Here is a 55,675-nt window from a genome sequence, read left to right as displayed (position 1 = left end):
GCACGCCATCGCGCCGCGTGATCGGCGTCGCCGGCGGACGCATCTGCTACTCGACGGGCCGCGAGCGCTCGCGCTGGTGCGGCGCGATCGCGTTCCGCGCCTGGGTGAGTCGCTACAACGCGAAGCCGACCAGGACGCGCCGAGCGCGCTCGCTGCAGCTGCGCGATGGAGGTGCTCGATGAGGACTTATCGCCCGCTGCCCTGCCTGGGCATCGCGCTCGGCAACGTCGCGCCGTGCACCGGCTGCCTGCGCCTGGTGCCGTCAATCGACGCCGACCAGGCGCGGATTAAACCCGCGGCGAGCGATGGGAAGTGCAGCGACTTCATCGCCGGCCGGCGCGCGATCGAGCCGGTGCGCGTGACGACGGCGGCGCCTGAAGGCGGTGCGCTGTGATGCGCCGCCCTGGTCGGATCCTCGCCGCGGCCTCGATGTCCCTGGACTACGCGCGAGCGCTCGAGACGACGCCGGCCGATGAGCGCCGCAGCTGGCCCGAGCTGCGCGCGTGGCGGCTGCCGATGTGCTGGCTGCGCGGACATCGCTGGCCCGGCACTTCATTCTCGATCACGGCCTACACGCTGGAATGGTGCGAATGCTGCGGTGAGGAAGTCGCCGGCCGCACGTCCTGGGCTCAGCTCGAGGCGCGTCCGATCGATCTCGATGAGCTGCCCTGGTTTGGCTTTGAGGATCTTGATCGGTGAGCAGTGCGAGCGAAACCCCGGGCGAAGCGCCGCGCCTGCAGTGCGAGGCGCGGCGAGCATGGCTGGGGGCTGTCCTGTGAAAGGGAGGAAAATCGTTAAACTTCGTGCAATTAATGCCCCGGATCCGCACCTAGTTGCCGCTGTGATTGCCCCCCTGATCGCGGCGCGGTTAAAGGAAGAACATGAAAAGCAACGCAGCTCTCTATCTGAGATCCAGCAAGGATCGAAAGGATGTGTCCCCGGACGCGCAGCGCCGGGCACTGCATGAGCTGGCTGCATCGCGAGGCCTCACCGTAGTCGAGGAATTCGTTGACGCAGTAGAGAGCGGCAAAGACGCCGATCGCCCAGGATTTCAACAGCTGATCAAGGCGGTGCGCAATCCCGCCCGCGGATGGAGCACGGTGCTACTGCATGACACGTCGCGCCTCTCTCGGCGTCGCGTGATCTCGCTCATGTTCGAGGAATTGGATTGCAAGGCCAACGGCGTCGCCGTTGTTTACAAAACGCTGCCCGAGGTCGATCCGCTCACCGAGATCGTGCTGAAATCGGTAATGGTTGCCTGGGACGAATATCACAGCATCTCGAGCAAGCAGAAAGGTCTCGCCGGCATGAGCGAGAACGTGCGCGCCGGCTTTCGCGCCGGCGGCCGCGCTCCCACCGGCTACATGCTGCGCAAGGTTGCCACCGGCGCCATCCGCGAGGGCGAGGCCGTAACGAAGTCGGTGCTCGAGCCGGATCCCGAAACTAGTCAGGCGATCGGCATCTATCTCCGCGAACGCGCTGCAGGCACGCCGCGACTGAGCGCGAAGGTGCGCGCCGGCATCACCGGCCAGGCCGACACCTCGCTCATCAGCATCGAATGGAACGCGCTCACCTATGCCGGCCATACGGTTTGGAACGTTCACGCAGAGCGCCAAAGCGGCGGCTATGTCGGCGGATCCAAGCGCCGGCCGCGCGAGGATTGGATCATTCAGCGCGATACGCACCCCGCGCTGATCACCACCGAGGAAGCCGAGCAGCTGCTCGGCCGCCTCGAGCTGAAAGCGAAGGCGCGCACCGCCAGGGCATCCGAACAGCGCGCACGCGATTCCGATGCTCTGCTCGGCGGCCTGTTATATGCCCCAGACGGATCGAAATGGTGGGCCGAGACGGATCGCTATCGCTGGGAGCGCAATGGCAAAGCGCGGTCGCTTTCGCGCGCCACCCTCGAGGATCAGATCACCGACCAGGTGCTCGAGGATCTTTCCTCGCCAGGCTTCGCGCCGGCGCTCATCAGCGGCACCCGATCGACGCTGGCCAGCGATACGGATCCGGCGGCCATCCGGCGGATCCGCGGGGATGTCGCCGAGCTGGCCACCCGCATCAGTCGGACGCTGGATCTTGCCGCGCAGCTGGCGGATCCGGCGCCGGCGTTGCGCAAGGTGGACGAGCTCGAGCAGCAGCGCGGGGAGAGGGAGCTGCGCCTGCAGGCGCTCGAGATCGAGGCCGAGCGTGCGGCCTGGATCGGGAAAGTGGGCGTCGCCGATGTCGCGCGGATGCTGGCCGAGATTGCCGCGGACGCAAAAGAAGCCGGCCGCAGCGAGACGCTGCGGCCGGTGATCCTATCTATCGTTGACCGGATCGAGATCGATCCGGAAACGCTCAGCGGTGGCATCTGCTACCGCATCGCGGCCCCCGAGTCGGGGGTTAAGCTGGCGTCCCCACGGGGATTCGAACCCCGGTCGCTACCGTGAAAGGGTAATGTCCTAGGCCTCTAGACGATGGGGACAAAACTTGGTTGTGAAACTCTTGGCACACATCTCGTCGGAGGAATCCCGTCGAAGAGATGGTGGAGCCAGGCGGGATCGAACCGCCGACCTCCTGCATGCCATGCAGGCGCTCTCCCAGCTGAGCTATGGCCCCACGTGTGCTGGAAAGACGAAAATTCTAGCGGGCGTTCAGCGATGTCGTCAAGCGTTCGCTGCCAGATTTTCTTCTTCGCGTCCGCCAGCGGCTGTGCCGGCGTCAACGGGGCGCAATGTTGCCACACCATGTCCCCGCTCCGCTAGATACTCGAGCCACTTTCCGAGAAACGTGTTCATCTGCGTCCGGTGGTCGAGCACTTCGGCCGGCGGCGGGTACATCCCGATCGCGTCCTGCCAGCGTCGCCCCACGTAGCAGTGGGTCACTTCCAGCTGGCGGGCGTCGTTGTACAGGCGCAGATAGGCCGACGGATCGGGCTCGCCGGTGATCGGGTCGCGCATCGCGTAGGTCAGGCGCAGTTCGGTCGTGTAGCGGTGCTGCTCGATCACGTCCAGCTGCAGGTCCAGATGGTCGCCGGCGCTGGAAATATAGCTGCCCACGGCCAGTCCGGCCGGTTCGAACATGCGCAGCAGGCGGGTGTGGTTTTCCGCGTAGAGGCCCATCAGCCAGCCGAAACGGCTGAGCCGGGGAATGCGTGCAGGGCGCGTGGCCAGGGACGTCATCATGGACCCGATCCTACACGCCGGAATGCCTGCGCGGCAGCGTTGACGACGCGCGCCGGTAGGCCTACGGTAAGCATTCATCGCGATGCTTTTTGGCGCCTCGTTTCCGGCCCCAATCCAGGCATCGGCGCCGCAACGGCGCTCAGAACATGTCGCGATGGATCCCCAGCGTCGTCAGCACCTTGCTCGAGATCTCCTCGATCGAGGTGTGGGTCGTGCTGAGCGTGGGAATGCGTTCGGCGCGGAACATCGTCTCCGCGGCGGCAACCTCGCGTTTGCAGGTTTCCAGCTGGGAATAGCGCGAATTGGGCCGCCGTTCCTGGCGGATCTGCTGCAGGCGTACCGGATCGATCGTCAGCCCGAACAGCTTGTTGCGGTACGGACGCAGGCGCGGCGGCAGGCGGTCGTGCTCGAGATCTTCCTCGGTCAACGGGTAGTTGGCCGCGCGGATGCCGTAGTGCAGCGCCAGGTACACGCAGGTCGGCGTCTTGCCGGCCCGGGACACCGCGACCAGCACCAGGTCGGCGTCGGAGTAGTCGACGGCCTGGCCGTCGTCATGGGTCAAGGCGAAGTTCATCGCGTTGATGCGGCGGTGATACGTCTCGAAGTCGAACATGCCGTGGGCGCGCCCGATGTGGCGCTGGCGGGTCTGTTCGAGCTCGCGCTCCAGGGGCTCGATGAACGGCGCGAACACGTCCAGCATCAGCGCCCCGCTCTCGGCCAGCGCCAGGCTGACGTCGGCGTCCATGCAGGAGTTGATGACCACCGGGCGCACGCCATGGACCTCGGCCGCGCCACGGATCTTCTCCGCCACCTCCCGGGCCCGCTCGACGTTGTCGACGAAGGCGATCCGGTCGGTCACGAACCGGGTATCGGTGAACTGGGTAAGAAGGCTGTGGCCGATGGTTTCGGCGGTGATGCCCGTTCCGTCTGACACGTAGAACACCGGTCTCACGCCTGCCATGGTCCGACTCCGTCTGAATTGGCCGTTCACACTATGAAAAACCCCGTCGAATCAAGCTTGTATGGATCCGACGCAGAGGCGATCATATCGTGATCACTGAAATCCTGATCATTGCGCCGCATGCGCCCCGCCCCCTGGAGACCGCCCGCTTGAACGAGAACATCCTCTGGCTGCACGCACTGCGCCTTACCGATCTGGCCCGTGTCGGCGGCAAGAATTCCTCGCTCGGCGAGATGATCGGCAACCTCGCAGGCCTCGGCGTATCCGTCCCGGGCGGCTACGCGACCACGGCCGAGGCCTTCAAGGACTTCATCGCCCACAACAACCTGCACCAGCGCATCTTCGACAAGCTCGCCACGCTCGATGTCGAAGACGTGCCGGCACTGACCGCGGCCGGTGGCGAGATCCGCAAGTGGGTGATCGATGCGCCGCTGCAGCCGCAGCTGGAAGCCGACATCCGCACCGCCTACAAGCAGCTGTGCGACGAGAACGGCGGTGGCGAAGTCGCCGTGGCCGTGCGCTCCTCGGCAACCGCCGAAGACCTGCCGGACGCCTCGTTCGCCGGCCAGCAGGAGACCTTCCTCAACGTCACCGGTGCCGACGACGTCGTGCACAAGGTCAAGGAAGTCTTCGCCAGCCTCTACAACGATCGCGCCATCGCCTACCGCGTGCACCATGGCTTCAAGCACGAGGACGTGTTCCTGTCGGCCGGCGTGCAGCTGATGGTGCGCTCCAACCTGGGTTCTTCCGGCGTGCTGTTCACGCTCGACACCGAGTCCGGTTTCCGCGAGGTGGTGTTCATCACCTCCAGCTACGGCCTGGGCGAGATGGTCGTGCAGGGCGCGGTCAACCCGGACGAGTTCTACGTCTACAAGCCGACCCTGCTGCAGGGCAAGAAGGCGATCCTGCGCCGCAGCATCGGCGCCAAGCAGCAGCGCATGGTCTATTCCGACGTCCCCGGCGAGCGCGTGCGCATCGAGGAGACTCCGGCCGATCTGCGCAACTCGTTCTCGATCAGCGATGAGGACGTGCAGGAACTCGCCAAGCAGTCGCTGGTCATCGAGAAGCACTACGGCCGCCCGATGGACATCGAGTGGGCGAAGGACGGCGTCAGCGGCAAGATCTTCATCGTCCAGGCACGCCCGGAGACCGTGAAGTCGCGCGCCAAGGCCACCCAGATCGAGCGCTACCAGCTCACCCAGCGTGGCCCGGTGATTTGCGAAGGCCGCGCGATCGGCCAGAAGGTCGGCACCGGCGTGGCCCGCGTGGTGCGCTCGCTGGCCGACATGGCCCGCGTCCAGCCTGGCGACGTCCTCGTCGCCGACATGACCGACCCCGATTGGGAGCCGGTGATGAAGCGCTCGGCCGCGATCGTCACCAACCGTGGCGGCCGCACTTGCCACGCCGCGATCATCGCCCGCGAGCTGGGCGTGCCCGCCGTGGTCGGTACCGGCAACGCGCTGGACACGATCAAGGACGGCCAGGAAGTCACGATCAGTTGCGCCGAAGGCGATACCGGCTTCATCTACGACGGTGCCCTGCCCTTCGAGCGCCATACCGCCGACCTGGAAAAGATGCCCGAGGCCCCGCTCAAGGTGATGATGAACGTCGCCAACCCCGAGCGCGCCTTCGACTTCGCCATGCTGCCCAACGCCGGTGTCGGCCTGGCGCGCCTGGAGATGATCATCGCCAGCCACATCGGCATCCATCCCAAGGCCCTGCTCGAGTACACCCAGCAGGACGCCGCGACCAAGAAGCAGATCGACGTCAAGATCGCCGGCTACGGCAACGACCCGGTCGCGTTCTACGTCGACCGCCTGGCCGAAGGCATCGCCACCATCACCGCGTCGTTCGCGCCGCATCCGGTGATCGTGCGCCTGTCGGACTTCAAGTCCAACGAGTACGCCAACCTCATCGGCGGCAGCCGCTACGAGCCGCACGAAGAGAACCCGATGATCGGTTTCCGCGGCGCCAGCCGTTACGTCGACCCGAGCTTCACCGACGCCTTCGCCCTGGAGTGCCAGGCGGTGCTGAAGGTGCGCGAGGAAATGGGCCTGACCAACTGCTGGGTCATGATCCCGTTCGTGCGCACGCTCGACGAAGGCCGCAAGGTGGTTGAGGTCCTCAAGGCCAATGGCCTGGAGCAAGGCAAGGATGGCCTGAAGATCATCATGATGTGCGAGGTCCCGTCGAACGCATTGCTGGCCGACGAATTCCTCGACATCTTCGACGGCTTCTCGATCGGTTCCAACGACCTGACCCAGCTCACCCTGGGCCTGGACCGCGACTCGGGCATCGTCGCCAAGCTGTTCGACGAACGCGACCCGGCCGTGAAGAAGCTGCTGGCCATGGCCATCTCGACCGCGCGCGCCAAGGGCAAGTACGTCGGCATCTGCGGCCAGGGCCCGAGCGATCACCCGGACCTGGCCGAGTGGCTGATGGACCAGGGCATCGAGTCGGTTTCGCTGAACCCCGACACCGTTGTCGACACCTGGTTGCGCCTGGCCAAGGCCAAGGCCAACAAGTCCAAAGCGGTGTGACCACGAACCGGTAACTTGATTGCGCTTAGACTTGCACTGAACCTGACGCCCCGCTATTGCGGGGCGTCGCATTTTGCAGGAGGTGAATCTTGACTCCCGAACAACTCGCCAACGCGATCCAGCAGACCGACGACTGGAGCGATGTCGCCATCGAATGGGGCGTGCGCCTGGGCGCGGCGCTGCTGGCGCTCTACATCGGCATCCAGATCGCCAAGTGGCTCGCCCGCGCCGTCTCGCGCGCACTGACGCGCGCGCACGTCGAACCGACCGCGCAGCAGTTCCTCAGCCGTGTCACCTACGTGCTGATCCTGATGGTGTTCGTGCTGGCGATCCTGCAGATCTGCCTGAAGGTCTCGCCGGCCTCGCTGTTCGCCGTGCTCGGCGCAGCCGGCCTGGCGATCGGCCTGGCGATGAAGGATTCGCTGTCCAACGTCGCCTCCGGCGTGATGCTGGTGACGCTCAAGCCGTTCCGTGTCGGCGACATCGTCGATCTCGGCGGCAAGAGCGGCAGGGTCGAATCGGTCAGCATCTTCCAGACCAAGCTGCGCGGCGCCGACAACCAGACCATCGTGCTGCCCAACAGCCTGATCACCACCGCCCCGATCATCAACCTCACGCCCGACACGGTGCGCCGCATCGAGCTGGTCGTGGGCATCGGCTACAACGACAGCATCGAGGCGGCACGCGCGGCGGTGCTGGCGATCATGCATGCCGACAAGCGCATCCTGCCCGAACCGGCGCCCGACGTGGTCGTCTACGAGCTGGCCGACAGCGCGGTGAAGCTGGGCATCCGCTGCCACGTCAGCAACGCCGACCACTTCAACACCAAGTGCGACCTCAACGAGCGCATCAAGGCCGCCTTCGACAAGGACGGCATCAGCATCCCCTACCCCCAGCGCGACGTGCGCATGTACCACCACGTGGCGCAGGACCAGGGCGTGAAGGTAGTCGTGACTCCGACGCCGGCGAAGCCGGAGTAGCGGCCGGCGGGCCTACAGCCCGCCCAGCTTCCCCATCGACTGCCGGTAATGGCGCAGCTCGGCGATGGAATCGTGCACGTCGCTCAATGCCGTATGCCGTGCGTCCTTGGCGACGCCGGCGAGCACTTCGGGGGCCCAGCGCCGCGCCAGTTCCTTGACCGTGCTGACGTCGAGATTGCGGTAGTGGAAATAGCGTTCGAGCTTCGGCATCAGGCGATGCAGGAAGCGGCGATCCTGGCAGATCGAGTTGCCGCACATCGGCGAACGGCCTGCCTGCACCCAGTGCGCCAGGAACGCCAGCGTGCTGGTTTCGGCCTCGGCCAGCGTCACGCGGCTTTCGACGACGCGCTTCCACAAGCCGGACTTGCCGTGCTGGTTGCGGTTCCACTCGTCCATCGCTTCCAGGCGCGACACCGGATGCACGATCGCCAGCTCCGGCCCTTCGGCCAGGATGTTGAGCTGCTTGTCGGTCACCAGCGTGGCGATCTCGAGGATCGAATCGTTGTCGGTATCCAGGCCGGTCATTTCCAGATCGATCCAGATCAGATGCTCGTCGTTGGTCGCTGCCATGGGCTCGCACTGAAGGGATGTCGGTAGCATCATACAGGCAGCCCCCGCCGGCGCCCTCCGCAACGCAGTCACGGAATCCCGCATGCCCGCACCCGTCGCGATCGACCCGTCGCACTACGCCGTCGTCTCGGCGATGATCACGCCCGCGTTCTTCCTGACCGCCGCCAGTTCGCTGCTGATCTCGTCGAACAACCGCCTGGCCCGGGTCGTGGACCGCATGCGCAGCGAGATCGAAGTGCTCCGCGCGACCGAGCAGGGGCCGGCCCGGGTCGCACTGGAATCGCGCATCGCCACGCACCGGCGCCGCTCCTACCTGGTGCTGGCGGCCGTGCGGATGCTCTATGCGGCGATCAGCGCCTTCGTCGGTACCAGCCTGGGCATCGCCGTGGACGCCTTCCTGGGCTACCGGCTCGACCTGCTGCCAACCGGGCTGGCGATGATCGGCGTGCTGCTGATGTTCGCCGCCTCACTCTGCCTGGGCCGTGAGGCCAAGCTCGGCCTGCACATGCTCGACCTGGAACTCAACGAGCAGCTGGCGAAGGACAAGATCGACCTCAGGAACGACTGACGGGTCGCTCCCTTCTCCCGCTCGCGGGAGAAGGGGCCCGAAGGGCGGATGAGAGGCTCAGGCCTTTCCGCGCTTGCGCCGGAAATAAGCCGTCAGCCGCGCGCCGGACTCTTCGCCCAGCACGCCGCCTTGCACCTGCACGCGATGGTTATGCTTGGGATCGGCGAGCAGGTCGAACACACTGCCTGCAGCGCCGGTCTTGGGATCGCTCGCCCCATAGACCACGCGTGCGACACGCGCATGCACCATCGCCATGGCGCACATCGCGCACGGCTCCAGGGTCACGTAAAGGGTCGCACCCAGCAGGCGATGATTGCCGAGGCGGCGACCGGCCTGCCTCATCGCCACGATCTCGGCGTGCGCGCTCGGGTCCTGCTCGGTGATATTGCGGTTCCAGCCTTCGCCGAGCGCTTCGCCTTCGGCCGACACCAGTACCGCGCCTACCGGAATCTCGTCGTCCTCGTGCTCGGCGCGGTCGGCCAGCGCCAGCGCGTGCCGCATCCAGCGCTCGTCAGCATCAGATTCCGCAGGCGGCTGGAACGAGGACATCACTCCCACTCAATGGTCGCGGGCGGCTTGCCACTGATGTCATAAACAACGCGAGAAACACCGCGCAACTCATTGATAATACGGTTAGAAACCTTGCCGAGGAAGTCGTACGGCAGGTGCGCCCAGTGGGCCGTCATGAAGTCGATGGTCTCGACCGCACGCAGTGCGATCACCCACTCGTAAGCGCGCGCATCGCCCACCACGCCGACCGACTTCACCGGCAGGAACACCGCGAATGCCTGGCTGGTGCGGTCGTACAGGTCGGCCTTGCGCAGCTCTTCGATGAAGATGTGGTCGGCCTTGGCCAGAAGCTCGGCGTACTCGCGCTTGACCTCGCCGAGGATGCGCACGCCCAGGCCCGGGCCCGGGAACGGATGGCGATAGACCATCGCGCGCGGCAGGCCGAGCTCGACGCCCAGGCGCCGCACCTCGTCCTTGAACAGCTCGCGCAGCGGTTCGACCAGGCCCAGCTTCATGTTCTCGGGCAGGCCGCCGACGTTGTGGTGGCTCTTGATGACGTGGGCCTTGCCGGTCTTGCTGCCGGCCGACTCGATCACATCGGGATAGATGGTGCCCTGTGCCAGCCACTTGGCGTTGGCGAGTTTCGACGACTCCTCGTCGAAGATCTCGACGAACAGGTTGCCGATGATCTTGCGCTTGGCCTCCGGATCGTCGACGCCCTTGAGCGCGTTGAAGTAGCGGTCGGCGGCATTCACGCGCACGACCTTCACGCCCATGTGCTCGGCGAACATCGCCATCACCTGGTCGCCTTCGTTCCAGCGCAGCAGGCCGGTATCGACGAACACGCAGGTCAGCTGCTCGCCAATCGCCTTGTGCAGCAGCGCGGCGACGACCGAGGAATCGACGCCGCCGGACAGGCCGAGGATCACCTCATCGGTGCCGACCGTATCGCGCACGCGGGCGATCTGGTCCTCGATGATGTGCGCGGCGGTCCACAGCGTCTTGCAGCCGCAGATATCGGTGACGAAGCGGCGCAGCAGGGTCGTGCCCTGCTTGGTGTGGGTCACTTCCGGATGGAACTGCACGCCGTACCAGCGCTTGGACTCCAGCGCCATGGCCGCGACCGGGATGCGGTCGGTGACGGCGGTGACGGTCCAGCCCGGCGGCGCCTTGGCGACGTGGTCGCCGTGGCTCATCCACACGTCGATGCGCGGCTCGCCGTCATGATCGGACAGGCCGCCGAGCAGCGCGTCACGGGCGACCAGCTCGACTTCGGCGTGGCCGAATTCGCGGGCATCGGCGGCCTCGGTGGCGCCGCCCAGCTGCGCGGCCAGGGTCTGCATGCCGTAGCAGATGCCCAGGATCGGTAAACCGGAATCGAACACTTCCTGCGGCGCGGCGGGCGCACCCTGCTCGGTCGTCGACTCCGGGCCACCCGAGAGGATGATGCCCTTGGCGCCGAACTTCGCGATCTCGGCCGGATCGTGGTCCCAGGCCCAGATCTCGCAGTAGACGCCGATCTCGCGGATGCGGCGGGCAATCAGCTGCGTGTACTGCGCGCCGAAGTCGAGGATCAGGATCTTGTCGCTGTGGATGTCGGTCATCGGAATTCGGCAGGGCAAAGTCGCTGGGTTCCCGCCTTCGCGGGAATGACGGTCTACTGCGGCAGTAACAACAAACGCCGGACCGCGCCGGAATCACCCAGCGCGGTAGTTCGGCGGTTCCTTGGTGATCTGCACGTCGTGCACGTGGCTCTCGCGCGCACCGGCATTGGTGATCCGCACGAAGCTGGGCTTCTTGCGCATGTCCTCGATCGTCGCGCAGCCGACATAACCCATCGTCGCGCGCAGGCCGCCGGCGAGCTGATGGACGACGTTGCGCAGCGGGCCGCGGTACGGCACGCGACCTTCGATGCCTTCCGGCACCAGCTTGTCGGCGTCCGAAGCGTCCTGGAAATAGCGATCCTTGGAGCCCTGCTCCATCGCGCCGATGCTGCCCATGCCGCGGTAGCTCTTGTAGCTGCGGCCCTGGAACAGCTCGACTTCGCCCGGCGCTTCCTCGGTGCCGGCGAACAGGCCGCCGACCATCACGGTGGAGGCCCCGGCGACCAGCGCCTTGCCGATGTCGCCCGAGTAGCGGATGCCACCGTCGGCGATCAGCGGGATGCGGTCCTGCAGCGCCTCGGCCACCATCGCCACGGCGGTGATCTGCGGTACGCCGACGCCAGCGACAATGCGCGTGGTGCAGATCGAGCCCGGGCCAACGCCAACCTTGACCGCGTCCGCACCGTTGTCCATCAGCGCCAGAGCCGCATCGCCGGTGACGATATTGCCGCCGATGACCTGCAGCTGCGGGAAGTTCTTCTTCACCCACTTGACCCGGTCGAGCACGCCTTGCGAATGGCCGTGCGCGGTATCGACCACGACCACGTCGACGCCAGCGGCAGCGAGCGCTTCAATGCGCGCCTCGGTGTCGCCACCGACGCCTACCGCGGCACCGACCAGCAGTCGTTCGCTGCTGTCGTAGGCGGCATTGGGGTTGTCGGACTTCTTCTGGATGTCCTTGACGGTGATCAGCCCGCGCAGCTCGAAGCCGTCGTTGACCACCAGCACCTTTTCGATGCGGTGCTTGTGCAGCAGGCTCAGGACTTCCTCGTCGGTGGCGCCTTCGCGCACCGTGATGAGGCGGTCCTTCTTGGTCATGATGTGGCGGACCGGATCGTCGAGCTTCTTCTCGAAGCGCATGTCGCGGCTCGTCACGATGCCGAGCAGATGGCCGCCTTCGACCACCGGCACGCCGGAGATGTTGCGGGCGCGGGTGAGCTTGAGCACTTCGGCGATCGTGGTATCGGGGCCGACGGTGAACGGCTCCTTGATCACGCCGGCCTCGAACTTCTTGACCGAGGCGATCTGCGCGGCCTGCGCCTGGACGCTCATGTTCTTGTGGACGATGCTGATGCCGCCCAGCTGGGCCATCGCAACGGCCAGGCGTGCTTCGCTGACCGTGTCCATCGCCGCCGACAGGATTGGCAGACGGATGTTGAGGTCGCGGGTGAGGCGGGTCGTGAGCGAGACGTCCTTGGGCAGGACGACCGAATGGGCCGGGACGAGGGAGACGTCGTCGTAGGTCAGTGCTTCAGCCTGGATGCGCAGCATGGGCAGGGGCCGGGAGGATGAAGCAATGAATTGTAACCCGGAAGGCCACCTTAATGCGCACATCGCGGCTGGAACGCTGTGGTCGACTCAGGATGCCGGGCTTCAAGACACCGGTGACCAGCCGCGACCCGAATCGGCCGCCTCCGCCGCTTCCAGCGTGTTCTGCATCAGCGTGGCAACGGTCATGGGTCCGACTCCGCCCGGGACCGGCGTGATCCAGCTGGCGCGTTCAGCCGCGGCGGCGAAACCGACGTCGCCGACCAGGCGGCCGTCATCGAGGCGGTTGATGCCGACGTCGATCACCACCGCGCCCGGCTTGACCCACTCTCCCGGGATCAGGCCCGGGCGGCCGACCGCGACCACAAGGATGTCGGCGTTGCGGATCGAAGCTTCGAGCACGTCGGGCGGGGTGAACTTGTGGCAGCTGGTGACCGTGCAGCCGGCGATCAGCAGTTCCAGCGCCATCGGCCGGCCGACGTGGTTGGACACGCCCACGATCGTCGCGCTCTGGCCGCGCACGGCCTTGTCGGTGTAGGCCAGCAGCGTGGTGATTCCACGCGGCGTACACGGGCGAAGGCCAAACTGGCGCAAGGCCAGGTGACCGACGTTCTCCGGATGAAAGCCATCGACATCCTTGCGTGGATCGATCCGGTGGATCAGCCCGGTAGCGTCGCGGCGGTCGGGCAGCGGCAGCTGGACCAGGATGCCGTGGACGTCGGGGTCGGCGTTGAGCCGGTCGATCAGGGCCAGCAGTTCGTCGTTGCCGGTGTCGGCCGGCAGGTCGTAGTCGATCGCACGGATGCCCACTTTTTCCGCGGCACGGCGTTTGTTGCGGACATAGACGCTGGACGCGGGATCGTTGCCGACCAGCACCACCGCCAGGCCCGGGCGCGACTTGCCGGCGGCGACGCGCGCGTCGACCTGGGCCTTGAGGTTGTCGAGCAGGTCGTCGGCAATGCGCTTGCCGTCGAGGATGCGGGCAGTGGGAGTCGAGGCGGTCATGCGGTCGCTGGGTTACAGTCGAGGCCGCGCATTATCGCCTATTCGACGCGTGCTTATTCGACGCGTGCTTATTCGAGGCGCGCTTGTTCGAGGCGCGCCTGTTCGACCCGCACCCATTCGACACCCCCCCCACTGCCCTGCTCCGCCCGGAACGGAGACCCCCATGACCGACACCGATTTCGAAACCACCCAGATCGAAGCCGCGGCCTTCCGGCGCCTGCTCCAGCATCTGATGGTCGAGCGCACCGACGTGCAGAACATCGACCTGATGATCCAGGCCGGCTTCTGCCGCAATTGCCTGTCCGACTGGTACCGCGATGCCGCCGAGCATCGCGGCATCACCATGACCCGCGACGAGGCGCGTGAAGCGGTGTACGGCATGCCCTTCGCGCAATGGAAGGCCGAGCACCAGAAGGACGCCACCCCCGAGCAGCTCGCCGCGTTCGAAGCGGCGCGGCGCAGGCACGAGGGCTGAGCATGCGCAAACAGCTGCTCGGCTGGGCCGCACTGCCGATCCTCGGCTACGCCGGCATCTGCGCCTGGCTGTTCGCCAAGCAGCGCGAACTGATCTACTTGCCGCAGGACACCCGCGTCGACGCGGCGCAGACCGACTTTGCCATCGAGCGCGACGGCGTCCGCCTGCGCGGCTGGGTGGTCAACCCGGCCCGGCACGAGCCGGTGATCTATTTCGGCGGCAACGCCGAGCGCGTGGAAAACCGGCGCGAACAACTCGGACGCGTGCTGCCGGGGCGCAGCATCTATCTGGTCGCCTATCGCGGCTACGGCGCCAACGAAGGTGCGCCGAGCGAAACGGCCCTGTTCGCCGACGCGCTGGCCGTGTTCGATGACGTGCAGGCACGCCATCCGGGCGAGGCCGTCAGCGTGATCGGCTCCAGTCTCGGCAGCGGCGTGGCGAGCTACGTGGCGTCCAGGCGGCCCGTGTCCCGGCTGGTGCTGGTGGCGCCGTTCGACAGCCTGGCGGCGGTCGCACAGGCGCATTACCGGATGTTTCCGATTCGCTGGATCGTGAAGGACCGGTTCGACTCGGCCGGTTACCTGCACGGCTACCAAGGCCCGGTGATGGTGATCCGCGCCGGCCGCGACCAGGTGATCCCGGCCTCCAGCACCAATCGCCTGATCGGATCGCTGGGCCGTCCGCCGCAGGTGATCGACCTGCCCAAGGCCGATCACAACACCATCGGCACCGACCCGGGATTCGAGCAGGCGCTGCAGAAGTTCATGCTCTAGCGCGTCACCCGGCGCAGAACTGCACGTAGTCGATGTAGCCCGGGAACTCGCGTCCTGCCGCGCAGACCGGGCACTGCGGATCCGCCGACAAACGCGTCTCGCGGAACTTCATCGCCAGTGCGTCGAAGCCCAGCAGGCGCCCGGCCAGGGAATCGCCCAGGCCCAGCACCAGCTTGATCGCCTCGGTCGCCTGCAGCATGCCGATCACGCCTGGCAGCACGCCAAGCACGCCGGCCTCGGCGCAGTTGGGCGCAGCCTCCGGCGGGGGCGGCTCGGGGAACAGGCAGCGATAGCACGGCGCCTGGCCACGGTGGCGGCCGGCGTCGAAGACGCTGACCTGGCCTTCGAACCGGTGCACCGCGCCGTACACCAGCGGCTTGCCCAGCTTCACGCAGGCATCGTTGAGCAGGTAGCGCACCGGAAAGTTGTCCGCACCGTCGATGACGACGTCGGCCTCGGCAATCAGCCGTTCGACGTTGTCGGCGGTGATGCGCTCGGGGAATGCCTCGATGGTGACGGTCGGATTGAGCGCCGACAGCGCGATGCGCGCCGATTCCACCTTGGCCACGCCGATGCGGTCTTCGGTGTGCAGAATCTGCCGCTGCAGGTTGCTGCGGTCGACCACGTCGTCGTCGGCCAGAACAATCGTGCCGATGCCGGCCGCAGCCAGGTAGTACGCCGCCGGTGAACCCAGTCCACCCGCACCGACCATCGCGATCCGCGCGGCCTGCAGTCGCCGCTGTCCGCCCTCGCCCACTTCCGGCAGCCGCAGATGGCGCGAGTAGCGGTCGTAGAAGTCGAAATCGCCTTCGGGCCGGGTCAGCGGCAGGCCCTCTGCGATCCAGCGCGTGGTGCCGCCCTCGACCGAACTCACGCGCCGATAGCCCGCTTCCAGCAGCGCCTGCGCGGCCTGCAGCGAGCGCCGGCCGGACTGGCAGATGAGCACGATGTCGGCGTCTGGATCGGGCAGTTCTGCCTGTGGCTGCGCCTCGAGATCCGCCTTGGCGACGCCGCGGGCGCCTTCGGCAAACCCGCCGGCGCGCTCATGCGACTCGCGCACGTCGATCAGCACCGCGCCCGATCGCTGGCGGCGCAGCGCCTCTGCCGGGGAGACTTCTTCGATGTTCATGCCGGCATTATCGCGCCGTCTGTCCGCAAGCAGGGGCACTACGCATAGCGCAGCACCTCGACCACTTCGCCCGCCGCCAGGCGCTGCGGGCCGTCCGGGATCACGATCAGCGCATTGGAGTCGGCAACGGCGCGCAGCCGGTGCGAGCCGATTGCCGGGTTCGGATCCGCACGCAGCACGCCGTGGTCGTCGCAGAACACCCGGGCCCGCATGAACTCGCGGCGCGGATGGGCCTTGTCGATCGGGCCGAGCAGTTGCGCACGCTCCAGCGGCCGCGGATCGGTGCGCCCCTGCAGCGCGTCGACCAGGGCCCGGCCGAACGATAGGTAGGTGGCGAACACCGACACCGGATTTCCGGGCAGGCCCAGCACGCGCGCCTGGTCGAGGCTGCCGAACAGCAGCGGCATCCCTGGCTTCATCCGCACCTTCCAGAAATGGGTCTGGCCGAATTGCGCCAGCACCGACGGAATGTGGTCTTTTTCGCCGGCCGAAACGGCGCCGCAGGTGATCACGATGTCGAACGCGCAGGCGGCATCGCGCAGGGCGATCTCGACCCGCTTCGGATCGTCCGGCAGGCGCGGCCACGCCGTCGGCTCGAGCCCGTCGGCGCGCAGCAGCCCCATCAGCAGTTCGCGGTTGCTGTCGTAGATCTCGCCGGGGGCCAGGGCCATGCCCGGCTCGACCAGCTCGTCGCCGCTGCTGAACACCGCCACGGTCGGCCGACGCACGACCGGCAGCGAAGCCAGCCCCATCGATGCCGCCAGCGAAACCCGTGCGGGCGTCAGCAGCGAGCCGGCGCGCAGTACCTGGTCGCCCGCGGCCACGTCCTCGCCCGCGAAGCGCACATTGGAACCAGGGGCGACGTCGCCGCCAACCGTCACGCGGTCGCCATCGACCCGCGCGTTCTCCTTGATGACGACCGCATCGGCGCCAACCGGCAGCGGTGCGCCAGTGGTGATGCGCAGGCATTCGCCCGGCCCGACCTGCAGCCCCGTCGAACGACCGGCGAACTGTTCGCCAACCAGTCGCAGCGTGGTCTCGCCGTCACCCAAGTCGGCGTGGCGAACAGCGAATCCGTCCATCGCGCTGTTGTCGAAGGGAGGCAAGGACAACGGCGCGTGGATGTCGCCTGCGAGGATGCGGCCATGCGTTCGCGACAGCGCCAGCGTCTCGGTTTCGAGGCGGTGCGCTGCCGCCACGTCGCGGACGATGGCCAGTGCGTCGTCGAACAGCAGTCCAGTCGGGAATCCGGTCATGTGATGCCAGCGGCAGCCAGGTCGTCGGGAGTGTTGAGGTTGCCGAAGCGTACGCCGTCCAGTCGCACCGCCGCCATGCCGAGCGTGGCCTGCAGCGAGTGCACCGCCATATCGCCACGCGCCAGTGCGGCGCTGGCCGCCGGCCGCAGCGCCGCCAGCGACCACAGCGCAACCAGTGGCTGGGCGCCGTCGTCATCGACGGCAAAGGCGCCGCTGGCGCCGGCGTGTGAAGCCAGGGTTGGCAGCAGGCATTCGTTGACGCCGACCAGGTCGACCGGAATCGTCAGCAGCCACGGCGTGGCGCAGGCGGCCGCCAACGCATCGATGCCGGCCAGTGGGCCCAGACCACCGCCCACCCTGTCGACGACGGAATGCAGCCCGGCAGCGGCGTAGCGCGCGGCATCACGATTGGCGCTGACCAGGACTGCGCTGGTGTCACCGGCGAAGCGGCGTTGCCAGCGGATCACCTGGGCCAGGCCGTCACGCTCGATCCAGGCCTTGTCGACGCCGCCCAGGCGCGTGCCGCGGCCGCCGGCAAGGATGCCGAGGGTGATCTGCGAGGCGGGAAGCAGCGTTGTCATCGACCACCGGCAGGCGCGGCCGGAACGTCACTTTCCGCGTTTGACGTGCCGGATCATGCGGCGCTTCTTGACGACCTGGCGCTGGCTGAGGACGTTCTTCTTGCCTTCGTACGGATTCGTGCCTTCCTTGAACACGAAACGCACCGGCGTGCCGACCAGCTTGAAGCGCTTGCGGAAGAAGTTCTCCAGATAGCGCTTGTAGGAATCGCTCAGGGTGCGCAGGCGGGTGCCATGCACGACGAACGTCGGCGGGTTGTTCGCCGCCGGGTGGGCATAGCGCAGCTTGGGGACATGCCCGCGCACGACCGGCGGCGGGTTGGTCTCGTACGCCACTTCCAGCGCCTTGTTGACTTCGCTGGTGCTGAACTCGTGCGTCGCCGAGGCGTGCGCGCGGTGAATCGCCTTGAACAGTTCGCGCAGGCCCGAGCCATGCTTGGCGCTGATGCGCACCGCCTCGGCCCACTCGACGAAACTCAGCTTGCGGGCGAGCAACTGCTCGGCCTGCTGGCGCTGGTAGTCGGTCTGGTTGTCCCACTTGTTCACCGCCACCACGAGCGCGCGACCGGCGTCCAGCGCATAACCGAGCACGCTCGCATCCTGGTCGGTCACGCCTTCGCCGGCATCGAGCATGATCACCGCAACCTGGCACTGCTCGATCGCCTGCAGGGTCTTGATGATCGAGAACTTTTCCACTGCCTCGTCGACGCGCGACTTGCGGCGCAGGCCGGCCGTGTCGATCAGCCGGTACAGGCGACCGTCACGCTCCATGTCGATGGCCACCGAGTCGCGGGTGGTGCCCGGCACTTCGGAGGCGATCATCCGTTCTTCGCCAAGCAGGCGATTGACCAGGGTCGACTTGCCGACGTTCGGTCGGCCGATGAAGGCGATGCGGATGCGCGAGGGATCGGTGTCGAGTTCGGTCGCGGCCCCTACATCCGGCAAGCGCTGGAGGCTTTCGTCGATCAGTTCGTCGATGCCCTGGCGGTGCGCCGACGACACCGTGACGACGTCGCTGAACCCATAGCGGGCGAAATCGTTGCGCGCAGCCTGGGCATCGATGCCGTCGATCTTGTTGATCACCAGCATGGTCGGTCGCGCGCTCTTGCGCAGCCACGCCAGGATCTCGTCATCCAGGGCCGAGGCGCCTTCGCGGCCGTCGACGATGAACAACACCAGGTCGGCTTCCTCGGCCGCGGAGCGGGCCTGGCGTGCGGTCGCGCCGGCCAGGCCCTCGTCCACGCCGGCGATGCCGCCGGTGTCGACCACGGCGAACGATTGCTTGCCCTCCGGCCGGCACACGCCGTAGTGGCGATCGCGGGTCACGCCCGGTTCGTCATGGACCAGGGCGTCGCGACTGCGCGTGAGCGCATTGAAGAGGGTCGATTTTCCGACGTTGGGGCGGCCAACGAGGGCAACTAGCGGAAGCATGGGCGAAAGCCGATAAGAAGTGGATTGGGTATGGCGCAGAATTAGCCGGAAAATCAGCCAGAAAACCCGCCAGGATCGGCCCGTTCGGGGCAGACACGCCCCGGGGTTGGGGCGTCGAAACCGGGCAAGGAGCCGCTGCACGGGCCGGAGGCCGCAGCGCATGATGACTGCCCGGTCACAAAAAGGGAAACAGCCCAGCGCCGCGGGGCGCTGGGCCGATCTGCGTTCGAGGTGGCGCGCCCGGCCTTACTGCAGGCGGAACGCGGTCAGCTCGCCCGACACGTTCTGGACGATGGCAATGCCGTCGGCCACCACCGGCGCGGCGCGTACGGCCTTGCCACCGACGCGTTCGCGGGCTGCGAACTCGCCGTTATCGAGCTTGAGCCAGTGCACGTAACCGTCGTAGTCGGCAACCACGGCGAAATCGCCCTGGATCGCCGCACCGGTCACGTTGCGGCGCGCCAGGCCCGGCTGCTGCCACAGGGCGCTGCCGCCGCTCTTGTCCAGGCCGAACACGATGCCGCTGGTGTCGGTCACGACCAGGCGGTCGCTGCCCATGCCGATCCGGCCGGCGCCGCCATGCTCGCTCTGCCACATCGGCCGTCCGCTCGGGGCGTCGATGGCCAGGGTCTGCTTCTTGAAGCTCGTGGCGAACAGCGTGGTGCCGTCCAGCACCGGCGTACCGTCGACGTCGGCCATGCGGTCAAGCTCGGTGCGGCCTTCGGCCTGCCCCACTGCCTGCTCCCACAGCGGACGCCCGTCGGTGGCCGACAGCGCCGTCACCGAGCCATCGTCGTTGCCGATGAAGACGAAACCCGGGCCCAGCTGGGGCGCGTCGTTGCCGCGCACCGACAGCATCGGCACTTCCTGCACCCAGAACCAGCGACGCTCGCCGTTGGCGGCATCGAAGGCGGTCACCCGGCCATCGTTGGAGCGCACGAACACCGTGCCCATGCCGATCGCGGGTGCGGCGATGACCTCGTTGGTCACCTTCGCTTCCCACTTCTTCTCGCCGGTGGCCGCGTCCAGGGCGATCACTTCGCCGTTGAGTCCGCCCACCACGACCAGGCCTTCGCCAACGCCGGGGCCGCCGGAAACGGCCAGCTCGGACTTCTTCTCCGGGCGGTATTCCCAGATCGACTTGCCGTTCTGCAGATCGAAGGCATGCACCCCGCCTTCGATGGCGGCGGCGTATACGCGGCCGTCAGCCACGACCGGACCCTGGCGCACGCCCATGCGGCCCTCGCCCTTGCCGGCGTTGGCCGACCAGAGCTTGGACACGGTCACCGACGGCGTGATGTCGGTCAGCTCGGTCGGCTCATTGGGCTTGCCGTCGTCCTTCTTCTTGTCGTCACCGCCGAACCAGCCCTTGACGGTCGAGCAGCCCGCGAGCGAAGCCGCGCACAGCAGCACGAGGGAGGTACGCATCAGCATCGTGCGGTGCTTCATCAGGACTTGGCCTCGGGCGTGGCCGGCGCGCCGCCGGCCTGGTTGAGTTTGAGTTCGATCACGCGCCGCTGCTGCGAGGCGACGTCCAGCTTGGCAAGCGCCTGCGAGTACGAGGCGCGGGCCTGTTCGAGCTGGCCCAGGGCGAACTGCGCATCGCCGCGCACTTCCATTGCTCCGGCGCTGCTGGCATTGGCCAGCAGCTTGAGCGCGGCGTCGGCCTGCTTGGCTTCGATCAGCAAGCGCGCCAGGCGCTGGTTGACGACGTCGGTGATGGCCGGGTCGCTGCTCCTGATCGCACGCAGCGTGGCGATCGCGGCGTCGTTCTGGCGCGCGTCTACCTGCGAGCGGGCAAGCTCGAGCGCGGCCAGGTCGTGGTAGGTGCTGTCAGCAAGCGCCTTGACCTTGGCCGGTGCGTTCTTGTCTTTGGCCTTGATGGCATCGAGCGTCGCCTGGTACTGGTTCGAAAGTTCCAGTTGCGTCTGCTCGCCGCGATGTTCCCACCACTTCCAGCCACCGATTGCCGCCAGGCCGAGCACGATGCCGCCAATCAGGCCGGCTCCGTTGTTGCGCAGCCATTGCAGGACGCGCTCGCTTTGTTCGTGTTCGTCGAGAAGGTCGTCTATTGCCATTCGGGAGCTGCCATTCCAAAGCTGCTGTGTCGCCCCCGCCCTGCGGCGGGAACCCAATGAGGAACACCGGCCCGCATGGACCGGTGACGAGGGATGACCCGCGCGCGGGTCAGTCAGCGACCGGCGTCAGGGAACCGTCAGAGGATAGCGTAAAGCGCGCCACGTTCGCGCGGCTGAACGGCGTCAGATCGACCGTCTTGCCGGCTTGGCGCACTTCAACGGCGGTGGAATTGCCCAGCACGACGCGGGAAACCTCGCCAGCGCCGTAGCTGCGCTCCTGCCCGGCACCCAGAAGCCCCTGCTCCAGGGTGGTGCCGTTGTTGCCGATGATCTGGATCCAGCTGTCGCCGTTGAACTTCAGCGACAGCGCGGTCTGCGCCGATGCCGCCGACAGCGGCGCAATGGACGCGATCAGCGGCGTGCGCTGCACGCCCTGCGGAGCCGGCGCCGTCGACGGCAGTTCGCCCTGCCCGGCCGGCGTCGCCGGAACTTCCAGCGACTGCACGGTGGACTGGTGCGGCGAACGCGTCGCCAGCCAGACCGGAACCGCGATCGCCGCCGTCAGCACGATATAGATCGCCCGACGCGTGACCTGGTCGAAGACATGGCGGTAGCGCGGGGTGTAGGTGTGGCTGACCAGCTCCGAAGGCGCCACCGGAGCGGCCACGCCGTTTCGCAGCTGGTCTTCCAGGTCGATGCCCAGCAGGCGCGCATAGCTGCGCATCTGGCCGCGCACGAACACCGGCGCCCCGAGCTGGTCCGGGTCTCCGGACTCGAGCTGGCGCAGCACCCGCACCGGAATCTTCAGGCTCGCAGCGACTTCTTCCTGCGACAGCCCCGCCTGCTCGCGGGCCTGTTTCAGGCGCACGCCGCAGCTGGCGCCCATTTCGGGCGCAACGTCAATAGAAGTGCCCATCATCGCCTGCCGTCATCCCCCATGCCGGAGCCCTGCGTCTCAGGGAACTCCGCCCTCATTCGCTGAACGTATCTTGCGGCGGCTGCCGTGTCGCCGAGTTTTTGTTCGATCTGTGACGCAAGCAACAACGAGCTCTTGTCGGCCGGTGCTGCTGCCAGGCGGCGCTCCGAGAAGGCCCGCGCCTCGAAGGCCCGCCCCTGGCGGAACTCCAGCTCGGCCAGCGCCCCGAGGGCGACCGGGTTGGTCGGGTCCAGGGCAATGGCGTCGCGAAGGTTACGGGCGGCGCGCGCGTCCTGGCCAGCCCGGAGCGAACAGCTGCCGGCATTGGCCAGGGCCATCGCCGGGGTCGCATAGCTGGTGTCGGCCAGGGCCTTGTCGAACCAGGCCAGGGACTGCGCCGCCTGGCCCTGTCCGCACAGCCAGACGCCGTAGTTGTTGAGCACGCCGCCACTGGCCGGAGCCAGCTCGGTCGCGCGGCGGTAGTGTTCGCCGGCCTGGGCGGTCGCACCGCTGCGCTCGGCGGCCGCACCCAGCAGGGTGTAGGCATCGGCCGACGCGGGGTCGATCTTGAGGGCCAGGCGCGCTTCGCGCTCGGCGCCGGCGTTGTCGCCGGTCATCAGCTTTTCCTGTGCGCGCTGCAGATGCACCCGGGTGGTCGATGCCTTGTCGCGCTTGTCGTCGCTGACATCGACCTTGCGTGCGATCTGGTCGTAGTCGCCGCGGCTGAAATCCTGCCGCACGAACGTCAGCTTGCTGCAGCCACTGGTGGCGGCCAGGACCAGCACGAGCAGGGACAGACGGAGCATCCGGCGGCCGTTGCCACCGTGGGTCAAGCCTTCGCTGCGGGCGTCAGGCTGCTTCATCGCCCAGCCCCTGCGCCTGCAGTTGCTTGCGGAATTCGGCCTGGCGACGCGTGCGATCCATGACCTGGCCCTTGAGCTGGCCACATGCCGCATCGATGTCGTCACCGCGGGTGCGGCGCACCGGCGCGATCATGCCGGCGTCGTTGAGCAGTTTCTGGAAGGCGCGGATCGCGACTTCATCGGGGCGCTCGTAGCGCGTGCCCGGGAATGGATTGAACGGGATCAGGTTGACCTTCGCCGCGTCCTTCATCTGTACCGCGTTGTCGAACTGGCGCAGCAGGCGCAGCAGCTGGCGGGCATGCTGGGGCTGGTCGTTGACGCCCTTCATCAGGGTGTATTCGAACGTGACGGAGCTGCCGCGCTTGCGCAGCGCATAGCGCACGCACGCTTCCATCAGCTGCTCGATCGGGTACTTCTTGTTGAGCGGCACCAGTTCGCTGCGCAGCTCATCGTTGGGCGCATGCAGCGAGACGGCGAGCGACACGTCGCTCTCCTCGCCCAGGCGGTCGATCATCGGCACCATGCCGGCGGTCGACAGCGTCACGCGCTTGTTGGCCAGGCCGTAGCCCAGATCGTCGCGCATGATGCTCATCGCGCGCACGACGTTGTCGAAGTTCGCCAGCGGCTCGCCCATGCCCATCATCACCACGTTGGTCAGCTTGCGCTGCTGGTGCGGGACATTGCCGAGGTGACGCGCCGCCACCCAGACCTGGCCGATGATCTCGGCGGTCGACAGGTTGCGGTTGAAGCCCTGGGTCGCGGTCGAGCAGAAGGTGCAGTTGAGCGCGCAGCCCACCTGCGAGGACACGCACAACGTGCCTCGGCCCTTGTCGGGGATGAACACCGTTTCGATGGCGTTCTTGGTGTCCATGCCCAGCAGCCACTTGTGGGTGCCGTCGGTGGACGCCTTGTCGAGCACGACCTGGGGAACCTGAACGACGGCGTGCTGTTCGAGCTTGGCGCGCAGCGCCTTGCCCAGGTCGGTCATGTCGTTGAAGTCGGTGACGTAGCGGTGATGGATCCACTTCATCACCTGGTGCGCACGGAACTTCTTCTCGCCGAGCGATTCTTCGAAGAATCGCTCGAGCGAGACGCGGTCGAGGTCGAACAGATTGGTCTTGCCCGACTCGACCGCGCGCTTGCCGGCAACAACCGGCGCAGCGGCCACAGCCGACTCCGTCGCCGCCGCGGTGCCTGCGTCAGCGAGGTGGAGTTCGATGGTGTCGCGTTGCGTGGTCATGGCCTGCTCGTGTCGCTATCAGCGACCGTAGACGCCGGTGGCCGGGAAGAAATACGCGATCTCGTTCGCGGCGTTCTCCAGGCTGTCCGAACCGTGCACGGCGTTGGCATCGATGCTGTCGGCGAAGTCGGCGCGGATCGTGCCCGGCGCGGCGTCCTTCGGATTGGTTGCGCCCATCAGGTCGCGGTTCTTGAGCACTGCGCCCTCGCCTTCCAGCGCCTGGATCATCACCGGGCCGGAGATCATGAACTCGACCAGCGCGTTGAAGAACGGGCGCTCGCGGTGCACGGCGTAGAAGCCTTCGGCTTCCTGCTTGGACAGGTGCTTCATCTTTGCGGCGACGACCTTGAGGCCTGCCTTCTCGAAGCGGGTATAGATCTCACCGATGACGTTCTTGGCGACGGCGTCGGGCTTGATGATCGAAAGGGTGCGCTCCAGCGCCATGGAATTTCTCCGGGTAGGCGGGCAGCCGAACCGTGGGTTCGCGCCCGAGGATAACAGAAAAACCCGCGTCGGAACGCGGGTTTAGCCCACAAGGCTCCGGTAATTCTAGCGGATTACGGGCCCCTTTTGCACGTCGTGGCGGAACTCGGCGTTGACGGTTCAGGCAGTCGGGACTAGCATCAAACAAGCGTTTGATTCAGACCGTCGCTTCACTGCTCGCAGGACCCTCCATGGCCGCCACCGCCCACTTCTCCACCAAGGACCGCATTCTCGGCGCCGCCGAGGAACTGTTCGCCCAGTTCGGCTTTACCGGGACCTCGCTGCGCCAGGTCACCAGCCGCGCCGACGTGAACATCGCCGCGGTCAACTACCACTTCGGCAGCAAGGAGAACCTGGTCAACGAGGTCTTCCGCCGCCGCATGGACGACATGAGCGCGCAGCGCCTTGGCGCCCTCAAGATCGCCATCGAGCAGCACCCGGGCGAGCTGGAGCCGATTCTGGCCGCCTTCGTGCAGCCGGCCCTGGCCATGGCCCAGGACCGCCACGGCGGCGGCGCGTTCGTCCGTGTCGTCGCCCGCGCGTACGCGGAAAAGAACGACCGCCTGCGCAAGTTCCTGTCCGATCACTACGGCCACGTCCTGCGCGAATTCGGCAAGGCGATTGCCGTCTGCGTGCCGGGCCTGAGCAAGGAAGAGCTCTACTGGCGCCTGGACTTCCTGGCCGGCGCCCTGACCTATGCCATGGCGGACTTCGGCCTGATCAAGCGTCCCGCCGGTGTCACCGAGGCGGCGCATCGTGAGCGGGCAGCACGTGAACTGATCCACTTCGCCGCGGCCGGATTCAAGGTCGAACCGAAGCGTTGATCACCAGAGTTTTCAAGCCGTAAGCACTAAAGTCTTGTATAAACAAGGATTTGCACAACATGTCTAAGAAACTGCTTGTACGCCGCGTGGCCGTCCTCGGCGCCGGTGTCATGGGCGCGCAGATCGCTGCGCACCTGACCAATGCCGGTGTCGACACGGTGCTGTTCGACCTGCCGGCCAAGGAGGGCGACCCCAATGGCGTCGTCGCCAAGGCCATCGCCAACCTCGGCAAGCTCAGCCCCGCCCCGCTCGCCAGCAAGGCCCTGGCCGAGCGCATCACCGCGGCCAACTACGAGACCGGACTGGAGCAGTTGCGCGGCTGCGACCTGATCATCGAGGCCATCGCCGAACGGATGGACTGGAAGCAGGACCTGTACAAGAAGATCGCCCCGTTCGTGGCCGCGCACACCGTGCTGGCCAGCAACACCTCGGGCCTGGGCATCAACAAGCTGGCCGAAGTGCTGCCGGAGCAGCTGCGCCACCGCTTCTGCGGCGTGCACTTCTTCAATCCGCCGCGCTACATGCACCTGGCCGAACTCATTCCGGCCAGGACCACCGACGACGACGTGCTCGAGTCGCTGGAAACCTTCCTGACCACCACCCTGGGCAAGGGCGTGGTGATCGCCAAGGACACCCCGAACTTCATCGGCAACCGCATCGGCGTGTTCTCGATGCTGGCCGGCATGCACCACACCGAGCAGTTCGGCCTGGGCTTCGACACCGTCGACGCGCTGACCGGCCCGGCCATCGGCCGGCCCAAGTCGGCGACGTTCCGCACCGCCGACGTGGTCGGCCTGGACACGATGGCCCACGTCATCAAGACCATGGCCGACACGCTGCCGGAAGACCCGTGGCACAGCTACTTCAAGGCGCCCAAGTGGTTGGCGGCGCTGATCGAGAAGGGCGCACTGGGCCAGAAGAGCGGCGCCGGCGTGTACACCAAGCGCGGCAAGGACATCCTGGTTCTCGACCTGAAGGCGCAGGATTACCGCGCCTCGGCCGGTGAGCTCGACCCGGAAGTGGCCGGCCTGCTCAAGGAAAAGGACCCGGCGAAGAAGTTCGCCGCGCTGCGCGGCAGCGCGCATCCGCAGGCGCAGTTCCTGTGGGCGATCTTCCGCGACACCTTCCACTACAGCGCGTTCCATCTCGAATCGATCGCCGACACCGCGCGCGACATCGACTTCGCCATGCGCTGGGGTTACGGCTGGTCGCTCGGCCCGTTCGAGACCTGGCAGGCCTCAGGCTGGAAGCAGGTCGCCGACTGGATCGCCGAGGACATCGTCGCCGGCAAGGCGATGAGCAGCGCACCGCTGCCGAACTGGGTGTTCGATGGCCGCGACGGCGTGCATGGCGCCGACGGCAGCTTCAGCCCGGCCCGCAGCGCCAATGTGCCTCGCTCCTCCAATCCGGTGTACGCGCGCCAGCGCTTCCCCGATCCGCTGCTCGGCGAGAAGTTCTCGCAGGGCCGCACGGTCTTCGAGAACGAAGGCATCCGCATGTGGGCCGACGAGGGCGACGACATCGCCGTGGTCGGCTTCAAGACCAAGATGCACACGGTCAACGACTTCGTCCTCAATGGCCTGCAGGAAGCCATCGGCATCGCCGAGCGCGACTTCGCCGGCCTGGTGATCTGGCAGCCGAAGGAACCCTTCTCCGCCGGCGCCGACCTGGCCGGTGCGCTGGGCCTGCTGCAGGCCGGTGACGTCAAGGGCTTCGAGGCGATGGTCGCCAACTTCCAGGCCACCAGCCAGCGCATCAAGTACTCGCTGGTGCCGGTGGTTGCCGCCGTGCGCGGCCTGGCGCTGGGCGGCGGCTGCGAGTTCCAGATGCATGCGGCCCACAGCGTGTTCTCGCTGGAAAGCTACATCGGCCTGGTCGAAGCCGGCGTCGGCCTGCTGCCGGCCGGTGGCGGCCTGAAGGAGTTCGCCGTGCGCGCCTCCGAAGCCGCAGGTCCGGGCGGCGATGTCTTCGCCCAGCTCAAGACCGCGTTCGAGAGCGTGGCCATGGGCAAGGTCTCGACCTCGGCCTTCGAAGCCCGCGAACTCAAGCTCGCCCGCGACAGCGACAGCGTCGTCTTCAACGCCTTCGAGCTGCTGCACGTGGCACGCCAGCAGGCGCGCGCGCTGGCCGAATCCGGCTACCGCCCGCCCCTGCCCGCCCGTCGCATACAGGTCGCCGGCGACGTCGGCATCGCCACGTTCAAGATGATGCTGGTCAACATGCTGGAAGGCCGTTTCATCTCGCCGCACGACTACGAGATCGCAACCCGCATCGCCACGGTGATGTGCGGCGGCGGGGTGGACCGTGGTGCGCTGGTCGACGAGGAATGGCTGCTCAAGCTCGAGCGCGAGCATTTCGTCGCACTGGCGCAGATGCCCAAGACGCAGGAGCGCATCGCGCACATGCTCAAGACCGGCAAGCCGCTGCGCAACTAAGCGACGACGACACAGGACATATCGAAATGACCAAGCAGATCCAGGACGCCTACATTGTCGCCGCCACCCGTACTCCGGTCGGCAAGGCACCGCGCGGCGTCTTCCGCAACACCCGTCCCGACGAAATGCTCGCCCACGTGCTGCGCTCGGTCGTGGCGCAGGCACCGGGCATCGACCTGGGCCGCATCGATGACGCGATCATCGGCTGCGCCATGCCCGAGGGCGAGCAAGGCATGAACGTGGCGCGCATCGGCGCGCTGCTGGCCGGCCTGCCCAATACCATCGCCGCGCAGACCATCAACCGCTTCTGCTCGTCGGGCCTGCAGGCCGTGGCGATGGCGGCCGACCAGATCCGTCTCGGCAACTCCGACCTGATGCTGGCCGGCGGTACCGAGTCGATGTCGATGGTGCCGATGATGGGCAACAAGGTCGCCCTGAGCCCGCAGGTGTTCGCCAAGGACGAGAACGTCGCCATTGCCTACGGCATGGGCATCACCGCCGAAAAGGTCGCCGAGGAGTGGAAGGTCTCGCGCGAAGACCAGGACGCGTTCGCCCTGGCCTCGCACCAGAAGGCCATCGCGGCGATCCAGGCCGGCGAGTTCAAGTCCGAGATCAGCCCGTATGAAGTGATCTCGCGCATTCCCGATCTCGGCGGCAATGCCATCCGGGTCAGGACGTCGATCGTCGAGATCGATGAAGGCCCACGTCCGGACACCTCGATCGAAGGCCTGGGCAAGCTGCGCCCGGTGTTCCGCAACGCCCAGTTCGGCGGCAGCGTCACTGCCGGCAACAGCTCGCAGATGAGCGACGGCGCCGGTGCGGTGCTGCTCGCCTCCGAGCAGGCGATCAAGGACTACGGCCTGACCCCGCTGGCGCGCTTCGTCAGCTTCTCGGTCGCCGGCGTGCGCCCGGAAGTGATGGGTATCGGCCCGATCGCGGCGATCCCCAAGGCGCTCAAGCAGGCCGGCCTGAGCAAGGACCAGCTGGACTGGATCGAACTCAACGAAGCCTTCGCCGCGCAGGCGCTGGCCGTGATCCGCGATTCCGGCCTGGACCCATCCAAGGTCAATCCGCTCGGCGGCGCGATCGCGCTCGGCCACCCGCTCGGCGCCACCGGTGCGATCCGCACCGCGACCATCGTGCACGGCCTGCGTCGTCGCCAGCTCAAGTACGGCATGGTGACCATGTGCATCGGCACCGGCATGGGCGCGGCGGGCATCTTCGAAGCGCTCTGAGTTCCCGGGCGCTGGAAACGAAACGGGCAGCCCGATGGCTGCCCGTTTTCGTTTTGCCGGCGCTTCAGGCCAGGCGCGTCCCGTTCGGCACGGGTCGTTCGATCGCGGTGACCACCACGCCGTCCGCGGTGGGAAATCCTGTCAGCAGGAACTCCGACACGAACGGCCCGACTTGCTTGGGCGGGAAGTTGATCACGCCGACTATCTGCCGTCCGACGAGGTCTTCGGCGGCGTAGAGATCCTTGATCTGCGCGCTGGTCTTGCGCACCCCGTGGGGACCGAAATCCACCCACAGCTTCCATGCCGGCTTGCGCGCCTCGGGGAACGCCTCGACCCGTTGCACCGTGCCGGCGCAGATCATCACCTTCTCGAAATCTGACCAGGTGATGTCAGGCGGCGTGCTATCGGACGGCGTGGCCGTGCCCTGCTCGCTCATCATTGCTCCCACGGTTCCACACGATTCGTGCAGCGGCCCAGCAAACGGTGCTCAGCCGAGCTCTTCGACGCCCAGCTCGGCCAGTGCGTTCTGCATCAGCAGGCGCGCCGAATCGCTGAGTTTCTCGTGATCGAGCGCGTAGCGGATCGTTGCCTCGATGAGACCGATGTGGGTGCCGCAGTCGAAGCGCGTGCCCTGGAAGCGGTAGGCGTTGACCGCCTCTTCCTGCAGCAGCGCGGCAATGGCGTCGGTCAGCTGGATTTCACCGCCGGCGCCGGGCGTCGTGGTTTCCAGCAGCGAGAAGATGCGCGGATTGAGCACATAGCGGCCGACCACGGCCAGCGTGCTCGGCGCCACTTCCGGCTGGGGCTTCTCGACGATCGCGTTGATCCGGCCCTGCCGACCCTTGAAAGAGTCGGTGGCGACGATGCCGTAGCTGCCGGTCTGGTCGCGCGGCACGTCCTGCACGGCAATGATGCTTGCTCCGGAAGCCTGGGCGGCGTCGGCCATCTGCGCCAGCGCACCGGGCCCACGGTTCCATATCAGGTCGTCAGGCAGCAGCACGGCAAAGGGTTCGTCGCCGATCACCGGCTTTGCACACAACACCGCATGGCCAAGGCCCAGTGCTTCGGCCTGGGTGACGAACACCGCACGCACGCCCTTGGGCAGCACGTTGCGGATCAGTTCCAGCTGCTCGGTCTTGCCGCTCTGCTCGAGCTTCTGCTCGAGTTCGTAGGCCTTGTCGAAGTAGTCGGCGACCGCATGCTTGTAGCGGTTGGTGACGAACACCAGCGTGTCGCAGCCCGCTTCGACCGCCTCGTCAACGGCGTACTGGATCAGCGGCCGATCGATGATAGGCAGCATTTCCTTGGGAACGGTCTTGGTCGCGGGAAGAAAACGGGTGCCCAGACCGGCCACCGGGAACACAGCTTTGCGAATCCGAACCGACATCAAATCTTCCTTGCGTTACGCGCCGGGAACGCCACCACCGTTGCCGATTCCTGGTAATCCGGGTGTGCGCCAACCGGCTGGAATTCGGGGACGGCGCTCCGCAGCAGATGGCCGAGCGCGTCGAGATCATAACGGACCGACGCTTCGCGCAGCTGCGCCACGGCGTTCTCGATGTGCGTGGACGACACGTCGCGGGGTTCGGCCTGGAGGATCTTCGGGTGGGCGGTCTGGCGGTAACGCTCGTCGGCATGGAACAGCGTTTCGTGCAGCTTCTCGCCCGGACGAAGGCCGGTATAGACCACGGCGATGTCGCGACCGGGATGCTTGCCGGCCAAGCGGATCATCTGCTCGGCGAGCAACCGGATCGGCACGGGCTCGCCCATGTCGAGGGTGTAGATCGCCTCGTGCGTTCCGATCGCCGATGCCTGCAGGATCAGCTGGCAGGCCTCGGGAATCGTCATGAAGAAGCGCGTCACTTCCGGGTCGGTAACCGTGACCGGTCCACCGGCGCGGATCTGCTCGCGGAACAGCGGGACCACGCTGCCGGCCGAGTCGAGCACGTTGCCGAAGCGCACGGTGACGAAGCGCGTGGAGCGCTGGTCGGCCAGTGCCTGGCAGGACATCTCCGCCAGGCGCTTGGTCGCGCCGAGCACGTTGACCGGGTCGACCGCCTTGTCGGTGGAGATCAGCACGAACGTACCGACGCCGGCGCCGCGGCAGGCGCGCGCAACCGTCTCCGTCGAAAGCACGTTGTTGCGCACTGCCTCGCGCAGCTGCAATTCGAGCAGCGGCACCTGCTTGTAGGCGGCGGCATGGAACACCGCGTCGGGCTCGGCGCGCGACAGTGCGTGCGCAATCACCGCAGGGTCGCCGCAATCGCCAAGCACTGCGATGTATTCAAGATCCGGGAAATCACGACGCAGTGCGGCTTCGGTCGTGGTCAGGGCGAGTTCGTCGATCTCGATCAGGGCGATGCGTCGCGCACCATGGCGTGCGCACTGGCGGCACAGCTCCGAACCGATCGAGCCACCGGCGCCGGTGACCAGCACCGAACGCGCGCCGAGCCAGGAGCGGATCGCCTTCCAGTCGGGCATCACCGGCTTGCGACCCAGCAGGTCCTCGATCGCGACCTCCTTGAGTTCGCCCGGCAACGAACGGCCCTCTAGCACGTCCTGCAGCTTGGGCACCATGCGGAATGGCAGGCCGGTGCGTTCGCAGGAAACAACCACACGCTGGAGCGCATTGGCGTCGGCCGACGGCATGGCGATGACGAGCAGCTTGGCCGCGGTCTCGCGGGCGATCTCGGCCACGTCCTGGACGCGACCGAGCACCGGCACGCCCTGCACCTTGCTGCCGCGCAGGCGCGCGGCATCGTCGAGGAAACCCACCGGCTGGTAGGTGCCCGAGCGGCGCAGATCGCGCACCAGCGCTTCACCTGCGTGACCGGCACCGAGGATCAGGATGCGCACCGAGGCACCGCCGAATGCATCCATCCGGCTGTCCTTCCACGCGCGATACATCAGGCGCGGTGCGCCGAGCATGCCCATCAGCACCAGCGGATAGAGCACCAGCACCGTACGCGGCACGCTGTCGAGCCGGTTATAGAGGAACAGGCCGAGAACGATCGCGAACAGCCCCAGGATCGAAGCCTTGAGGATGTTCCACAGGTCGGGGACGCCAGCAAAGCGCCACAGGCCGCGATAGAGGCCGACCTGCCAGAACACCAGTCCCTGGGCCGCCAGCACGAGCGCGATCTCGGCCGACCAGAGCGGAATGGCGGGTGCGTTGGCTTCGATACCCCAGCGCAGACGATGCAGGGCCTGCCACACCACCCACACCATTGCGAGATCGTGAGCGACCACCGCCATTCGCGGGAGGCCACTCTTCCACCGATCACGCCATGAGCTCATTCCATGCCCCTCTTCTGAATGCCAATCTGAATCAAATTGAAGTCGGTGTCCGGAAAGAACCGGCCTTCTGCAGCCCGACCCATAAAAAAGCGCAGCAGGTATACCACGCGAGTGTGATACTGGTGATGAAGGCGATGTCAGGGTGTGACGCAAGCCAGAACGCCGCCAAAATCGCCACCGCCGTCGCGCCTGCATAAGCCAGCGTCACCCGGTTGTGACCCACGCTCCGGGCCCAGGCCTGGTAGGCATGCTGGGTGTGCGGGGTCCACCAGCGCTCACCCCGCAGCAGACGCCGCAGCAGGGTCAGGCCGGCGTCGACGAGGAACACCGACAACGGCAACAGCACGACCCAGAAGTGCGACCCGAGCCGGGCGCCAGCCACCACTGCCAGCGCTGCCACAGAGAATCCTATGGCGCCGCTACCCACGTCACCGAGAAAAATTCTCGCGCGGGGGAAATTGAACGGCAGAAAACCGATGCATGCGGCCGCCAGCGCCATGCCCAGCAGCCCCCAGACGCCGCTGGCCATCGCCGCCAGGCCGGCAGCGACCAGGGCCGCCTGGCTCGCCGCCAGGCCGTTGATGCCGTCCATGAAGTTCCAGACGTTGGTCAGGCCGATGGTCGCAGCGAATGCACATGCGCCCAGCCAGGGCGACTGGTAGACATCCGCTACCGCGAGTCCGAACAACCCCGCCGCCACAACATGCACGATCAGTCGCCACCAGGGCGAAAGCGGCCGGTGATCGTCGACCCAGCCAATGCCGGCGACGAGCAGCAGGCCAACCCCGAATGCCGCCAGCAGCGGCGCATCGAGCGGCCGCTGCAATGCCAGCGCGCAGGCGGCAACCGCCACGGCAATGACGATCGCGATGCCGCCACCTCGCGGCGTGGCGACGTCGTGGCTGCGACGCTCGCCGGGCTGGTCGATCAGCGATTGCCTGATCGCATAGCGACGCGCCAGCCAGGTTCCTGCCACGCCGATGCAGAAGTAGATCGCCAACCACTGCAGCATGTCAGACCACCGCGTAGTTCAGCAGCGGCTTGATCGTTCCCCATTCCTTGCAGCTCGGGCACTGCCAGTGGTGGCTGCGCGCGCCGAACCCGCAACGATTGCAGCGGTAGCTGGGATTGCGCACCAGCAACTGGTCAGTGATGTGCTTGAGATCGTGCAGCGTCGCCGCCGGGTCGGCGCCTTCGGCCAGGGTCAGGTCGATCAGCGCCGCTTCGCCGCGAACCGAGGGGCGATCCTTGAGTTGTCGGGCAAGGTAGGCCCGCGCCGCCGGCACGCCGTCTTCCTGCTCGACCATGCGCGTCAACGCCAGCACCGGGGCGATGCCGCGATAGTGCTCGGTCATCTCGGCCAGGAACGCATGGGCCCCGGGTGTATCACCCGCACGCTCGTAGCAGGCCAGCAGCTGCGGCAGGATCTCCGGCAGATAGTCGGCATCGACGCGCGCGACGCGTTCGAAGGCGCGGATGGCGCCGGCGTCGCTGCCCGCCTCCACTTCGAGCCGACCCTCGATCATGCCCGCGCGGACCGAGTTGGCGTCGGCCTCGTAAGCGCGCTTCACCGCCTCCTGCGCGGCAACGATGTCGCCGGCGGCGCGATGGCGCTCGGCCAGTTCGCACTCGAACTGCGCGATCAGCTTGCCCATCGGCTCGCCGGTGGCTTCCTCGAAACGCCGTGCGTTCTCGATCGCCTTGTCCCAGTCGCGCTCGGACTGATAGATGCCGATCAGGTGGCGCAATGCCAGCGGCGCACGCATGTCCAGTGCGACCAGATCGCTGAACACTGTCTCGGCGCGATCCAGCAGGCCCGAGCGCATGTAGTCCTCGCCCAGCGCCAGCAGCGCCTGCACGCGTTGCTGGTCGCTCAGCCCGGGACGCTGCACCAGCGCCTGGTGCAGGCGGATCGCGCGATCGACCTCACCGCGACGGCGGAACAAGTGGCCAAGCGCGACCTGCGTCTCGAAGGTGTCCTTGTCGAGCTCGGCGATATGCAGGAACAGCTCGATGGCCTTGTCCGGCTGCTCGTTGAGCAGGTAGTTCAGGCCGCGGAAATAGGTCGTCGACAGGCGACTGACCTGAGTATCGCTGTGGCGCTCGCCACCGCGTCGACCGATGATCCAGCCGCTGACCGCCGCGATCGGCAGCAGCAGGAAGAACCAGAACCACTCACTGATGAACGCCATGCGTCATGCCCCGGGGGAAGCGGTCGTATGCGAAACGGGAGAAGGAACCTGGCGCTGCGCGAGTGCAAGGCGCCGACGCAACGGCAGGACAACGCTGGCGCTGATGGCCAGTCCGCCGACCAGCACGCCCAGCAGCAGGGCGACGATCAATGCCACGCCCAGGTTGCTGGGCAGTCGGGCGAAGCCCAGATCGACGAGAACCGGCGCGCGGTTGAGGGCACCAATGATGGCACCGGCGGCCAGGCAGGCAATGGCGATGAGCAAACGAAGCAGGCGCATGAAGCCCTCCGGGCGACCGCAATGATCGACGGTAGCTTAGGGCCTGACAACGCCATTGAGTAGGCCGTGCGCGGCCGGGATGAACCAGGCGGCGGCGGAACCGAAGCGGAACCGAAGCGGAACCGAAGCGGAATCAGTCGGCTTCGTCGAGCGGCACGACGCCACTGACGCGCTCGCGCAGTTCCTTGCCCGGCTTGAAATGCGGCACGTGCTTGCCGGGAAGTGCAACCGATTCGCCCGTCTTGGGATTGCGACCCAGGCGCGGCGGACGGTAATGCAGGGAGAAGCTTCCGAAGCCGCGGATCTCGATCCGCTCTCCACCCGACAGCGACCCGCCCATCATCTCGAGCAGCGCCTTCACCGCCAGATCCACGTCTTCGCCCTTCAGGTGGGCCTGACGCTGCGAAAGGATCTCGATGAGCTCGGATTTGGTCATGGCTGGGAACGGTTGCTCGCGACGGCTGGGACTTAGAAGGAAGGCGGTCCGAACGAGCCGGACCGCCTTCGCGGTTACCACATACCACGCTGCCGAGGCACGCCCTTACGAGCGTGCGACGCAGGATTACTCGGACTTGTTGCCCAGCTGCTCGCGCAGGAGCGCGCCCAGCTTGGTCGTGCCGCTGGAAGCATCGGACGTGGACGAACGGTTGTAGTCCGCCAGCGCCTCCTGCTGCTCGGCTTCGTCCTTGGCCTTGATCGACAGCTGCATCGAACGGCCCTTGCGGTCCGTGCCGATGATCTTGGCTTCGACTTCCTGGCCGACCTTGAGGTGCTGCGAAGCATCCTCGACGCGCTCCTTGGCGATGTCGCGGGCGGCAACGTAGCCTTCCACGCCATTGTCGAGCTCGATGGTCGCGCCCTTGGCGTCGACTTCCTTGACCTTGCCCTTGACGATCGAGCCCTTGGCGTTGGTCGCCACGTACTGGCCCATCGGGTCCTGCTCAAGCTGCTTGACGCCCAGGCTGATGCGCTCGCGCTCCGGATCGACGGCGAGCACGACGGCTTCCAGGTTGTCGCCCTTCTTGAAGTTGCGGACCACGTCTTCGCCGGTGGTTGCCCAGCTCAGGTCGGACAGGTGGACCAGGCCATCGATACCGCCGTCCAGGCCGATGAAGATGCCGAAGTCGGTGATCGACTTGATCTGGCCCGAAACCTTGTCGCCCTTCTTGTGGATGGCGGCAAAGGTTTCCCACGGGTTGCTGGTGACCTGCTTCATGCCCAGCGAGATGCGGCGACGCTCCTCGTCGACGTCCAGGACCATGACCTGAACCTCGTCACCGACCTGCACGATCTTGGACGGGTTGACGTTCTTGTTGGTCCAATCCATCTCGGACACGTGCACCAGGCCTTCCACGCCCGGCTCGATCTCGACGAACGCGCCGTAATCGGTGACGTTGGAGACCTTGCCGAACACGCGGGTGTTGGCCGGGTAGCGACGGGCGATGTTGTCCCACGGATCCTCGCCCAGCTGCTTGAGGCCGAGGCTGACGCGGTTGCGCTCGCGGTCGTACTTGAGCACGCGGACGTCCAGCTCCTGGCCGACTTCCACCACTTCCGACGGGTGACGCACGCGCTTCCACGCCATGTCGGTGATGTGCAGCAGGCCATCGATGCCGCCGAGGTCGACGAACGCACCGTAATCGGTGAGGTTCTTGACGACGCCCTTGAGGATCGCGCCTTCCTGCAGCTTCTCGAGCAGCTGCTCGCGCTCGACGCTGTACTCGCTCTCGACCACCGCACGGCGGGAGACGACGATGTTGTTGCGCTTGCGGTCGAGCTTGATGAGCTTGAACTCGAGCTCCTTGCCTTCCAGGTACGCGGAGTCGCGGACCGGGCGCACGTCGACCAGGGAGCCCGGCAGGAAGCCGCGCACGTCCTTGATGTCGACCGTGAAGCCGCCCTTGACCTTGCCGGAGATGCGGCCGGTGATGGTCTCGTTCTTCTCGAGCGCCTGCTCGAGTTCGTCCCACACCATGGCGCGCTTGGCCTTCTCGCGCGACAGGACGGTCTCGCCGAAGCCGTTCTCGATCGAGTCGAGTGCGACCTTGACTTCGTCGCCCACGGCCACGTCGATCTCGCCCGCGTCGTTACGGAACTGTTCGATCGGCACGATGCCTTCGGACTTCAGGCCGGCGTTGATCACCACGACGTCGCCGCGGACTTCCACGACAACACCGGTGACGATTGCGCCCGGCTTCAGCTTGGCCAGATTGGTCTGGCTTTGTTCGAACAGCTCGGCAAATGATTCGGTCATTGAAAAATACTCTGTTGAACACACGGGCCGCACCGGCTGTCATGGTCATCCACGTCGGATGACTTCAAGCAGCACGTGGTCGACCCACCCGTTATGTGGCGCGATGAAGCCACGCCATGTGTTGGTTGATTGACCATCGCGGGATTGCGATGGCGTTTGGTTTGCAACATCGTCCTGCTACGTTCGTTCAACGCGCTTGCAACTGGCAGCGCTTATGGCGTCACCAGTTGCAGTACACGCTCGACGACCGCATCGATGCCAAGGCCGGTGGTGTCGATGCGAACGGCGTCATCGGCCGGGCGCAACGGAGCCACCGCGCGACTGGCATCGCGGGCGTCGCGGGCAAGGATCTCCCGCAGCAGACCATCTAAATTAACTGAAACCCCCTTGTCTTTCAACTGCTTATAGCGCCTTTCCGCCCTTTCGTCGGCACTGGCGGTCAGAAACACCTTGAAGGCGGCGTCCGGGAAGATGACCGTACCCATGTCACGGCCGTCTGCGACCAGGCCCGGGGCCTGGCGGAAAGCACGCTGGCGGTCCTTCAGGGCCGCCCGGACCTCCGGGATCGCGGCAATGGCCGAGGCGGCCGCTCCGGCGGTCTCGGTGCGCAGCTCGTCAGTGGCGTCGATGTCGTTGACCAGCACCCGCAGCTCCCCGGAGGGGTCGTCGCGGAAGCCGATCCGGGTATCGAAGGTGCAGCGGACCAGGGCCGCCGGGTCGGCCAGGTCGAGGTCGGCCCAGCCGGCGGCGACGCCGACCGCCCGGTACAGGGCGCCTGAATCGAGGTAATGCCAACCCAGTTTCTGCGAGACAAGGCGGCTGATGGTGCCCTTGCCGGAGCCGGAGGGCCCGTCAATGGTCAGTACGGGAATGCTGGTGTGGGGATCTGCGCTGTTCATGCAATCATTATGCGATGCGCCGGCCAAAGCTGGCCTTCGTCGCCCCGTTTCGCGACCCCTTGAACTTTTTTTGCTGCAAGCGCTTGATCGGGGAAGGAATTACCCGTTACAATCGCCGGCTTCGTTGTTTAATCAACCGTTTTTCAACTGTTTGCCGGAGTCTGTCATGAAGGTCCTGTCCTCTCTGAAGTCGGCGAAGGCCCGTCACCGCGACTGCAAGGTCGTCCGCCGCCGTGGCAAGGTCTTCGTGATCTGCAAGTCGAACCCGCGTTTCAAGGCGCGTCAGCGCTAAGAAGCCCGGCGACGCCGTGCAAGTCGAAAGGCCGCCGAAAGGCGGCCTTTTCTGTGGCCGGCCTCTTATGTGGGCCGGCGCCCGGTTTGCGTTCCGGTTCGCCAAAACGTGACGGCGGCGCGCTGCCGCCACTTCACACCTTGTGCGTACAATCGTGGCCTTACCAGACCGTGTTCATCCACTGAGGGGGCTCGCCGTGAACGTCAACAAGCGTTTCGTAGCTGTACCGCTGTTCGCACTGCTGGCGCTGGCCGGCACGGCTGCCGCCGATACCCTGCTGGTGGAGCGCGTGCAGGAAGAAAACCGCGCCGCCATGCCGGCCCGCGGCCAGACCATGGCCCAGGTCGAAGCCAGCTACGGCGCGCCGAGCGAGAAGCTCGAATCCCAGGGCGGCCAGAAGCGTCAATGGCCGACCATCAACCGTTGGGTCTACCCCGCTTTCACCGTGTACTTCGAGAAGAGCAAGGTGATCGACGTCGTCGCCAACAAGGCCAGTGCCGAGGAAGTCGGCCCCAAGCCCCCCATTCGCTGAGGCTATGAACGAACCTGTCTTGCGCTTCCCCGCGGAGTGGGAACCCCAGTCCGCGGTCCTGATTGCGTGGCCCAATGCCGACACCGACTGGGCTGACCGCCTGGGCGAGGTCGAAGAGACCTACATCGCGCTGGTCGCGGCGATCACCCGCTTCGAGCCGGTCATCATCTGCGTGGCCGACGAGGACGTGGAAGCCTATGCCCGCGCGCGGCTGTCCTCGGCGCGCGTCGACATGGCGCAGGTTCGTTTCGTCGACGTTCCCTACGACGACACCTGGCTGCGCGACTCCGGCCCGATCACGCTGCGCCGCGACGGCGGTTTCCGCCTGCTCGATTTCCGCTTCACCGGCTGGGGCGGCAAGTTCGACGCCAGCCAGGACGACCTGCTGGTCGAGCGCCTGCACGATGCCGGAACCTTCGTTAACAGTTCGCGCTATCCGGTTGATTTCGCACTGGAAGGCGGCGCCATCGACAGCGACGGCGAAGGCACCCTGCTGACCACCTGGCAGTGCCTGCACGAGCGCCACCCGGAGACCTCGCGCGAAGACCTGACCACCAGGCTCGCCGGCTGGCTGCACCAGGAGCGCGTGCTGTGGCTCGACCACGGCTACCTGGAAGGCGACGACACCGACGCCCACGTCGACACCCTCGCCCGCTTCGCCGCGCGCGACGCGATCGTCTACCAGGACTGCGACGATCCGTCCGACTCGCACTTCACCGAGTTGCGGGCGATGGGCGCCGAACTGGCTGCGCTGCGAACGCGCGACGGCCGGCCGTACCGGCTGTTCCCGCTGCCGTGGGCCAAGCCCATCGTCGACGAAGGCCGGCGTCTGGCGGCGAGCTATGCCAACTTCCTCATCGTCAACGGCGCGGTGCTGATGCCGGCCTACGGCGACGAAGCCGACGCGCGGGCCCAGGCCGTGCTGGCCGAAGCCTTCCCCGACCGGGAGATCGTGCCGGTACCGTGCCGCCCGCTGATCTGGCAGAACGGCAGCCTGCACTGCATCACGATGCAGTTGCCGGTCGGACTTCTGGGCTGACGCCCGGAATGCCTTCTATCTCCGCCTACCGGACTTCACTCCCATGAAGAAGACCACCCTCCCCGTCGCCCTGGTCCAGGATCGCGACCACGGCAGCCGCGAGGCCAATCTGGCCAACATCGAGGCGCGCGTGGCCGAGTCCGCCAAGCGCGGTGCGAGGCTGGTATTGCTGCAGGAACTGCACAACGGCCCCTACTTCTGCCAGCACGAGTCGGTCGACGAGTTCGACCTCGCCGAGACCATTCCCGGCCCGAGCACGGAGCGGCTGGGCGCATTGGCAAAGCAGCATGGCGTGGTCCTGGTCAGCTCGCTGTTCGAGAAGCGAGCGGCCGGGCTGTACCACAACACTGCCGTGGTCTTCGATGCCGACGGTTCCACCGCCGGCAAGTACCGCAAGATGCACATCCCCGACGACCCGGGTTTCTACGAGAAGTTCTACTTCACTCCGGGCGATATTGGATTTGAGCCGATCCAGACGTCGGTCGGTCGCCTGGGCGTGCTCGTGTGCTGGGACCAGTGGTATCCCGAAGGCGCGCGCCTGATGGCGCTGGCCGGCGCCGAACTGCTGCTGTACCCCACCGCAATTGGTTGGGACCCGACAGACGAGCAGGCCGAAAAGGATCGCCAGCGCGATGCCTGGGTGCTCAGCCACCGCGGCCATGCCGTCGCCAATGGCCTGCCGGTATTGAGCTGCAACCGCGTCGGTCATGAGCAGTCGCCGCTCGATGCGGCCGGCATCGACTTCTGGGGCACCAGCCATGTGCTCGGTCCGCAAGGCGAGTTCCTTGCGCAGTCGACCGTGGCCGAGCCGGAGATCCTGATGGCCGAAGTCGACATGCAGCGCAGCGAACATGTGCGCCGGATCTGGCCGTTCCTTCGCGATCGCCGCATCGACGCGTACGGCGACCTGCTCAAGCGCTACCGCGACTGAGCCGCTTGGCCACCGCGCCGACGATCCGCACTGCCGTCGCCGGCGACCTTCCGGCGATCACCGCGCTGTACGCGCGCGAAGTCGCCGACCACGTCGCCACCTACGAGTACGACACGCCCGACCAGGCTGAAATGGCGAGGCGCTGGCAGGCCATCGTCGCGCAAGGCTATCCGTACATCGTGGCCGAACTCGATGGCCGTTTCGCCGGCTACGCGTACGCCAGCGGCTACCGCACCCGCGAGGGCTACCGCTGGACGGTCGAGGACACGGTCTACATCGTTCCCGAACTGCAGGGGCGTGGTGTCGGCCGCGCGCTTGTGCAGCGTCTGATCGATGACTGCACCACGCTGGGCTTCAGGCAGATGGTCGCGGTGGTGGGCGATGTCAGCAATGCCGCCTCCATCGCCCTGCATGAGCGACTGGGGTTCAAGACCGTTGGCGTGTTCGCCGGTCTCGGGCGCAAGCAGGGGCGCTGGCTCGACACGGTGCAGATGCAATTGGAGCTGGGCGACGGCCGCAACAGCGCGCCCGACTCCGACTGAGCTGGCTGGGGCATCTCAGCGCCCCGGGAGAATCTTCGGCTGCCGACGAGCGGCATCAATTAAAACGAACGGACGTGCTATTTTCCGTCCATGTCCGCACTCACCGCCACCAGCAAAGGCGCCGCCACGCGCGAAGCGATCATCGATCGCGCCTACGGCATCGCCTGTTCCGCCGGCCTGGAAGGCCTGTCGATCGGGCCGCTGGCGCAGGCGGTCGGGATGTCCAAGAGCGGCGTGTTCGCCCACTTCGGTTCGCGCGAAGACCTTCAGCTGGCGGTTCTCGATGCCGCAGGACAGCGATTCGTCGGCCATGTCCTGCTGCCGGCGCTGAAGCTGCCGCGCGGGCTGCCCAGGCTTCGGGCCATTGTCGAAGCCTGGTTCGACTGGGCGCGGCAATCCTCCGAAGGCGGCTGTCTCCTGCTCAGCGCCGCCAGTGAGTACGACGACCGCCCCGGCGACATCCGCGACCGCGTCGTTGCCCACGAACTGCGCTGGCGTCGCGAGTTGTCGCGCGCCATCGCCCTGGCCGTCGAGACCGGCGACCTGGCGGTCGATACCGATCCCGAACAGATGGCGTTCGAGGTCTACAGCCTTGCCCTGATCGTCCACCACGATGCCGGCCTGTTCGGCTTCGACCTGGCCGTGACCCGCGGCCGCAATGCGCTCGAGCGGCTGTTCCGCTCGTACTCCCCCACCCTCTGATTGCCTACCGGAGGTCCGCCGTGTACCCGCTCATCGCCACAATTAGCACGACCGTTCGTAACATCATGCGGCTGTATGGCCTGCGCCTCGGCTTTGCGTTGGGTGGCCCCCTCGCTCCGAAAGCCACCCTGCAACGGGCGGCGCGGCTGTTCTCCACGCCGATGCCCAGTACCCGCAGCCGCGCTGCCGCGGCGCCGACGCAGGGCGCGCGCGAAGAACGACTGGACGTCGATGGCCATGCCATCGCCGCCTACGTCTGGGGCGACCCGGTCAGGCAGCCCTATGTGCTGTTTGCGCACGGCTGGTCCAGCCATGGCACCCGCATCGCCCCATGGTTGCCGACCCTGCTTGCCGACGGTTATGCCGTGGTCGCATTCGATCAGCCCGCACACGGCCGCAGTCCCGGTACGCAGGCCACGCTTCCTGATTTCACGCACCACCTGCTGGCGGTGGGCCAGCACTATGGCCCGGCCGCGGCCGTGATCGGGCATTCGCTCGGCGGAGCCGCCACGCTGCTGGCGATGGCCCAGGGCCTGCAGGCATCGCGCGCGGTGTTGATCGCGCCGGCCGCGGATCCGATTGCAGCGGCAGAACGTTTCGCCAACGTGATGTGGATGGGACGACGCTTGTGCCAGCGCATGTTCGCGTACTTCGAAAGCCGCATCGGCGTCACGTTCGAAGCGCAGCAGGCGCACCTCAACGCACCGGCCATCGGTCGGCCGGCACTGATCGTGCACGACCTGGAAGACCGCGACGTGCCCTGGGAGGAAGGCGAGCGCTACGCACGCTATTGGCCGGACTCGCGCTTGCTCACCACGCGCGGACTGGGCCATCGTCGCGTCCTCGACGATGGCGAGGTCATCGCTGCGGGCCTGCGTTTCCTGCGCGGGGAAAACGTCGGCGACAGGATCGTCTCGAGCAGCAACCTGCCGTTCGGCGTGGCCTGAGGAACCAAGGGCTTGTCCAGCGGTCTGAAGCAACGGTCTGGATTTGCCCGCGTTGCCCCGCTGGGGGTCTGGCCCTAAGCTCTGTCAGCCACCCCACACATGAGCTGGACGGCGCCTGATTGGCGCCGTCTTGCTGCGCAAACCCCGAAAGGCACCGCATGCACGCAGTAGCACCCCACGCCCTGGGCGACCGCCAGGAGCAGTCATGATCGACTCCGCCGCACAGGCCACCCTCGATGCCGTCCTGGCTGACCAGCCCCATGCCATCGTCGAACGCGACGGCGTGCGCTACACGCTGCTGGGTACCGCGCATGTTTCGCAGGCCAGCGTCGAGGCCGTTCGAGATGCGATCGACAGCGGTGCATTCGATGCCGTCGCGGTCGAACTGGATCCGCAACGCCTGCAGGCCCTGACCGACCCCGACGCGCTGGCGCGCCTGGACCTGGTGCAGGTCATCCGCACCGGCAAGACCGCATTGTTCGCGGCCAATCTGGCGCTCGCCGCCTATCAGCGCCGGCTTGCCGAGCAGCTCGGCATCGAACCGGGCGCAGAACTCAAGCGTGCCGTGCTCGAGGCTCGCCAGCGCGAGTTGCCCGTGCACCTGATCGACCGCGACGTCGGCCTGACCTTCAAGCGCGCCAACAACCGGCTCGGCTGGTGGTCGCGGGCGAAGCTCGGCGGCGGCCTGATGGCGGCGCTGTTCGTCGACGAAGAAGTCGGCGCGGAGGAAATCGAAAAGCTCAAGCAAGGCGACATGCTCGAATCGAGCTTCGGCGAGTTCGCCAGCGACAGTCCGGAGCTGTACGAAACCGTGATCGCCGAACGCGACCGCTACATGGCCGCGCGCCTGCGCGAGAGCCACGGCGACGCACGCGAAGTGCTGGCCGTGGTCGGCGCCGGCCATCTTCAGGGATTGGCGCGCCACCTCAAGGAAGAAGTCCGCGCTCCAGACACCATCCTCGAGGAACTCGAGGCGCTGCCAAAAAAGAGCAACGTGCCCTGGTTCACGATCATCCTGGCGGCGTTCGTGCTGGGCGGTTTCGCCTGGGGCTTCTGGCGTGGCGGCATCGATGTCGGTTCCGACCTGCTGCTGCAGTGGGTCCTGGCCACCGGCGTGCTGGGCGCGATCGGCTGCACGATCGCCGGCGGCCATCCGCTGAGCATCCTGGTTGCCTTTGTCGCATCCCCGATCACCCCGCTGCACCCTGCGCTTGCTTCGGGCACGCTCAGCGCCCTGACCGAAGCGTGGATCCGCAAACCGACCTATGCCGACTTCATGGCCCTGCGCGACGATGTGCAGAGTTGGCGCGGCTGGTGGCGCAACCGCGTGGCGCGCGTGCTGCTCAACTTCTTCCTGACCAGCCTGGGCACTGCCATTGGCGTGTGGACCGGCGGCCTGAGGATGCTGGGCAAGCTCGTCGGCTGAGGCAGCCCCGTCACTCGTCCAGGACAAGTTCCCGCCACGAGATGCGGGTCAACGTCCTGCCTCCGGCACGCGTGGTCAACCTGGCCCGCGTGCCGTCGTCGAGAACCACGTGGATGTCGTTCTCAAGGAACGCCGGCCCATTGGGACTGGTCCCGAAGCCCACGCCCGACGCGGGAAGCTGTTCGCCACCGACTTTGACTTCATCGGCAACGTCGAATGCGCCATCGCCATTGGTATCCAGCGCACCAGTGGAAGGTCGCGCGCCGGTGAACGGATCGAGCGCCATGACGAAGCCCCTGCCGCCTGGATTGCAGACGTCCCGGGAATCGGGAATGCGCGTCGTGCCGATCAGCAGCCCCCGCTCGAACCGGTTGGGAACCACCATTCGTTCGCCCTCCTCGCCTTTGACGGGAGATACGAGGTCGAGGAACCAGCCCTGCGTTCCATCCAGCTCGCCCGCGCTCAACGCACTGGTGGCGCGCAACGTCAACGAGTTGCTGGCGCTCACCTCCGCCAGTATCCGCCGACGAACCAGCCCTGCCCGACCCGGCACCTCGGCGCCTGCATCCACCACTGCGTACCAGGTCTGCACGCTGCGATCGCCGACATCGACGTCACCGAGGTAACGCCCGGTGCCGAAGAAGACCCAAGACGCTCGAGTTTCCGGGTGCCTCAGCACAAGTGGAGCCGCCGTGACCGGTTGCCGGTTGCCGAGTGGATCGGTTGCGGCATAGAGCCGGTTCACCGCGATCCGCGCGCCACCCACGCCCTGGAATCGCCACAGGTTGCCGGCGTAATCGCCGCCGTAGACGGTCTCATGGAAACCGTCGCGGTCGCTGTCCCAGGCATCCACCGCGGACAGGGCGTTGCCCGCGGACAGGGCATTGACGGCAGATGTTCCTGCCGCGACCACCTCGGCGCGACCGGATTCAACACCGATGGTGATCAATGCAGCCCCGCCATTGCTGTTGGGTCCGTTGCCGAGAAGCACGCGCCAGTCACCGTCGGCAACCTGGGCGATGATCGGCTTGCCAAGGACGTGCCCCAGCGCCGGCACATCCGAAGCGGTGCGCTCCCACAGGAAGCCGACGCTGTCGGGGTCGGTGACATCCAGCGCGAATACCGATCTGCCCCCGCGTCCCAGGCTGCCCACCAGGACCGTCTTCCAGCGACGGTCGATGGTGGAGTACACGTCCGCCACCGTCAGTTCACCGTCCACGAAGTAACGATGTTCGTAACGCGGCGACGTCAATGATTTCAGCGCGGCGGTGATCGCCGCGGCCGGAAGGAGCGCATACACCTCGTCGCCGCTGGCCGCGTCGAAGCCGTGCAGCATGCCGTCGTTGGCCCCGACGTAGACGACTCCGCGCCGGATGGATTGTGCACGGGCGAAATCACCGTAGGACGACCCGCCCCTGAAAGTCGCGTCGCGGTAACGGCGAGCGTCCGGGCTGCCGACAAAGACCGGCTGGGAATGGACGATGTCGCCAAGCACGCCCTCCCGCTCGCGAAGGCGCCCTTCGTTGCTGCGATCGCCACGAAGGTGGTTCACCGTCGCTTCGTCTCCCAGCACGGCCTTCTGTGCCGGTCCCAGCGTGTCCCAGGTCAGCGGCCGATGGCGCAGCGCCGGAGCTGCCTCCGGATTGTGGACGTGGATCCTGCGCTGCTCCCACTTCATCGCGGCAAGCCGGTCGCCGGCGTTCCAGAGCGGCGTCTGCGCGAGTGCACGCGTTGCCGGATCCAGCGCATACGCGCTGAGTTCGCCGCGCCACGACGGACTGTGGAACCGCGCCTGGTAGATCACGGCGCCGGTTTCCAGACGAGTGGAGTTCGACGCCAGCGACGCCGCCGTCCCGCTGGTATCGCGCGCAATGCGCCGGAATGCCCTGCCCAGGCTTTCGACCATCTGCTCGGCCTCGCTGGCGACATGGAAATTGTCGGGGCGCTTGTCGCCCGTCGCCAGGACATCGCCTGAGTCGTGCCACCACGCATCGGGCAGCGGATCGGTGCGGTCGTAAGGCCGGTATCCATCTGGTACACGGAAGCCGCCGTACTTGGCCGCCAGCCAGTACTGGTTGCGCGCCCGCGGCTCCAGCACCGTGTTCTCGCGGACGTCCACCCAATGCGTCGCGATCGTCTGCGTGCCTTCGAGATCGAGGCGGATGTCCGTGGTATGCGAGTCGTACGCCAGGCCGGCGATGTAGGCGGAATTGTTGCGACCGCTGAATGGCGTGCGGATTCCCAGCCCTTCCAGTTCTGCGACCTTCCTCGTGGCAGTGACCACGTTCACCGTCCTGTCCGAGGACACTTCCGGTGGCGTCGAAGGTTCTTCTGATGTGTTGGTATTTCCCGGAAGATTCTTGTCGCGGTGCGTATTGACGTCCCCGATCCCGAGGATGACGTTGGCCTGGCAGTGGTATTGGAGCGGATCCTTCCATTGCGTGATGACCGGAAATCCATCTGCCCGATCGTAGGCGCCGCCCAGGCCGATGGCCGAGTACGCCGCGACGTTCCCCTGGCGTTTGAAGTAGCGAATTGCGGTGTAGTAGAGCTCGCTGGCCGGATCGATGCTCTTGTGCGGCTGGGAGGTCAGTTGCCCGGCCTTGTTGATGTAGTTGATGACGCCGCTGTCGCGGATGCCACCGGGCGTTGCGGCGGCGGACACCGGATCCGGGTTGCGCTGGATGACACCGGTCTGGGGATCCCATTCCCTGCCGGCATTCGGCGCCGGCCCGACCTTGGGGTCGTGGGTCTGAGGCCCGACAAATGTCTGGTTTGCGCGCAGCACGCCGCCATCGCGCAGGACGCTGGAATCGTTGAGGTAGCCGAAGATGCTGTAGCGGACCCGGTCCGAGTACTGCTGGATCAACCCTTCGGGCTTCCAGCCCTGGCTGTACGGCCGGCAGTTGGCTTCCAGCAGTTGCGGCACGCAAACGCGGACCCTGACGCTGACCTCGAACGTGCTGAACGGCAGTGCAAAACCGCGGTTGTTCACCACCAGATCGTGCACGGCAGGGTTGTAGGCAACGACCCGCAACCCCGGGAAGGTCCGGCCGCTGAAGCGCATTGCGCTGCCATGACCGGCGATGCTGATCCGCATCCAGTTCCAGTGCGCTGGCGTGGCAGCGCGAAGCGCAGGCCTGTTGTTTCCGGTCTCGGGCAAACGGCGATCGGCGTAGAGACCGTGCCTGTCGTGCCGTGCCTTCTCAAGCCAGGTTTCCCCTGCGGTATCGCGGACCCGGTAGCCACCGGTGAGCGCAAGACGGAACGGATCGATGGTCTGGGTCGCCGCCCAGTTCATGAAATTGCCGCTCCACTCCTTGTTGGCATGGCTGCAGGTGTGGCCCTGGGTAAAGCGGACGGGATGGAAGTGCCGCTCGCTCTCGATGGGCGAATAGCGATAGTGGTAGCACTTGTCCGCGTCGAAGTAGCCGACATACCTGCGACTCACATCGTAGGGACCGATGTTGGCCTGGCTGATCATCGTCGGATACTCGACCGAGGTCACCAGGGCGAGGTTGCCGGGCACGCGGGCGCCCACGTACAGCGGGGAGTTCGCGATCTGCACCTGGGCAATGACGTCGGCTGCCGACGCGGCCGTGACCAGGGCAATGAGCGCCATCAGCATGCGCGCCATCAACGAAGTTCCACCGTTGCCTGCAACACCACGAACGCGCGGTTGATGCGCGGATTGTGGCTTCTCGCGGAGATGCGATAGATCGACGCCCGCGGCGTCGAGGGGGCAGATCCGTACTGATTGGCAGACGCGGCGTGGGCGCTGCCGGAGTCTTCGGCGGACAGCGAAAACTCCCCCATGTACTCGATGTAGTACTGCGGCGCGCCGGCCGCCAACTCCGAGTAAGACGACGGATGCGTCACGCCGATCCAGCAACCCGTCGCGTTGGGGGTGCACTCGTCGGCGGTGACCGCGTTGACGTTGGCAGGCGAGCCCGGGCAGATCGCGCCGGGCGCCGCACAATCGACGCCAATCACCTTGCCGGCCAGGACCGCTTCGCGCACCTTCTGCTCGGCTACCCGCAGTGCGGACTCGGCGGCCTGGAAGGCGAGGCTGCGATCGAACAGGTTCGCGCTCATCCGCTCCTCCAGCAGCGTCCCGCGCAGGCTGGCCAGGCTGAGCAGCGTCACCACGATCAACAGGACCAGCACCGTCACCAGCGCCACGCCGCGCGGCCGCGTCCCGGGCGAGCCGCAGGGCCGGTGCTTCATGACGCCCTGTTCCGGAGCATGACCACGTGCGTGATCGAGCGCGCAATCGATGACCGGTCCACGCCAGCGCGCTCCACGCCCCGCACGGTCAAGGCGATCTGCACCGCGACGACACGCTTCCAGTCGAGATCATCCGTGGCATGCACGTAACCGGCCTGCCCCGGCACCAGGTAGGTCATCTGCAGGTCGTGGATGTTCTCGGCGATCTCCTCCCTTGGAAGGACGGTGCCCTTGTCCATCCGCACGCGGTAAAGCGATCGTCCCTTGCGACCGTTGTCGTCGACGAACCAACGCACTGCATGCAGCTTTGCGATCAGTGCATTGCGGCCGTAGAGCTTGCTGCTGCCCTGGGCATTGCACACCACCGGCAGGCCGAGACCCTTCGTGCAGTTGCCGGGCGAGCCGTTGCCGCGGGCGAAATCGACCGTCGTATTGCCATCAGCTGCCGAGCCCAGCTGGAGGATGCTGACCTGGGTGTAGTCGCACACCAGTACGATGTCGCCGCCGCGCAGCCCGTGCGCGCCTGTGTGGACCTTGAACTGCCCCGGCGCGCTCGATGGCCCACGCCTGGCGTCAGTCTCCGTAAGGGTCGCTGTCGAGCCGGACGACGCCAGGAACTCGATGGCATCGGTTCCCTTCGCCGAGCCTGCGAGCGCACCGTCGTTGTAGCCGACGAGCCCACGCTCCCACTTCATCCACCACGGTGACGCCTGGCCGGTTGCGCCGTTGAGAATGTTGGCAACGGGCAGGTCCTTTCCGCACGGGTTCCCTGCCGCCTCGCGGACATCGCGCGCCATCAGCTCGAACGCGATACGGGCGTTCTCCTGGATGCGCCCCAGGCTCTCGGTCGCGCGATAGGTCTTCTGATTGGTCAGGAAGATGGCGATGGCTGCGCCCAAGACGAGCAAGCCCAGCACCAGCGAGATCAACACTTCGATCAGGCTGAAGCCGCCTTGTGCGGCCGCCTCGTAACGCCGGTGCCTCATAGCCGCCCCACAGCCGTCACGGAGTGCGCGTGTTCGCCCGCCGTCCCGCGCGAGTCATCCCAGCGAACAGTCACGGTGCAGTCCCTGGCTTTGCTTTCGGCTACGACCGTGCAGGCAATCTGCCCACAGCCGCCATCACCCAGGTCGGCCTGGATGGCGCTGAGCCAGTCGCGCCTGTCATTGGACGCCAGCGTCTCCTTCGCACCCGCGTCGGCGGGGTGCCGGGGCGAGGCTTCGCAGGTCATGGCCATGTCATAGCCACCGGCCCTGGCCGCAGCCAGGTTCGCCCGCATGGCGTCGAGGATCGCGTACCCATGCATGACCGCCTGGCTACGCTCGAGCGAACTCTGGCTATTGCGCAGGGCCGTTGCCTGCAGGGCTGCGACACCGAGCATCCCGATAGCCATCAGCAGCACCGCGATGAGCACCTCGATCAGGCTCATTCCGCGATGTCGATGCGAATACGGACGCAGGCGGAGGCCGACGATGGCCGGGGCGACACGCATGGTTGGTTCCCCCTTTCATGCACCGGGCCACGTTAGGTGGCCACGGAGGGGGCTTTCCATAAGAAAACGGGAAGGCAAGCCTTCCCGTTTCTGTAACCACTCGGTAGGAACTATTCCGCCTTGAGTGCCGCCACTGCCGCCGCCGGCACGCCCTCGCCCTTGCCGCGCGCACGTCGCACCATCCGCGACGTGCCATTGCGCAGATCGTCGAGCATGGCGTAGATCGTCGGCAGGAACAGCAGGCTGACCACGGTCGAGAACGCCAGGCCGCCGGCGATGGCGCGCGCCATCGGGTAGTACGGCGGGCCGTCGCCACCCATCTGCGTGGTCGTCAGCGAGATCGGCACCATCGCCAGGATCGCAGTGCCCATCGTCATCAGGATCGGCCGCAAGCGCTCGCGGCTGCCCTCGACCAGCGCGTCCGTGCGCGACAGCCCCCGGCGCCTGAGGTTGTTGATGTGCTCGATCATGACGATGCCGTTGTTCACCACCACGCCCATCAGCACCAGGATGCCGATGAAGGCCATGATGTTGAACTCGGTGCCGGTGAGCCAGAACAACCAGAACACGCCGAACACCGAGAACAGCACGCCGCTCATGATCGCCGAGGGGAACAGCAGCGATTCGAACACCGCCGCCATCACCACGTAGATCATGACCAGGGCGATCACCAGATTGAACATCATCTGCTTGTTCGCATCGGCCTCGTCCTCGAAGGCGCCGCTTTCGAAGCTGAAGCTGTAGCCGGCCGGGAACGCCACCGACTTCAACGTCTCTTCCATCGCCTTGCGCGCATCCGGCACGGTCGCCTTGTCGGCGAGGTTGGCCTGGATCGACACCGTGGTCTGGCGGTTGGCACGCTGGATCTGCGTTGCCGACGGCTTCACCGCCACGTCGACCATCGCCAGCAGCGGCACGGTGCGGCCGTCAGGAGCGCGCACGGTGAAGCTGGCGATGTCCTCCACGCCAAAGTCCTCGGCGCCGGCGAAGCGGACCCAGACCGGCACTTCGGTTTCGCCGCGACGGAACTCGCGCAGCGGCGCACCGCGCAGCGCCAGGCCGACGAAGCTGGCCACCTGCTGCGCGCTGAAGCCGAACGATGCCGCGCGGTCGCGATCGACGTGGACCGACAACTCGCTGTTCTGGTCGCCGATGTCGACGCGGACGTCGCGCAGTTCCTTGCGCTTGGCCATGATCGGGACGATGTCGTTGGCCAGTTCCACCAGCGTCTCGGTCGAGTCGCCGACCAGTTGAACCTGGATGTTCTGGCCGGGACCACCGCCACCGCCGCCACCGCCCTGGTTGCCGATGCCGATATTGGCGCGGGCGGACTTTGGCATCTCCTCGCGGAGCTTCTCGATCGTCGCCTTGGTCTCGCCGATCTTGTCGGTATCGAAGGTCAGGCGCGTGCCGCCCCAGCCCTGCTCGCTGAAGTACGAGTAGATCTGGGTGATGTTGTAGCGCTTGCGGTTGGTATCGAGGAACTTCTCGACCTTGAGGATCTCGGCCGACATCTGCTCCTTGGTGTAGGCGCCCTTCCACTGGTAGAAGATGTTGGTTTCGGTGCCGTCATCGCCGCCGAACATGTTCTTCTTGGTCAACACCATCGGCACGAAGCTGACGGCGATGATCAGCACGATGCCGAGCACGCTCTTGCCGCGGTGTTCCAGCGTCCAGCGCAGAAAGCGGGCATAGCCGCTCTGCAGGCGCGGGATCAGTCCGCGATCGGAGCGCACCGCCGGCGGCGTCTTCAGCCGCGCTGAGATCATCGGGATCAGGCTGACCGCGACCAGCCATGAGGCCAGCAGCGACACCGAGATCGTGATTGCGATCTGCGACAGGTAGATGCTCAGGAAGTTGCGGTCGCCGAACAGGTTGGGCAGGAACACGATGCAGTGGCACAGCGTGCCGGCCGACAGCGCGATGGCGACGTGGCGGGTGCCGATGATCGAGGCCAGGCGCGGCTGGTCCGGCATGCGCTCGCGTTCCTGGTAGATGCTCTCCACCACGACCACGGCATTGTCGACCAGCATGCCCACCGCCAGCAGCAGGCCCATCATCGTCAGGATGTTGAGCGTGACGCCGGTGAAGTACATGAAGCCCAGGGTCATCACGAAGCAGATCGGGATGGCCAGGGTGACCATCAGCGTCGACGGCCAGTGACGCAGGAAGAAGAACAGGACCGCGATCGACAGCAGCAGGCCGATACCGCCGGCCTCGGCCAGTTCCAGCAGCGAGCTGGTGACGTTGTCGCCCTGGTTGTCGATGATCTTGATCTGGATCCCGCTCATCTCCGGCTGCTTGCGGATCGACTCGACCTCCTTGAGGGCGTTGCTGGACACCTCGACCAGGTTCGCGCTGCGCTCCTTGAAGATGTCCAGGCCGATCGCCGGCTTGCCGTCGAGGCGACGGCCGTAGTTCATCCGAGCCGGTTTCAGGCGGATCTCGGCGATGTCGCCCAGGCGCGTGCCCTTGACGTCGATGATCAGGTCGCGCAGCTGCTGCAGGTCGGTGATCTCGCCGACCGGCTGCACCCTCAAGCGGCGCCCGCCATCGTCGATCTGCCCGGCGGACACCGAGAAGTTGACCGCCTTCAGGCGCGTGTTGAGGTCGTTGATGCTCAGGTTGTGGGCGTTGAGACGGTCGGGATCGATCGCGATCTCGACCTCGTTCGGCGCCGCGCCCGTTACCTCCACCCTCGCCACGCCGGGGATGCGCTCGATCGGCCGCTTGAACTCGCGGTCGATCATGTCGTACGCGCCGGTCAGGTCGGTCGAACTGGCCAGGCGTACGCGCAACACCGGTTCATCGGTGGTGGAGAACTTGAACACGTTGTAGCGCTGCAGGTCGTCCGGCAGGTCGTCGCGGATGGCGTCGATGCGCTCGCGCGCCTCCGACGCCGCGATGGCGACATCGCGGTCCCAGTCCGAGAACTGCATGAAGATCTCGGCGCCGTCGGAACGGGCGTTGGCGTCCATGCGCTTGATGTCGGTCATCGTCGACAGCGCTTCTTCCACCGGCCGCAGCAGGGTGCGTTCCACTTCCTCGGGCGTGGAGCCCTCGTAGGGGATCTGCACGAAGATGAAGGGCGGGGAGACCTCCGGGAAGGCCTCCAGCGGCAGCCGCACCGCGGCGATCAGGCCGATCACGAACAGCGACACGAAGAACATGATCGCCGTGACCGGCCGCTTGATGCTGAGCTCTGCAATCGTCATGTCAGCGCTCCGCTCAGACCGGCTCGACCTGGCCGTCGTCATCCGACGACTCGACCTTGCCATGGGCGCGGCGTGCACGCGCGACGTAGTAGTCGTCGGCGCGGCGGTCCAGCAGGTCATAGACCACCGGGATCACGACCAGCGTCAGCAGCGTGGACACCAGCAGGCCGCCGATCACCGTGATGGCCATCGGCGAACGCACTTCCGCGCCCTCGCCCAGTGCCAGCGCCAGCGGCAAGAAGCCGAACAGCGTGCACATCGTGGTCATGATGATCGGGCGCAGTCGCGAACGGGCACCCTCGATCAGGGCCTCGCGCTTGGCCACGCCTTGCTCGCGCAGCTGGTTGACCTTGTCGACCAGGATGATCGCGTTCTTGACCACCAGGCCCACCAGCAGGATCAGGCCGATGAACACCACCACCGACACCGGCGAATTGGTCAGCAGCAGCGCCAGCACCGCACCGACCAGGGCCAGCGGGATGGTGAACAGGATCACGAACGGATGCAGCAGCGACTCGAACTGCGAAGCCATCACCAGGTACACGAGGAAGATCGCCAGGCCGAACGCAAACAGCAGCGAACGCACCGACTCGGCCAGTTCCTCGCCCTGTCCGCCGATGTGCATGCCGACGCCGGCGCCAAGCGGCTGCTTGACGACCATGCCCTGCACTTCGCGTACGGCTGTGCCCAGGTCGATGTCGCGCAGGTTGGCCGAGACGATCGCCACGCGCACCTGGTCGGCGCGGTGGATCTCGCTCGGGCCCGTGGTCGAGACCACGTCGGCGACGGCGTCCAGGGTCACCGGACGGTTGCTGCCCGGATTGACGATCAGGTGACGGATGTTGTCGACAGACGCGCGATCGGTTTCACGGGCACGCACCAGCACGTCGATCTTGCGGTCGCGGAAGCTGTAGCGCGTGGCGACGTCGCCGCGCACCTTCTTCACCACGACGTCGGCGATCTGGCGGGTGGTCAGGCCGAGCGCACCGGCGCGGTCCTGGTCGAAGCGGATCTGGATCTCCGGGAAACCTTCCTCGACCGTCGACTTGACGTCGGCGTAATGCGGGTTGGCGCGCAGCATTGCCGCCATGCGCTGGCCGGCGACCTGGATGCTCTCCAGGTCCTGCCCGCGCAGTTCGATTTCCAGCGGCGTGGAGAAGCTGAAGAGCTCCGGCCGGCTGAAGTCGATCTGCGCGCCCGGGTGCGACTGCATGGTCGTGCGCAGGCGCTCGGTTTCACGCGCCTCCACGTCCTTGCTGCCGCCATCGGCCATGACCACGGTCAGCTTGCCGATGTTCTCGCCGCTTTCGGTCGGATTGGCGTCCAGCCGCGTGCCGCTACCGCTGACGCCGTAGAGCGTGCGGATGCCGTCGTCCTTGGCGTGCTTTTCCTGCAGCTCGCGCACCAGGGTATCGGTCTCGCGCAGCGGCGTGCCCGGCGGCAGCTTCACGGTCATCTCGAAACGGTCCTGCGCCAGCTGCGGGATCAGGTCCGCGCCCAGCATCGGAATCGCCAGCAGCGTCAGCGCGAACACCGCCGCGGCCGAGCCGAGCACCAGCCACGGCTTGCGCAGGGCGTTGGGCAGCAGCTTGAGGTAACCACTCTCGGCACGGCCATACGGCGCCATTGCAATATCGCTGGCCTTGCGCATCACCGGGCCGACGATCGCGACCAGGCCACGCCAGGCTCGCACGATCAGCCAGACGATACCGAACGATGCACCGCGGGCACCGGCACCGATACCGTGTTCGACGGCGGCGAGCGGCTTCTGCAGCTTCGAGGTCGGCTGCCAGCGCGGATGCGGCGGCTCTTCCGGGAAGGCCATCGGCGGCTGGCCCTTGAGCGCGCTCAGCATCGGGATCAGCGTCATCGACACGACCAGCGAGATGGCGATCGCCAGCGCAACGGTCAACGCCTGGTCGCGGAACAGCTGGCCGGCGATGCCCTGCACGAACACCAGCGGCAGGAACACGGCAATGGTGGTCAGCGTCGATGCAACCACCGCCATGCTCACCTCGCGGGTGCCGGCAATGGCGGCATCGAGGACACTGAGCCCTCGTTCGCGCGCCTTGGCGATGCTTTCGAGCACGACGATCGAGTCGTCCACGACCAGGCCGGTGGCCAATGCCAGGCCGCCGAGCGACATCACGTTCAGGCTCAGGCCCATCTGGTCCATGAAGAAGAACGTGGCGATGATCGACACCGGCAACGACAGGCCGATCACGAACGTGCTCCAGCCA

At 66.6% G+C, this 55,675-nt stretch carries 51 protein-coding genes, 2 tRNA genes and 1 pseudogene (2 of these 54 running past the window's edge); 20 read left to right on the top strand and 34 right to left on the bottom strand.

The window, feature by feature from the left end; translation table 11 throughout:
- The 4 genes and pseudogenes from AB4Y64_RS09700 to AB4Y64_RS09685 all read left to right on the top strand — a co-directional run.
- Positions 1-182, top strand: partial view of a hypothetical protein gene (locus AB4Y64_RS09700; RefSeq protein ID WP_441816232.1) — the 3' portion only. Its footprint begins 61 nt before the window's first position; the window shows 182 of its 243 coding nt (coding positions 62-243); its start codon lies off the left edge, out of view; the stop codon is at positions 180-182.
- Positions 179-394 carry a hypothetical protein gene (locus AB4Y64_RS09695; RefSeq protein WP_441816231.1) on the top strand — a complete coding sequence of 72 codons (216 nt, stop codon included), beginning with the start codon at positions 179-181 and terminating at the stop codon, positions 392-394. The genes AB4Y64_RS09700 and AB4Y64_RS09695 overlap by 4 nt, the downstream gene beginning before the upstream one ends.
- Before the next feature lie 35 nt (positions 395-429).
- Complete coding sequence (locus AB4Y64_RS09690) at positions 430-699, top strand: hypothetical protein (protein ID WP_441816230.1); 270 nt, start codon at positions 430-432, stop codon at positions 697-699.
- A 182-nt stretch (positions 700-881) separates the two neighbouring features.
- Positions 882-1,235: pseudogene (locus AB4Y64_RS09685) on the top strand (recombinase family protein); the annotation flags it as partial.
- Positions 1,236-2,391: 1,156 nt separating this feature from the next.
- Here the strand turns inward: AB4Y64_RS09685 and AB4Y64_RS09680 are convergent.
- From AB4Y64_RS09680 to ppsR, 4 genes are all read right to left on the bottom strand, one after another.
- Positions 2,392-2,467: transfer RNA gene (locus AB4Y64_RS09680), tRNA-Glu, on the bottom strand.
- A gap of 58 nt (positions 2,468-2,525) precedes the next feature.
- Positions 2,526-2,601, bottom strand: a tRNA-Ala gene (locus tag AB4Y64_RS09675).
- 47 nt (positions 2,602-2,648) lie between these two features.
- Complete coding sequence (locus AB4Y64_RS09670; protein ID WP_441816229.1) at positions 2,649-3,164, bottom strand: DUF1249 domain-containing protein; 516 nt, start codon at positions 3,162-3,164, stop codon at positions 2,649-2,651.
- 142 nt (positions 3,165-3,306) lie between these two features.
- Positions 3,307-4,128: a posphoenolpyruvate synthetase regulatory kinase/phosphorylase PpsR gene (gene ppsR / locus AB4Y64_RS09665; RefSeq protein ID WP_441816228.1), complete on the bottom strand. Its 822-nt coding sequence runs from the start codon at positions 4,126-4,128 to the stop codon at positions 3,307-3,309.
- Positions 4,129-4,277: 149 nt separating this feature from the next.
- Here ppsR and ppsA point away from each other — a divergent pair, with 149 nt between their 5' ends.
- Positions 4,278-6,668, top strand: a complete 2,391-nt coding sequence (gene ppsA, locus AB4Y64_RS09660) for a phosphoenolpyruvate synthase (RefSeq protein ID WP_441816227.1) — start codon at positions 4,278-4,280, stop codon at positions 6,666-6,668.
- 89 nt (positions 6,669-6,757) lie between these two features.
- Positions 6,758-7,648 carry a mechanosensitive ion channel family protein gene (locus AB4Y64_RS09655; RefSeq protein WP_441816226.1) on the top strand — a complete coding sequence of 297 codons (891 nt, stop codon included), beginning with the start codon at positions 6,758-6,760 and terminating at the stop codon, positions 7,646-7,648.
- A gap of 12 nt (positions 7,649-7,660) precedes the next feature.
- Here the strand turns inward: AB4Y64_RS09655 and orn are convergent, their stop codons facing one another.
- A complete protein-coding gene (orn, locus tag AB4Y64_RS09650; RefSeq protein ID WP_441816225.1) occupies positions 7,661-8,218 on the bottom strand; it encodes an oligoribonuclease in 558 nt (185 codons plus the stop codon).
- Between the two features lie 82 nt (positions 8,219-8,300).
- On the opposite strand from orn, the gene AB4Y64_RS09645 reads away from it, so the two are divergent.
- The gene (locus AB4Y64_RS09645) at positions 8,301-8,786 is read left to right on the top strand and encodes a DUF2721 domain-containing protein (protein WP_441816224.1); all 486 of its coding nucleotides are present in this window, start codon (positions 8,301-8,303) and stop codon (positions 8,784-8,786) included.
- Positions 8,787-8,843: 57 nt separating this feature from the next.
- On the opposite strand, the gene tadA is transcribed toward AB4Y64_RS09645, so the two are convergent.
- The 4 genes from tadA to folD all read right to left on the bottom strand — a co-directional run bounded on the left by tadA (position 8,844) and on the right by folD (position 13,453).
- Positions 8,844-9,335: a tRNA adenosine(34) deaminase TadA gene (gene tadA / locus AB4Y64_RS09640; protein ID WP_441816223.1), complete on the bottom strand. Its 492-nt coding sequence runs from the start codon at positions 9,333-9,335 to the stop codon at positions 8,844-8,846.
- Positions 9,335-10,900 (bottom strand): glutamine-hydrolyzing GMP synthase, encoded by a 1,566-nt coding sequence (gene guaA, locus AB4Y64_RS09635; protein WP_441816222.1) that lies wholly within the window; start codon positions 10,898-10,900, stop codon positions 9,335-9,337. Before guaA ends, tadA begins: the two co-directional genes overlap by 1 nt.
- 93 nt (positions 10,901-10,993) lie before the next feature.
- A complete protein-coding gene (gene guaB, locus AB4Y64_RS09630; protein ID WP_441816221.1) occupies positions 10,994-12,451 on the bottom strand; it encodes an IMP dehydrogenase in 1,458 nt (485 codons plus the stop codon).
- 102 nt (positions 12,452-12,553) lie between these two features.
- Positions 12,554-13,453: a bifunctional methylenetetrahydrofolate dehydrogenase/methenyltetrahydrofolate cyclohydrolase FolD gene (folD, locus tag AB4Y64_RS09625; RefSeq protein WP_441816220.1), complete on the bottom strand. Its 900-nt coding sequence runs from the start codon at positions 13,451-13,453 to the stop codon at positions 12,554-12,556.
- A gap of 163 nt (positions 13,454-13,616) precedes the next feature.
- Between folD and AB4Y64_RS09620 the strand changes: the two genes are divergently transcribed.
- Both AB4Y64_RS09620 and AB4Y64_RS09615 read left to right on the top strand, forming a co-directional pair.
- Complete coding sequence (locus tag AB4Y64_RS09620) at positions 13,617-13,928, top strand: DUF1244 domain-containing protein (protein ID WP_441816219.1); 312 nt, start codon at positions 13,617-13,619, stop codon at positions 13,926-13,928.
- 2 nt (positions 13,929-13,930) lie between these two features.
- Positions 13,931-14,701, top strand: a complete 771-nt coding sequence (locus AB4Y64_RS09615; RefSeq protein ID WP_441816218.1) for an alpha/beta hydrolase — start codon at positions 13,931-13,933, stop codon at positions 14,699-14,701.
- 4 nt (positions 14,702-14,705) lie between these two features.
- On the opposite strand, the gene moeB is transcribed toward AB4Y64_RS09615, so the two are convergent.
- The 10 genes from moeB to ndk all read right to left on the bottom strand — a co-directional run bounded on the left by moeB (position 14,706) and on the right by ndk (position 24,636).
- The gene (moeB, locus tag AB4Y64_RS09610; protein ID WP_441816217.1) at positions 14,706-15,869 is read right to left on the bottom strand and encodes a molybdopterin-synthase adenylyltransferase MoeB; all 1,164 of its coding nucleotides are present in this window, start codon (positions 15,867-15,869) and stop codon (positions 14,706-14,708) included.
- Positions 15,869-17,086 (bottom strand): molybdopterin molybdotransferase MoeA, encoded by a 1,218-nt coding sequence (locus tag AB4Y64_RS09605; RefSeq protein WP_441816216.1) that lies wholly within the window; start codon positions 17,084-17,086, stop codon positions 15,869-15,871. The genes moeB and AB4Y64_RS09605 overlap by 1 nt, the downstream gene beginning before the upstream one ends.
- Positions 17,083-17,667 (bottom strand): molybdenum cofactor guanylyltransferase, encoded by a 585-nt coding sequence (gene mobA, locus AB4Y64_RS09600; RefSeq protein ID WP_441816215.1) that lies wholly within the window; start codon positions 17,665-17,667, stop codon positions 17,083-17,085. The genes AB4Y64_RS09605 and mobA overlap by 4 nt, the downstream gene beginning before the upstream one ends.
- 27 nt (positions 17,668-17,694) lie before the next feature.
- Positions 17,695-19,095, bottom strand: coding sequence for a ribosome biogenesis GTPase Der (gene der, locus AB4Y64_RS09595; protein ID WP_441816214.1), 1,401 nt, complete (start codon positions 19,093-19,095; stop codon positions 17,695-17,697).
- A 246-nt stretch (positions 19,096-19,341) separates the two neighbouring features.
- On the bottom strand, positions 19,342-20,544 hold the full coding sequence (gene bamB / locus AB4Y64_RS09590) for an outer membrane protein assembly factor BamB (RefSeq protein WP_441816213.1): 1,203 nt from the start codon (positions 20,542-20,544) through the stop codon (positions 19,342-19,344).
- Entirely contained in the window at positions 20,544-21,173 is a 630-nt protein-coding gene (locus AB4Y64_RS09585) for a YfgM family protein (RefSeq protein WP_441816212.1), read from the bottom strand. The genes bamB and AB4Y64_RS09585 overlap by 1 nt, the downstream gene beginning before the upstream one ends.
- Before the next feature lie 109 nt (positions 21,174-21,282).
- Positions 21,283-22,092, bottom strand: coding sequence for a helix-turn-helix domain-containing protein (locus AB4Y64_RS09580; protein ID WP_441816211.1), 810 nt, complete (start codon positions 22,090-22,092; stop codon positions 21,283-21,285).
- Complete coding sequence (pilW, locus tag AB4Y64_RS09575; protein ID WP_441816210.1) at positions 22,089-22,952, bottom strand: type IV pilus biogenesis/stability protein PilW; 864 nt, start codon at positions 22,950-22,952, stop codon at positions 22,089-22,091. Before pilW ends, AB4Y64_RS09580 begins: the two co-directional genes overlap by 4 nt.
- Positions 22,939-24,192 carry a 23S rRNA (adenine(2503)-C(2))-methyltransferase RlmN gene (gene rlmN / locus AB4Y64_RS09570; protein WP_441816209.1) on the bottom strand — a complete coding sequence of 418 codons (1,254 nt, stop codon included), beginning with the start codon at positions 24,190-24,192 and terminating at the stop codon, positions 22,939-22,941. Before rlmN ends, pilW begins: the two co-directional genes overlap by 14 nt.
- Before the next feature lie 18 nt (positions 24,193-24,210).
- Entirely contained in the window at positions 24,211-24,636 is a 426-nt protein-coding gene (ndk, locus tag AB4Y64_RS09565; RefSeq protein WP_441816208.1) for a nucleoside-diphosphate kinase, read from the bottom strand.
- Between the two features lie 230 nt (positions 24,637-24,866).
- On the opposite strand from ndk, the gene AB4Y64_RS09560 reads away from it, so the two are divergent.
- From AB4Y64_RS09560 to AB4Y64_RS09550, 3 genes are read left to right on the top strand one after another with little or no spacing between them, the layout of a single operon-like run.
- Positions 24,867-25,499 carry a TetR/AcrR family transcriptional regulator gene (locus AB4Y64_RS09560; RefSeq protein ID WP_441816207.1) on the top strand — a complete coding sequence of 211 codons (633 nt, stop codon included), beginning with the start codon at positions 24,867-24,869 and terminating at the stop codon, positions 25,497-25,499.
- Between the two features lie 59 nt (positions 25,500-25,558).
- Complete coding sequence (locus AB4Y64_RS09555; protein WP_441816206.1) at positions 25,559-27,934, top strand: 3-hydroxyacyl-CoA dehydrogenase/enoyl-CoA hydratase family protein; 2,376 nt, start codon at positions 25,559-25,561, stop codon at positions 27,932-27,934.
- Positions 27,935-27,960: 26 nt separating this feature from the next.
- Positions 27,961-29,169 (top strand): acetyl-CoA C-acyltransferase, encoded by a 1,209-nt coding sequence (locus AB4Y64_RS09550; protein ID WP_441816205.1) that lies wholly within the window; start codon positions 27,961-27,963, stop codon positions 29,167-29,169.
- 64 nt (positions 29,170-29,233) lie between these two features.
- Here the strand turns inward: AB4Y64_RS09550 and AB4Y64_RS09545 are convergent, their stop codons facing one another.
- From AB4Y64_RS09545 to cmk, 9 genes are all read right to left on the bottom strand, one after another.
- A complete protein-coding gene (locus AB4Y64_RS09545; protein ID WP_441816204.1) occupies positions 29,234-29,605 on the bottom strand; it encodes a tRNA-binding protein in 372 nt (123 codons plus the stop codon).
- A 51-nt stretch (positions 29,606-29,656) separates the two neighbouring features.
- Positions 29,657-30,556, bottom strand: a complete 900-nt coding sequence (gene galU / locus AB4Y64_RS09540; protein WP_441816203.1) for a UTP--glucose-1-phosphate uridylyltransferase GalU — start codon at positions 30,554-30,556, stop codon at positions 29,657-29,659.
- Positions 30,556-32,466, bottom strand: coding sequence for a polysaccharide biosynthesis protein (locus tag AB4Y64_RS09535; protein WP_441816202.1), 1,911 nt, complete (start codon positions 32,464-32,466; stop codon positions 30,556-30,558). The genes galU and AB4Y64_RS09535 overlap by 1 nt, the downstream gene beginning before the upstream one ends.
- Positions 32,467-32,497: 31 nt before the next feature.
- Positions 32,498-33,478: a lipopolysaccharide biosynthesis protein gene (locus AB4Y64_RS09530; RefSeq protein ID WP_441816201.1), complete on the bottom strand. Its 981-nt coding sequence runs from the start codon at positions 33,476-33,478 to the stop codon at positions 32,498-32,500.
- A 1-nt stretch (position 33,479) separates the two neighbouring features.
- Positions 33,480-34,658 carry a lipopolysaccharide assembly protein LapB gene (lapB, locus tag AB4Y64_RS09525; RefSeq protein ID WP_441816200.1) on the bottom strand — a complete coding sequence of 393 codons (1,179 nt, stop codon included), beginning with the start codon at positions 34,656-34,658 and terminating at the stop codon, positions 33,480-33,482.
- Positions 34,659-34,661: 3 nt separating this feature from the next.
- Positions 34,662-34,937 (bottom strand): lipopolysaccharide assembly protein LapA domain-containing protein, encoded by a 276-nt coding sequence (locus tag AB4Y64_RS09520; protein ID WP_441816199.1) that lies wholly within the window; start codon positions 34,935-34,937, stop codon positions 34,662-34,664.
- Between the two features lie 133 nt (positions 34,938-35,070).
- Positions 35,071-35,373, bottom strand: coding sequence for an integration host factor subunit beta (locus tag AB4Y64_RS09515; protein WP_158731172.1), 303 nt, complete (start codon positions 35,371-35,373; stop codon positions 35,071-35,073).
- Between the two features lie 126 nt (positions 35,374-35,499).
- The gene (gene rpsA / locus AB4Y64_RS09510; protein ID WP_441816198.1) at positions 35,500-37,191 is read right to left on the bottom strand and encodes a 30S ribosomal protein S1; all 1,692 of its coding nucleotides are present in this window, start codon (positions 37,189-37,191) and stop codon (positions 35,500-35,502) included.
- 212 nt (positions 37,192-37,403) lie between these two features.
- Positions 37,404-38,090 carry a (d)CMP kinase gene (gene cmk / locus AB4Y64_RS09505; protein WP_441816197.1) on the bottom strand — a complete coding sequence of 229 codons (687 nt, stop codon included), beginning with the start codon at positions 38,088-38,090 and terminating at the stop codon, positions 37,404-37,406.
- A 166-nt stretch (positions 38,091-38,256) separates the two neighbouring features.
- On the opposite strand from cmk, the gene ykgO reads away from it, so the two are divergent.
- The 8 genes from ykgO to AB4Y64_RS09465 all read left to right on the top strand — a co-directional run bounded on the left by ykgO (position 38,257) and on the right by AB4Y64_RS09465 (position 44,501).
- Positions 38,257-38,382: a type B 50S ribosomal protein L36 gene (ykgO, locus tag AB4Y64_RS09500; RefSeq protein WP_010342887.1), complete on the top strand. Its 126-nt coding sequence runs from the start codon at positions 38,257-38,259 to the stop codon at positions 38,380-38,382.
- A gap of 196 nt (positions 38,383-38,578) precedes the next feature.
- On the top strand, positions 38,579-38,914 hold the full coding sequence (locus AB4Y64_RS09495; RefSeq protein ID WP_441816196.1) for a hypothetical protein: 336 nt from the start codon (positions 38,579-38,581) through the stop codon (positions 38,912-38,914).
- A 4-nt stretch (positions 38,915-38,918) separates the two neighbouring features.
- Positions 38,919-39,953, top strand: a complete 1,035-nt coding sequence (locus AB4Y64_RS09490; RefSeq protein ID WP_441816195.1) for an agmatine deiminase family protein — start codon at positions 38,919-38,921, stop codon at positions 39,951-39,953.
- 43 nt (positions 39,954-39,996) lie between these two features.
- Complete coding sequence (locus tag AB4Y64_RS09485) at positions 39,997-40,884, top strand: carbon-nitrogen hydrolase (protein ID WP_441816194.1); 888 nt, start codon at positions 39,997-39,999, stop codon at positions 40,882-40,884.
- Between the two features lie 5 nt (positions 40,885-40,889).
- A complete protein-coding gene (locus tag AB4Y64_RS09480) occupies positions 40,890-41,426 on the top strand; it encodes a GNAT family N-acetyltransferase (protein ID WP_441816193.1) in 537 nt (178 codons plus the stop codon).
- Between the two features lie 90 nt (positions 41,427-41,516).
- Positions 41,517-42,128, top strand: coding sequence for a TetR/AcrR family transcriptional regulator (locus tag AB4Y64_RS09475; protein ID WP_441816192.1), 612 nt, complete (start codon positions 41,517-41,519; stop codon positions 42,126-42,128).
- A 65-nt stretch (positions 42,129-42,193) separates the two neighbouring features.
- The gene (locus AB4Y64_RS09470; protein WP_441816191.1) at positions 42,194-43,075 is read left to right on the top strand and encodes an alpha/beta fold hydrolase; all 882 of its coding nucleotides are present in this window, start codon (positions 42,194-42,196) and stop codon (positions 43,073-43,075) included.
- 205 nt (positions 43,076-43,280) lie between these two features.
- A complete protein-coding gene (locus AB4Y64_RS09465; RefSeq protein WP_441816190.1) occupies positions 43,281-44,501 on the top strand; it encodes a TraB/GumN family protein in 1,221 nt (406 codons plus the stop codon).
- Positions 44,502-44,511: 10 nt separating this feature from the next.
- Here the strand turns inward: AB4Y64_RS09465 and AB4Y64_RS09460 are convergent, their stop codons facing one another.
- The 6 genes from AB4Y64_RS09460 to AB4Y64_RS09435 all read right to left on the bottom strand — a co-directional run.
- Complete coding sequence (locus AB4Y64_RS09460; protein ID WP_441816339.1) at positions 44,512-48,123, bottom strand: pilus assembly protein; 3,612 nt, start codon at positions 48,121-48,123, stop codon at positions 44,512-44,514.
- 14 nt (positions 48,124-48,137) lie between these two features.
- Entirely contained in the window at positions 48,138-48,728 is a 591-nt protein-coding gene (locus AB4Y64_RS09455) for a pilus assembly PilX family protein (RefSeq protein ID WP_441816189.1), read from the bottom strand.
- Complete coding sequence (locus tag AB4Y64_RS09450; RefSeq protein ID WP_441816188.1) at positions 48,725-49,714, bottom strand: PilW family protein; 990 nt, start codon at positions 49,712-49,714, stop codon at positions 48,725-48,727. The genes AB4Y64_RS09455 and AB4Y64_RS09450 overlap by 4 nt, the downstream gene beginning before the upstream one ends.
- Complete coding sequence (pilV, locus tag AB4Y64_RS09445) at positions 49,711-50,220, bottom strand: type IV pilus modification protein PilV (protein ID WP_441816187.1); 510 nt, start codon at positions 50,218-50,220, stop codon at positions 49,711-49,713. The genes AB4Y64_RS09450 and pilV overlap by 4 nt, the downstream gene beginning before the upstream one ends.
- Before the next feature lie 110 nt (positions 50,221-50,330).
- Complete coding sequence (locus AB4Y64_RS09440; protein ID WP_441816186.1) at positions 50,331-53,435, bottom strand: efflux RND transporter permease subunit; 3,105 nt, start codon at positions 53,433-53,435, stop codon at positions 50,331-50,333.
- Between the two features lie 13 nt (positions 53,436-53,448).
- Positions 53,449-55,675, bottom strand: the 3' portion of a protein-coding gene (locus AB4Y64_RS09435; protein ID WP_441816185.1) for an efflux RND transporter permease subunit. It continues 1,247 nt past the right edge of the window; the window shows 2,227 of its 3,474 coding nt (coding positions 1,248-3,474); its start codon lies off the right edge, out of view; its stop codon occupies positions 53,449-53,451.

The organism is Lysobacter sp. TAF61, assembly GCF_052113485.1.
In the GTDB taxonomy this organism is placed as follows: domain Bacteria; phylum Pseudomonadota; class Gammaproteobacteria; order Xanthomonadales; family Xanthomonadaceae; genus Lysobacter_J.
Note: the sequence above shows the minus strand (reverse complement) of the source record. Positions and strands in the feature narration are given on the sequence as shown.

What these genes read in the sequence shown, in the direction of transcription:
- AB4Y64_RS09695 (WP_441816231.1), top strand. Translation starts at nt 179, where the DNA reads ATGAGGACTTATCGCCCGCTGCCCTGCCTGGGCATCGCGCTCGGCAAC.
- AB4Y64_RS09690 (WP_441816230.1), top strand. Translation starts at nt 430, where the DNA reads ATGTCCCTGGACTACGCGCGAGCGCTCGAGACGACGCCGGCCGATGAG.
- AB4Y64_RS09670 (WP_441816229.1), bottom strand. Translation starts at nt 3,164, where the DNA reads ATGACGTCCCTGGCCACGCGCCCTGCACGCATTCCCCGGCTCAGCCGT.
- ppsR (WP_441816228.1), bottom strand. Translation starts at nt 4,128, where the DNA reads ATGGCAGGCGTGAGACCGGTGTTCTACGTGTCAGACGGAACGGGCATC.
- orn (WP_441816225.1), bottom strand. Translation starts at nt 8,218, where the DNA reads ATGGCAGCGACCAACGACGAGCATCTGATCTGGATCGATCTGGAAATG.
- AB4Y64_RS09645 (WP_441816224.1), top strand. Translation starts at nt 8,301, where the DNA reads ATGCCCGCACCCGTCGCGATCGACCCGTCGCACTACGCCGTCGTCTCG.
- tadA (WP_441816223.1), bottom strand. Translation starts at nt 9,335, where the DNA reads ATGTCCTCGTTCCAGCCGCCTGCGGAATCTGATGCTGACGAGCGCTGG.
- guaA (WP_441816222.1), bottom strand. Translation starts at nt 10,900, where the DNA reads ATGACCGACATCCACAGCGACAAGATCCTGATCCTCGACTTCGGCGCG.
- guaB (WP_441816221.1), bottom strand. Translation starts at nt 12,451, where the DNA reads ATGCTGCGCATCCAGGCTGAAGCACTGACCTACGACGACGTCTCCCTC.
- folD (WP_441816220.1), bottom strand. Translation starts at nt 13,453, where the DNA reads ATGACCGCCTCGACTCCCACTGCCCGCATCCTCGACGGCAAGCGCATT.
- AB4Y64_RS09620 (WP_441816219.1), top strand. Translation starts at nt 13,617, where the DNA reads ATGACCGACACCGATTTCGAAACCACCCAGATCGAAGCCGCGGCCTTC.
- AB4Y64_RS09615 (WP_441816218.1), top strand. Translation starts at nt 13,931, where the DNA reads ATGCGCAAACAGCTGCTCGGCTGGGCCGCACTGCCGATCCTCGGCTAC.
- AB4Y64_RS09605 (WP_441816216.1), bottom strand. Translation starts at nt 17,086, where the DNA reads ATGACCGGATTCCCGACTGGACTGCTGTTCGACGACGCACTGGCCATC.
- mobA (WP_441816215.1), bottom strand. Translation starts at nt 17,667, where the DNA reads ATGACAACGCTGCTTCCCGCCTCGCAGATCACCCTCGGCATCCTTGCC.
- der (WP_441816214.1), bottom strand. Translation starts at nt 19,095, where the DNA reads ATGCTTCCGCTAGTTGCCCTCGTTGGCCGCCCCAACGTCGGAAAATCG.
- bamB (WP_441816213.1), bottom strand. Translation starts at nt 20,544, where the DNA reads ATGAAGCACCGCACGATGCTGATGCGTACCTCCCTCGTGCTGCTGTGC.
- AB4Y64_RS09585 (WP_441816212.1), bottom strand. Translation starts at nt 21,173, where the DNA reads ATGGCAATAGACGACCTTCTCGACGAACACGAACAAAGCGAGCGCGTC.
- AB4Y64_RS09580 (WP_441816211.1), bottom strand. Translation starts at nt 22,092, where the DNA reads ATGATGGGCACTTCTATTGACGTTGCGCCCGAAATGGGCGCCAGCTGC.
- pilW (WP_441816210.1), bottom strand. Translation starts at nt 22,952, where the DNA reads ATGAAGCAGCCTGACGCCCGCAGCGAAGGCTTGACCCACGGTGGCAAC.
- rlmN (WP_441816209.1), bottom strand. Translation starts at nt 24,192, where the DNA reads ATGACCACGCAACGCGACACCATCGAACTCCACCTCGCTGACGCAGGC.
- ndk (WP_441816208.1), bottom strand. Translation starts at nt 24,636, where the DNA reads ATGGCGCTGGAGCGCACCCTTTCGATCATCAAGCCCGACGCCGTCGCC.
- AB4Y64_RS09560 (WP_441816207.1), top strand. Translation starts at nt 24,867, where the DNA reads ATGGCCGCCACCGCCCACTTCTCCACCAAGGACCGCATTCTCGGCGCC.
- AB4Y64_RS09555 (WP_441816206.1), top strand. Translation starts at nt 25,559, where the DNA reads ATGTCTAAGAAACTGCTTGTACGCCGCGTGGCCGTCCTCGGCGCCGGT.
- AB4Y64_RS09550 (WP_441816205.1), top strand. Translation starts at nt 27,961, where the DNA reads ATGACCAAGCAGATCCAGGACGCCTACATTGTCGCCGCCACCCGTACT.
- AB4Y64_RS09545 (WP_441816204.1), bottom strand. Translation starts at nt 29,605, where the DNA reads ATGAGCGAGCAGGGCACGGCCACGCCGTCCGATAGCACGCCGCCTGAC.
- galU (WP_441816203.1), bottom strand. Translation starts at nt 30,556, where the DNA reads ATGTCGGTTCGGATTCGCAAAGCTGTGTTCCCGGTGGCCGGTCTGGGC.
- AB4Y64_RS09535 (WP_441816202.1), bottom strand. Translation starts at nt 32,466, where the DNA reads ATGAGCTCATGGCGTGATCGGTGGAAGAGTGGCCTCCCGCGAATGGCG.
- AB4Y64_RS09530 (WP_441816201.1), bottom strand. Translation starts at nt 33,478, where the DNA reads ATGCTGCAGTGGTTGGCGATCTACTTCTGCATCGGCGTGGCAGGAACC.
- lapB (WP_441816200.1), bottom strand. Translation starts at nt 34,658, where the DNA reads ATGGCGTTCATCAGTGAGTGGTTCTGGTTCTTCCTGCTGCTGCCGATC.
- AB4Y64_RS09520 (WP_441816199.1), bottom strand. Translation starts at nt 34,937, where the DNA reads ATGCGCCTGCTTCGTTTGCTCATCGCCATTGCCTGCCTGGCCGCCGGT.
- AB4Y64_RS09515 (WP_158731172.1), bottom strand. Translation starts at nt 35,373, where the DNA reads ATGACCAAATCCGAGCTCATCGAGATCCTTTCGCAGCGTCAGGCCCAC.
- rpsA (WP_441816198.1), bottom strand. Translation starts at nt 37,191, where the DNA reads ATGACCGAATCATTTGCCGAGCTGTTCGAACAAAGCCAGACCAATCTG.
- cmk (WP_441816197.1), bottom strand. Translation starts at nt 38,090, where the DNA reads ATGAACAGCGCAGATCCCCACACCAGCATTCCCGTACTGACCATTGAC.
- ykgO (WP_010342887.1), top strand. Translation starts at nt 38,257, where the DNA reads ATGAAGGTCCTGTCCTCTCTGAAGTCGGCGAAGGCCCGTCACCGCGAC.
- AB4Y64_RS09490 (WP_441816195.1), top strand. Translation starts at nt 38,919, where the DNA reads ATGAACGAACCTGTCTTGCGCTTCCCCGCGGAGTGGGAACCCCAGTCC.
- AB4Y64_RS09485 (WP_441816194.1), top strand. Translation starts at nt 39,997, where the DNA reads ATGAAGAAGACCACCCTCCCCGTCGCCCTGGTCCAGGATCGCGACCAC.
- AB4Y64_RS09475 (WP_441816192.1), top strand. Translation starts at nt 41,517, where the DNA reads ATGTCCGCACTCACCGCCACCAGCAAAGGCGCCGCCACGCGCGAAGCG.
- AB4Y64_RS09470 (WP_441816191.1), top strand. Translation starts at nt 42,194, where the DNA reads ATGCGGCTGTATGGCCTGCGCCTCGGCTTTGCGTTGGGTGGCCCCCTC.
- AB4Y64_RS09465 (WP_441816190.1), top strand. Translation starts at nt 43,281, where the DNA reads ATGATCGACTCCGCCGCACAGGCCACCCTCGATGCCGTCCTGGCTGAC.
- AB4Y64_RS09460 (WP_441816339.1), bottom strand. Translation starts at nt 48,123, where the DNA reads ATGGCGCTCATTGCCCTGGTCACGGCCGCGTCGGCAGCCGACGTCATT.
- AB4Y64_RS09455 (WP_441816189.1), bottom strand. Translation starts at nt 48,728, where the DNA reads ATGAAGCACCGGCCCTGCGGCTCGCCCGGGACGCGGCCGCGCGGCGTG.
- AB4Y64_RS09450 (WP_441816188.1), bottom strand. Translation starts at nt 49,714, where the DNA reads ATGAGGCACCGGCGTTACGAGGCGGCCGCACAAGGCGGCTTCAGCCTG.
- pilV (WP_441816187.1), bottom strand. Translation starts at nt 50,220, where the DNA reads ATGCGTGTCGCCCCGGCCATCGTCGGCCTCCGCCTGCGTCCGTATTCG.
- AB4Y64_RS09440 (WP_441816186.1), bottom strand. Translation starts at nt 53,435, where the DNA reads ATGACGATTGCAGAGCTCAGCATCAAGCGGCCGGTCACGGCGATCATG.